Origin of the sequence: Metapseudomonas otitidis, assembly GCF_900111835.1 — a bacterium.
In the GTDB taxonomy this organism is placed as follows: Bacteria; Pseudomonadota; Gammaproteobacteria; order Pseudomonadales; family Pseudomonadaceae; genus Metapseudomonas; species Metapseudomonas otitidis.
Genome location: NZ_FOJP01000010.1, coordinates 223,900 through 271,825 on the forward strand (window position 1 = coordinate 223,900; position 47,926 = coordinate 271,825).

The 47,926-nt window shown below is 68.4% G+C and carries 44 protein-coding genes and 1 pseudogene (1 of these 45 cut by a window edge); 30 read left to right on the top strand and 15 right to left on the bottom strand.

Features of this window, described 5'->3' with window-relative positions:
- Positions 1-665 carry the 5' portion of a cation:proton antiporter gene (locus BM198_RS14900; RefSeq protein WP_074970930.1) on the bottom strand. The gene continues 1,150 nt to the left of window position 1, outside the view, so 665 of the gene's 1,815 nt are visible here — the first part of the coding sequence; it begins with the start codon at positions 663-665; its stop codon lies beyond the left edge, outside the window.
- A gap of 75 nt (positions 666-740) precedes the next feature.
- Between BM198_RS14900 and xerD the strand changes: the two genes are divergently transcribed.
- The 4 genes from xerD to thrC all read left to right on the top strand — a co-directional run bounded on the left by xerD (position 741) and on the right by thrC (position 5,632).
- Positions 741-1,637 (top strand): site-specific tyrosine recombinase XerD, encoded by an 897-nt coding sequence (gene xerD, locus BM198_RS14905; protein WP_044405893.1) that lies wholly within the window; start codon positions 741-743, stop codon positions 1,635-1,637.
- Between the two features lie 349 nt (positions 1,638-1,986).
- The gene (locus BM198_RS14910; protein ID WP_074970932.1) at positions 1,987-2,718 is read left to right on the top strand and encodes a disulfide isomerase DsbC N-terminal domain-containing protein; all 732 of its coding nucleotides are present in this window, start codon (positions 1,987-1,989) and stop codon (positions 2,716-2,718) included.
- Positions 2,719-2,829: 111 nt separating this feature from the next.
- Positions 2,830-4,134, top strand: coding sequence for a homoserine dehydrogenase (locus BM198_RS14915; RefSeq protein WP_044405888.1), 1,305 nt, complete (start codon positions 2,830-2,832; stop codon positions 4,132-4,134).
- Between the two features lie 88 nt (positions 4,135-4,222).
- Positions 4,223-5,632, top strand: a complete 1,410-nt coding sequence (thrC, locus tag BM198_RS14920; RefSeq protein ID WP_074970934.1) for a threonine synthase — start codon at positions 4,223-4,225, stop codon at positions 5,630-5,632.
- A 67-nt stretch (positions 5,633-5,699) separates the two neighbouring features.
- On the opposite strand, the gene BM198_RS14925 is transcribed toward thrC, so the two are convergent.
- The 3 genes from BM198_RS14925 to BM198_RS14935 all read right to left on the bottom strand — a co-directional run bounded on the left by BM198_RS14925 (position 5,700) and on the right by BM198_RS14935 (position 7,328).
- The gene (locus BM198_RS14925) at positions 5,700-5,993 is read right to left on the bottom strand and encodes a hypothetical protein (protein WP_074970936.1); all 294 of its coding nucleotides are present in this window, start codon (positions 5,991-5,993) and stop codon (positions 5,700-5,702) included.
- Positions 5,994-6,165: 172 nt separating this feature from the next.
- Entirely contained in the window at positions 6,166-6,504 is a 339-nt protein-coding gene (locus BM198_RS14930; RefSeq protein ID WP_044405881.1) for a hypothetical protein, read from the bottom strand.
- Positions 6,505-6,704: 200 nt separating this feature from the next.
- Entirely contained in the window at positions 6,705-7,328 is a 624-nt protein-coding gene (locus tag BM198_RS14935; RefSeq protein ID WP_044405879.1) for a hypothetical protein, read from the bottom strand.
- A gap of 188 nt (positions 7,329-7,516) precedes the next feature.
- On the opposite strand from BM198_RS14935, the gene BM198_RS14940 reads away from it, so the two are divergent.
- Positions 7,517-8,212 (top strand): EndoU domain-containing protein, encoded by a 696-nt coding sequence (locus tag BM198_RS14940; protein ID WP_074970938.1) that lies wholly within the window; start codon positions 7,517-7,519, stop codon positions 8,210-8,212.
- Between the two features lie 43 nt (positions 8,213-8,255).
- Here BM198_RS14940 and BM198_RS14945 read toward each other — a convergent pair whose 3' ends face one another.
- Positions 8,256-8,816, bottom strand: a complete 561-nt coding sequence (locus BM198_RS14945; RefSeq protein WP_074970941.1) for an RNA polymerase sigma factor — start codon at positions 8,814-8,816, stop codon at positions 8,256-8,258.
- 186 nt (positions 8,817-9,002) lie between these two features.
- Complete coding sequence (locus BM198_RS14950) at positions 9,003-10,202, bottom strand: CaiB/BaiF CoA transferase family protein (RefSeq protein ID WP_074970943.1); 1,200 nt, start codon at positions 10,200-10,202, stop codon at positions 9,003-9,005.
- 226 nt (positions 10,203-10,428) lie between these two features.
- Here BM198_RS14950 and bacA point away from each other — a divergent pair, with 226 nt between their 5' ends.
- The 8 genes from bacA (at position 10,429) to BM198_RS14990 (ending at position 22,206) form a co-directional block, all read left to right on the top strand.
- Positions 10,429-11,046, top strand: coding sequence for a biofilm formation regulator BacA (gene bacA, locus BM198_RS14955; RefSeq protein ID WP_044405874.1), 618 nt, complete (start codon positions 10,429-10,431; stop codon positions 11,044-11,046).
- Positions 11,047-11,060: 14 nt separating this feature from the next.
- Positions 11,061-11,747: a PspA/IM30 family protein gene (locus tag BM198_RS14960; RefSeq protein WP_074970945.1), complete on the top strand. Its 687-nt coding sequence runs from the start codon at positions 11,061-11,063 to the stop codon at positions 11,745-11,747.
- A gap of 47 nt (positions 11,748-11,794) precedes the next feature.
- Complete coding sequence (locus BM198_RS14965; protein WP_044405869.1) at positions 11,795-12,436, top strand: OB-fold-containig protein; 642 nt, start codon at positions 11,795-11,797, stop codon at positions 12,434-12,436.
- A gap of 37 nt (positions 12,437-12,473) precedes the next feature.
- The gene (locus BM198_RS14970) at positions 12,474-14,522 is read left to right on the top strand and encodes a flotillin family protein (protein WP_044405867.1); all 2,049 of its coding nucleotides are present in this window, start codon (positions 12,474-12,476) and stop codon (positions 14,520-14,522) included.
- Positions 14,523-14,624: 102 nt separating this feature from the next.
- Positions 14,625-14,864, top strand: coding sequence for a hypothetical protein (locus BM198_RS14975; protein ID WP_044405865.1), 240 nt, complete (start codon positions 14,625-14,627; stop codon positions 14,862-14,864).
- An 83-nt stretch (positions 14,865-14,947) separates the two neighbouring features.
- On the top strand, positions 14,948-20,191 hold the full coding sequence (locus BM198_RS14980) for a DNA repair ATPase (RefSeq protein WP_074970947.1): 5,244 nt from the start codon (positions 14,948-14,950) through the stop codon (positions 20,189-20,191).
- Between the two features lie 13 nt (positions 20,192-20,204).
- Positions 20,205-20,894 carry a phospholipase D-like domain-containing protein gene (locus BM198_RS14985; protein WP_074970949.1) on the top strand — a complete coding sequence of 230 codons (690 nt, stop codon included), beginning with the start codon at positions 20,205-20,207 and terminating at the stop codon, positions 20,892-20,894.
- 133 nt (positions 20,895-21,027) lie between these two features.
- Positions 21,028-22,206, top strand: coding sequence for a GGDEF domain-containing protein (locus BM198_RS14990; protein WP_074970951.1), 1,179 nt, complete (start codon positions 21,028-21,030; stop codon positions 22,204-22,206).
- 28 nt (positions 22,207-22,234) lie between these two features.
- On the opposite strand, the gene BM198_RS14995 is transcribed toward BM198_RS14990, so the two are convergent.
- The gene (locus BM198_RS14995; protein ID WP_074970953.1) at positions 22,235-23,965 is read right to left on the bottom strand and encodes a tetratricopeptide repeat protein; all 1,731 of its coding nucleotides are present in this window, start codon (positions 23,963-23,965) and stop codon (positions 22,235-22,237) included.
- Between the two features lie 200 nt (positions 23,966-24,165).
- Here BM198_RS14995 and BM198_RS15000 point away from each other — a divergent pair, with 200 nt between their 5' ends.
- Positions 24,166-24,705: a YaeQ family protein gene (locus tag BM198_RS15000; RefSeq protein WP_044405855.1), complete on the top strand. Its 540-nt coding sequence runs from the start codon at positions 24,166-24,168 to the stop codon at positions 24,703-24,705.
- Between the two features lie 34 nt (positions 24,706-24,739).
- Positions 24,740-26,455 (top strand): single-stranded-DNA-specific exonuclease RecJ, encoded by a 1,716-nt coding sequence (gene recJ, locus BM198_RS15005; protein WP_074970955.1) that lies wholly within the window; start codon positions 24,740-24,742, stop codon positions 26,453-26,455.
- Between the two features lie 23 nt (positions 26,456-26,478).
- On the opposite strand, the gene BM198_RS15010 is transcribed toward recJ, so the two are convergent.
- The 4 genes from BM198_RS15010 to BM198_RS15025 form a co-directional block, all read right to left on the bottom strand.
- Positions 26,479-26,787: an Ig-like domain-containing protein gene (locus tag BM198_RS15010; RefSeq protein WP_074970958.1), complete on the bottom strand. Its 309-nt coding sequence runs from the start codon at positions 26,785-26,787 to the stop codon at positions 26,479-26,481.
- Entirely contained in the window at positions 26,784-27,314 is a 531-nt protein-coding gene (locus BM198_RS15015; RefSeq protein ID WP_074970960.1) for a thiamine pyrophosphate-binding protein, read from the bottom strand. Before BM198_RS15015 ends, BM198_RS15010 begins: the two co-directional genes overlap by 4 nt.
- A complete protein-coding gene (locus BM198_RS15020; protein WP_074970962.1) occupies positions 27,311-28,492 on the bottom strand; it encodes a PepSY-associated TM helix domain-containing protein in 1,182 nt (393 codons plus the stop codon). Before BM198_RS15020 ends, BM198_RS15015 begins: the two co-directional genes overlap by 4 nt.
- 209 nt (positions 28,493-28,701) lie before the next feature.
- On the bottom strand, positions 28,702-29,004 hold the full coding sequence (locus BM198_RS15025) for a DUF1883 domain-containing protein (protein ID WP_044400048.1): 303 nt from the start codon (positions 29,002-29,004) through the stop codon (positions 28,702-28,704).
- 242 nt (positions 29,005-29,246) lie between these two features.
- Here BM198_RS15025 and BM198_RS15030 point away from each other — a divergent pair, with 242 nt between their 5' ends.
- The 12 genes from BM198_RS15030 (at position 29,247) to BM198_RS15085 (ending at position 42,935) form a co-directional block, all read left to right on the top strand.
- A complete protein-coding gene (locus tag BM198_RS15030; RefSeq protein ID WP_074970964.1) occupies positions 29,247-30,083 on the top strand; it encodes an AraC family transcriptional regulator in 837 nt (278 codons plus the stop codon).
- Positions 30,084-30,320: 237 nt separating this feature from the next.
- Positions 30,321-31,745: a purine-cytosine permease family protein gene (locus BM198_RS15035; RefSeq protein WP_074970966.1), complete on the top strand. Its 1,425-nt coding sequence runs from the start codon at positions 30,321-30,323 to the stop codon at positions 31,743-31,745.
- Complete coding sequence (locus BM198_RS15040) at positions 31,742-32,578, top strand: nitrilase family protein (protein WP_074970968.1); 837 nt, start codon at positions 31,742-31,744, stop codon at positions 32,576-32,578. The genes BM198_RS15035 and BM198_RS15040 overlap by 4 nt, the downstream gene beginning before the upstream one ends.
- Before the next feature lie 261 nt (positions 32,579-32,839).
- Positions 32,840-33,871 carry an ABC transporter substrate-binding protein gene (locus tag BM198_RS15045; RefSeq protein ID WP_139233624.1) on the top strand — a complete coding sequence of 344 codons (1,032 nt, stop codon included), beginning with the start codon at positions 32,840-32,842 and terminating at the stop codon, positions 33,869-33,871.
- A gap of 148 nt (positions 33,872-34,019) precedes the next feature.
- A complete protein-coding gene (locus BM198_RS15050) occupies positions 34,020-35,126 on the top strand; it encodes an NAD(P)/FAD-dependent oxidoreductase (protein WP_074970970.1) in 1,107 nt (368 codons plus the stop codon).
- Between the two features lie 149 nt (positions 35,127-35,275).
- On the top strand, positions 35,276-35,758 hold the full coding sequence (locus BM198_RS15055; RefSeq protein ID WP_074970972.1) for a hypothetical protein: 483 nt from the start codon (positions 35,276-35,278) through the stop codon (positions 35,756-35,758).
- 250 nt (positions 35,759-36,008) lie between these two features.
- Positions 36,009-36,404, top strand: coding sequence for a hypothetical protein (locus BM198_RS15060; protein WP_074970974.1), 396 nt, complete (start codon positions 36,009-36,011; stop codon positions 36,402-36,404).
- Between the two features lie 203 nt (positions 36,405-36,607).
- The gene (locus BM198_RS15065) at positions 36,608-36,967 is read left to right on the top strand and encodes a DUF3509 domain-containing protein (protein WP_074970976.1); all 360 of its coding nucleotides are present in this window, start codon (positions 36,608-36,610) and stop codon (positions 36,965-36,967) included.
- Positions 36,968-37,191: 224 nt separating this feature from the next.
- Positions 37,192-39,459 carry an ATP-binding protein gene (locus BM198_RS15070; RefSeq protein WP_074970978.1) on the top strand — a complete coding sequence of 756 codons (2,268 nt, stop codon included), beginning with the start codon at positions 37,192-37,194 and terminating at the stop codon, positions 39,457-39,459.
- A 6-nt stretch (positions 39,460-39,465) separates the two neighbouring features.
- Positions 39,466-39,927, top strand: a complete 462-nt coding sequence (locus tag BM198_RS15075) for a response regulator (RefSeq protein ID WP_044400070.1) — start codon at positions 39,466-39,468, stop codon at positions 39,925-39,927.
- A 36-nt stretch (positions 39,928-39,963) separates the two neighbouring features.
- Complete coding sequence (locus tag BM198_RS15080; RefSeq protein ID WP_074970980.1) at positions 39,964-42,351, top strand: response regulator; 2,388 nt, start codon at positions 39,964-39,966, stop codon at positions 42,349-42,351.
- A complete protein-coding gene (locus BM198_RS15085) occupies positions 42,348-42,935 on the top strand; it encodes a biliverdin-producing heme oxygenase (RefSeq protein ID WP_074970982.1) in 588 nt (195 codons plus the stop codon). The genes BM198_RS15080 and BM198_RS15085 overlap by 4 nt, the downstream gene beginning before the upstream one ends.
- Before the next feature lie 174 nt (positions 42,936-43,109).
- Here BM198_RS15085 and BM198_RS15090 read toward each other — a convergent pair whose 3' ends face one another.
- On the bottom strand, positions 43,110-44,348 hold the full coding sequence (locus BM198_RS15090) for an NADH:flavin oxidoreductase/NADH oxidase family protein (protein WP_074970984.1): 1,239 nt from the start codon (positions 44,346-44,348) through the stop codon (positions 43,110-43,112).
- Between the two features lie 100 nt (positions 44,349-44,448).
- On the opposite strand from BM198_RS15090, the gene BM198_RS15095 reads away from it, so the two are divergent.
- Complete coding sequence (locus tag BM198_RS15095; protein WP_074970985.1) at positions 44,449-44,874, top strand: MerR family transcriptional regulator; 426 nt, start codon at positions 44,449-44,451, stop codon at positions 44,872-44,874.
- Positions 44,875-45,018: 144 nt separating this feature from the next.
- The gene (locus BM198_RS15100; RefSeq protein WP_139233625.1) at positions 45,019-45,501 is read left to right on the top strand and encodes a hypothetical protein; all 483 of its coding nucleotides are present in this window, start codon (positions 45,019-45,021) and stop codon (positions 45,499-45,501) included.
- Between the two features lie 13 nt (positions 45,502-45,514).
- Here the strand turns inward: BM198_RS15100 and BM198_RS15105 are convergent, their stop codons facing one another.
- Both BM198_RS15105 and BM198_RS29650 read right to left on the bottom strand, forming a co-directional pair.
- Entirely contained in the window at positions 45,515-46,210 is a 696-nt protein-coding gene (locus tag BM198_RS15105) for a DUF4241 domain-containing protein (protein WP_208610365.1), read from the bottom strand.
- Positions 46,207-46,491 (bottom strand): hypothetical protein, encoded by a 285-nt coding sequence (locus BM198_RS29650; protein ID WP_139233626.1) that lies wholly within the window; start codon positions 46,489-46,491, stop codon positions 46,207-46,209. The genes BM198_RS15105 and BM198_RS29650 overlap by 4 nt, the downstream gene beginning before the upstream one ends.
- 339 nt (positions 46,492-46,830) lie before the next feature.
- Between BM198_RS29650 and BM198_RS15115 the strand changes: the two genes are divergently transcribed.
- Positions 46,831-47,475: a DUF6348 family protein gene (locus BM198_RS15115; protein WP_074970989.1), complete on the top strand. Its 645-nt coding sequence runs from the start codon at positions 46,831-46,833 to the stop codon at positions 47,473-47,475.
- Between the two features lie 165 nt (positions 47,476-47,640).
- On the opposite strand, the pseudogene BM198_RS30300 reads toward BM198_RS15115, so the two are convergent.
- Positions 47,641-47,926, bottom strand: a pseudogene (locus BM198_RS30300) (IS481 family transposase); the annotation flags it as partial.

Here is a 47,926-nt window from a genome sequence, read left to right on the forward strand (position 1 = left end):
TTGTGCAGGTACTCTGGCAGCCAGTGGCGGCGCAGCACCACGCCGAGCGCCCAGCCGCCCAGCACACCGAGCAGCGTGCCGCAGCCGATTACCCCGGCGAAGGTCGCCAGGCTCTGGCTCCAGCCGCCCTGGTCGCGGCTGACGATGAAGCTGAAGGTCACCACCGCCGCCAGGGCGCCGATGGGGTCGATGACGATGCCTTCCCAGCGCAGGATGTTCGCCACCGAGGCCCGGGGGCGCACCACCCGCAGCATCGGCACGATCACCGTCGGCCCGGTCACCAGCGTCAGCGAGCCGAACAGCACCGCCAGTTCCCACGAAAAGCCCAGCAGCAGGTGTGTAGCCACGGCGATCACCACCCAGGTCGCCAGTGCCCCCAGGGTCACCATGCGGCGGACCACCGAGCCGATCTCGCGCCATTCCGACAGGTGCAGCGTCAGGCTGCCCTCGAAGAGAATCAGCGCCACTGCCAGGGACGTCAGCGGGAAGAGCAGGGGGCCGAACAGCGCGCCCGGGTCCAGCACGCCGAGCACTGGCCCGGCGAGGATGCCCGACAGCAACAGGAAGAGGATCGCCGGCAGGCGCAGGCGCCAGGCCAGCCACTGGCTGCACAGCGCGGCCAGGCCGATGCCGCCGAGGGCCAGAAGGATGCGGGTTTCGTCCATCAGGACTCCTTGTCGCTGGTGAGGGGCAGGAACCTTGTGGAAGACTAGACGCCGTTCATCCCACCAGCGTTCCCCATGCCTGCACTCGACCACCCCCTGATCGACCGCTTTCTCGACGCCCTCTGGCTGGAGAAAGGCCTTTCGCCCCACACCCGCTCCGCCTACCGCAGCGACCTGGCGCATTTCAATGGCTGGCTGCACGAGCGCGGCTGCAACCTGGCGGAGGCCGGGCGCGACGTATTGCTGGACCACCTCGCCTGGCGCCTGGAGCAGGGTTACAAGGCCCGCTCCACGGCGCGCTTCCTGTCCGGCGCGCGAGGCTTCTACCGCTTCCTGCTGGCCGAGGGCGAGATCGCCGAGGACCCGACCCTGCAGGTGGAGATGCCGCTGCTGGGCCGGCCGCTGCCCAAGTCGCTGTCCGAAGCCGATGTGGAGGCCCTGCTGGAGGCGCCGGACCTGGAGGACCCCATCGGCCTGCGCGACCGCGCCATGCTCGAGGTGCTCTATGCCTGCGGCCTGCGGGTCAGCGAACTGGTGGGGCTGACCCTGGAGCAGGTGAACCTGCGCCAGGGCGTGGTCAAGGTCTTCGGCAAGGGCAGCAAGGAACGCCTGGTGCCGCTGGGCGAGGAAGCCATCGCCTGGATCGAGCGCTACGTCCGCGAAGCGCGGCCTTTCTTGCTGGATGGCAAGCCCAGCGACGTACTCTTCCCCAGCCTGCGCGGCGAGCAGATGACCCGCCAGACCTTCTGGCACCGCATCAAGCACCAGGCGAAGGTGGCGGGCATCCTCAAGCCCCTGTCGCCCCACACCCTGCGGCACGCCTTCGCCACCCACCTGCTCAACCACGGTGCCGACCTGCGGGTGGTGCAGATGCTGCTCGGCCATGCCGACCTGTCCACCACCCAGATCTACACCCACATCGCCCAGGCCCGCCTCAAGGACCTCCACGCCCGCCACCACCCGAGGGGGTGAGCCGGAAAAAGGCGACGCATGCGTCGCCCCGGCGAACGACCGGCCATGGATGGCCGGGCCGGGGCTCAACGGAGCGATGCAGCCCCGACAGGGACGTCTTGCACGATGCTTATCTCCGCTCTGCGTCGCCCCGCTTTTTGCCTACACCCCCCAAGGCCGCCGCCTGCATCCTCCGAGGGTTGCTTCAGGGAACCTGGCTGCCCACACCGGCTCCAACCTCCGCGCAGCCCTCACAGCACCGCCCAGCCGTCCCCGGCGAGCCACCGTTCGGCTCCTCTGCACGGCCCGGCAGGCCTTCTGTGTTAGGCTTTCGCACCTATCCGACAGTCGCCGCTCCACAGGAGTAACCATGCGCGTGACCCGCCTTTTCGCGGCCATGGCCCTCGGCCTGGTCAGCTCCATCAGCCTTGCCGACGATCCGGACCAGGCCATCCGCAAGACCCTCGCCAGCCTTGACCTCGGCCTGCCCGTCGAATCCATCGGCGAAAGCCCGCTGGACGGCATCTACCAGGTCCAGCTCAAGGGCGGCCGCATGCTCTACACCAGCGCCGACGGCCAGTACCTGATGCAGGGCTACCTGTACCACGTGCAGAACGGCAAGCCGGTGAACCTCACCGAGCAGTCCGAGAGCCGCTCCATCGCCAAGGAAATCAACGCGATCCCCGCCGGTGAAATGGTGGTCTTCGCGCCCAAGGACCAGCCGGCCAAGGCCCACATCACCGTCTTCACCGACACCGATTGCGGCTACTGCCAGAAACTGCACAGCGAAGTGCCCGAGCTGAACCGTCGCGGCATCGAGGTGCGCTACGTCGCCTTCCCGCGCCAGGGCATCGGCAGCCACGGCTACAACACCCTGGTCAGCGTCTGGTGCAGCAAGGACCGGCAGGCCGCCATGAACCAGGCCAAGTCCCGCCTCGACGTGCCCGCCGCCAAGTGTGATAACCCGGTGGCCAAGCAGTTCGAACTGGGCCAGATGATCGGCGTGAATGGCACCCCTGCCATCGTTCTCGGCAACGGCCAACTGATTCCGGGCTACCAGCCCGCCCCGCAACTGGCCAAGCTCGCGCTCGACGCCAAGTGAGGCGAGGGCGCCAGCTCGATTGACCAACAATCGGGCGCTTCGTAAAGTGCGGTTCTTTTATACGGCCGGCGATTCGCCGGCCGTTTTTCGCAGTGAAATGGGGAGTTCAGCGTGAAGCCGGTAAAAGTAGGCATCTGTGGCCTGGGGACCGTCGGTGGCGGCACTTTCAACGTACTCAAACGCAACGCCGAGGAGATTGCCCGCCGTGCCGGGCGTGGAATCGAGGTTGCCCAGATCGCTGCCCGTCGCCCCAACCCGAAGTGCGAAACCGGTGCTACCCCCATCACCGCCGACATCTTCGACGTGGCCAACAACCCTGAGATCGACATCGTCATCGAGCTGATCGGGGGCTACACCCTGGCCCGCGACCTGGTGCTCAAGGCCATCGAGAACGGCAAGCACGTGGTCACCGCCAACAAGGCGCTGATCGCCGTGCACGGCAACGAGATCTTCGCCAAGGCCCGCGAGAAGGGCGTCATCGTCGCCTTCGAAGCCGCCGTCGCCGGTGGCATCCCGGTGATCAAGGCGATCCGCGAGGGCCTGGCCGCCAACCGCATCAACTGGCTGGCCGGCATCATCAACGGCACCGGCAACTTCATCCTCACCGAGATGCGCGAGAAGGGCCGTGCCTTCGAGGACGTCCTCAAGGAAGCCCAGGCCCTGGGTTATGCCGAAGCCGACCCGACCTTCGACGTTGAAGGCATCGACGCTGCCCACAAGCTGACCATCCTCGCGTCCATCGCCTTCGGCATCCCGCTGCAGTTCGACAAGGCCTACACCGAGGGCATCTCCAAGCTCACCAGCGCCGACGTCAACTACGCCGAAGCCCTGGGCTACCGCATCAAGCACCTGGGCGTGGCCCGCCGCACCAGCAGCGGCATCGAGCTGCGCGTGCACCCGACCCTGATTCCGGCCGACCGCCTGATCGCCAACGTCAACGGCGTGATGAACGCCGTGATGGTCAACGGCGACGCTGCCGGCAGCACCCTCTACTACGGTGCCGGTGCCGGCATGGAGGCCACCGCCTCTGCCGTGGTCGCCGACGTGGTGGACGTGGTCCGCGCCCTGACCGCCGACCCGGAGAACCACGTACCGCACCTGGCCTTCCAGCCGGATGCGCTGTCCGATCACCCGATCCTGCCGATCGAAGCCTGCGAGAGCGCCTACTACCTGCGCATCCAGGCCAAGGACCACCCGGGCGTACTGGCCCAGGTGGCCACCATCCTGTCCGAACGTGGCATCAACATCGAATCCATCATGCAGAAGGAAGTCGAAGAGCAGGATGGCCTGGTGCCGATGATTCTGGTTACCCACCGGGTCGTCGAAGCGCGCGTTAACGACGCCATCGCCGCACTGGAAGCCCTCGACGACGTGGTGGGCAGCGTAGTCCGCATCCGCGTCGAACAGCTCAATTAACTCGGAGCCGCCCGCGCGCAGGCCCGCCCGGTGCACAGACGCCGCCGGGCGCCGCGCTGCCGGCGGCTCGAACCGAAGGTTTGAAGAAATGCGCTATATCAGCACCCGCGGCCAGGCCCCGGCCCTGAACTTCGAAGACGTCCTGCTGGCCGGCCTCGCCAGCGACGGCGGCCTCTACGTCCCGGAAAACCTGCCGCGCTTCACCCAGGAGGAAATCGCCTCCTGGGCCGGCCTGCCCTACCACGAACTGGCCTTCCAGGTGATGCGCCCCTTCGTGACCGGCAGCATCCCGGACGCCGACTTCAAGAAGATCCTCGAGGAAACCTACGGCGTCTTCGCCCACAACGCCGTCGCGCCGCTGCGCCAGCTCAACGGCAACGAGTGGGTGCTGGAGCTGTTCCACGGCCCGACCCTGGCCTTCAAGGACTTCGCCCTGCAACTGCTCGGCCGCCTGCTGGACTACGTCCTGGCCAAGCGCGGTGAGCGCGTGGTGATCATGGGCGCCACCTCCGGCGACACCGGCTCGGCTGCCATCGAAGGCTGCCGCCGCTGCGACAACGTCGACATCTTCATCATGCACCCGCACAACCGCGTGTCCGAGGTGCAGCGCCGGCAGATGACCACCATCCTCGGCGAGAACATCCACAACATCGCCATCGAAGGCAACTTCGACGACTGCCAGGAAATGGTGAAGGCCAGCTTCGCCGACCAGGGCTTCCTCAAGGGCACCCGCCTGGTGGCCGTGAACTCGATCAACTGGGCGCGGATCATGGCCCAGATCGTCTACTACTTCCACGCCGCCCTGCAGTTGGGCGGCCCGGCGCGTTCCGTGGCCTTCTCGGTACCCACCGGCAACTTCGGCGACATCTTCGCCGGTTACCTGGCGCGCAACATGGGCCTGCCGATCAGCCAGCTGATCGTCGCCACCAACCGCAACGACATCCTGCACCGCTTCATGAGCGGCAATCAGTACGTCAAGGAAACCCTGCACCCGACCCTGTCGCCGTCCATGGACATCATGGTCTCGTCCAACTTCGAGCGCCTGCTGTTCGACCTGCACGGCCGCAACGGCGCCGCCATCGCCCAGTTGATGGACACCTTCAAGCAGGGTGGCGGCTTCAGCGTCGAGCAGGACCGCTGGACCGAAGCCCGCAAGCTGTTCGACTCCCTCGCCGTGACCGACGAGCAGACCTGCGAGACCATCGCCGAGGTCTACAAGGAGTGCGGCGAGCTGCTGGACCCGCACACCGCCATCGGCGTACGCGCCGCCCGCGAATGCCGCCGCAGCCTGTCCACCCCCATGGTCACCCTGGGCACCGCGCACCCGGTCAAGTTCCCCGAAGCGGTGGAGAAGGCCGGCGTTGGCCAGGCCCCGGCACTGCCGGCACACCTGTCCGACCTGTTCCAGCGCGAAGAGCGTTGCACCGTGCTGGCCAACGACCTCAAGCAGGTCCAGGCCTTCGTTGCGGCCCACGGCAACCGCGGCAAGCCGCTCTGAGCTGAACGGCCATGAAAAAGCCCCTGGCGAGCGATCGCCAGGGGCTTTTCAGTTTCTGGTGCCGGGATCAGTCCGTGCTCTCTTTCCCCTGCGCGTCCTGTTCCGTCACTGCAGGTGCGCTGCTTTCCAGCTCCAGCGCTCCCCAGTTCGTCATGTCCACCGGCGTGGAGACGGCGCGCTGTCCGGGCACATAGACGCCATAGTCGAGCTTGAAGTCGATCTTCATGTCCGGCGCCTTGATGTCGCGTATCACCTGCCAGGTTATGGGCCGAGGGGTGTTCGGCAGCTGGGGCGGTTTCTGGAAAATCACACGGTCGCTGCCCTGCTGGCTCTGATTGATGACCTTGATTTCATATTTCATGTCCTTTCTCCCTGTCTCCGTCAGGCCCCGGACGCAATGGGGCAGACACCGATCATGGGCCAGTCCCCACCCCTTTGCCGGTTGATGGCTGTTCACAGATGCAACCTGGACAAAGCCGGCTCCCCTCAGGGGGCCGGCCTTGTCCAGGTACGGGAAACGGTTGATGGCAGGCTCAGTCGTTGGCCAGGTTCCAGCGGTGCAGCAGGCGGTGGGCGAACGGGGTGACCACTACACCGAGCGCCACCAGGAAGACGCTGTCCAGGAACAACCCATACAGCGCGGCGAAGTATTTGCCAGCCAGGCTGCTCGGCGGGTGTGCAAGGCCCACCGAGCCCAGCATGGACAGTGCGTTCAGCGTGGCCTCGTGCCAGCCAAGGCCATCCAGCAGGTAGAAGCCAGCGATCCCCGGCAGCAGGCCCAGCATCAGAAAGACCAGGGCCATGGCCTGGAAGCGCAGTGCGCGCAGTACGAAGTGATCCAGTCGGGCCAGATCCTCGGTAAAACGTTCCATTTTTCACCTCTCCTGGCGCCTGGTGGCGCAGTGCTGACGTCGGGCCCCGATCCTACCCCAGGTGCTGCGGGCTCCGGCGCCACGCCCCTGCTGTTCCGAGCCATCCCACGGCATGCCGGGTGAATGCCGCAGGATGCCAGATGCCAAGAAGCCCCCGGCGATCACTCGCCGGGGGCTTCTTCATGGGGTGCGCCAGGGCTTCAGCGGGCGATGAAGTCGAAGGTCCACAGGCCACTCGGGCGGGTCAGGGTCACGTCCACTTCGGTGGCGGTGATGGGCGCCACGTAGCGGGTCATGTCCGAGAAGTTCTGCACGATGTAGGTCTGCCCGATCATGGGCGGGGTGGCGACCATGAAGTAGAAGTTGGGCTCGTACTCGAAGCTCACGGTCATGCGCGAGTCCACCTTGGGCATGGTCACCACCGGGCGGCCGTTGACGTACCAGTTGCTGTCGAACTGGGTGTAGGGGTTGGTCTTGTTGATCACCCCGCACTGCTGGGGCGTCAGTTTCTCCAGCGCCAGCGACGTGGAGGCCGGCTCCAGTTGCGGCGACAGGCCGCTCGGGCTGACCGCCTGCAGCAGCTGGCCGGGCAGGATGGGGCGGCGCCCGGAGATGATCTGGTTGCCGGCCTTCTCGCCGAGGCTGCTCACGTCGGTCTCGATCACCGCCTCGTAGTCGAAGGACTCCGTGGCACCGGCCGAGCCGGTCAGCACCTGCCAGGCGTGGACGCGGTAGTCGCGCTGCGGGTTCTGCGGCTTGAGGAAGACCAGCACGGTCTTGCCTTCCATGTCGTCCACATTGAAGTTCACGTTGAAAGTCGTCATGTCCTTTTCTCCTTGGTTCCGTTGTGACCCCAGCGAATGCCCGGGTCTGTCTCCCTGACGGCCGGCAGGGGCGGCTGTGAAGTGCCGTGCCGTCGCGTGCTGGGTGTCGGTGCGGCCTTCACGGATGCAGCCGCGTTGCGTCTTGCCTGCTGGGCACCTTCCGCCCAGTCCAGTAAAGGAGAAATGCCATGGATCGCTTCGTTAACGCATTGCCGCTCGGCCTCCTGGCTGCCTGCTGCAGCCTCCCGGCCCTCGCCCAGATCGATTGCTCGGCCGGTGCCGCCGGGGTCAACCCGGTGCCGGTGCAGGTCGGTGCCGGTCTGGCCAACAGCCGCGTGAACCCCCAGATCAGCCAGCGCCATATCTTCTGTGGCGAGGTCAATGCCGGGGGCGCGGCGACGGGCTTCCACTCTCGGCCCAACAGCCATGACCCACGGTTGGGTGTGGGGCCGATGGCACCTTTCGCCGCCCAGATCACGGCGGGCGTGCAGTACATCGTCCAGCCTGGCATCAACCACCCCGGCGCCTATCGCTACCTGGGCAGAGGGATTCAGGTGGCCAATGCCGCTGGTGTGATGGTGCCCAAGGCTGCTCCGTCCACCTTCTTTCCGGACAGCTGCAGCCAGGTACAGGTGATCGCCTCGATCCGCTACGCCTATACCCATCCCTTCAAGGATGTCGGCCCATTCGTTCCTCCGCCGCCGCCTGGTGGCCCTGCACGTCCCCCGTATGCCAACTTCTTTGCCGGCCCGTCGGCTCCCTCGATCGGCGCCGTGGGCTACTGCACCGGTGAAGGGGGCAATCCCTTTACTGTCGGGGGCTACATCAAGCAGGTCGCGGGGCTCTGGACGCTGAGCACGGTCTACCCCATCGCCAGCTTCTGAACCTGGGCCCACCTCGCATGCGAGGTGGGCTCTCCGGTGCCCCTCAGGGCTGCAACCCCTGGCACAACCCGCCGACCTGTTGCCTCAGCTGATCGCGGGCCAGTTGCACCCGCTTGCGCAGGTTGGGCTCCTTGATCTGCAGGTGGCGCGCCAGCTCGCCGTAGGCCATGCCGTCCACGCAGTGCTGCCAGAGTGCATCGCCGAGGTTGGGCGGCAGTTGGTGGAGCGCCTTGCCGAGGGTCTCCATCGCCTCCCGCAGGCAGGCCTGGCGTTCGGGTTCGTTGCCGGCGCTGTCGGCCGGGTGCAGGTCCAGCCAGTCGAGGCTGCAGGTGCTCGGGGTGCTGCGCAGCCGGTCGATGCAGTGGTTGCTGGCCACCCGTCGCAACCACGCCGGCAGATTCTCGATGCGCTCCAGGCGCTGGGGCTCGCGCAGCAGCAGGGTGAAGAGCCGCAGGCGCAGTTCGCTGAGGGCGTCCTCGGCATCCTGGCGGTTGGCGGTGAGTTGCTGGCAGCGTCTGCGCAGCACGGGTTCATGATCGATCAGCAGTTTCCACACATGATGCGGCGTGCCTGTCTCGAGGCTCGCGTCCGGGTTGCTCGCCATGCTCGTACCTTTCCTTGTTGGTGCCGGTGGCGGTGCTGCAGGGGCAGCCCTTGCCAGGCCGGCTGGAGCAAGCAGGACGAAAGGTTTCCCGGGTTTGTGAAGGGGACGAAGGGGGCGTACGAGGGGGCGGATGGCGCCCCGATGGGCAGGGCGCGCGGAGAGAACGCTAAGGGAGGGGTAGGGGCGTCAGATCGCCCCGGCGGCGCGCAGGGCGTCGATGCGGGCCGCGTCGTAGCCCAGCTCGCCGAGCACCTCGGCGTTGTGCTGGCCTAGCTCCGGGCCGATCCAGTCCGCCGAGCCGGGGGTGTCCGAGAGCTTGGGCACGATGCCCGGCATGCGGAACGGCTGGCCGTCCGGGAGGCGGGCCTGCAGCAGCATCTCCCGCGCGAGGAACTGCGGGTCGCTGAACATGTCCTCGGCGGAGTAGATGCGACTGGCCGGCACCTCGGCGCGGTTCAGCGTCTCCAGCACCTGCTCCAGCGGCAGCGCCGCCACCCAGCGGTCGATTACCCCGTAGAGCTCGTCGCGGCGCGCATCGCGGCCATCATTGCTGGCCAGCTGCGGGTCGTTGGCCAGATCCTCGCGGCCGATGGCGAGCATGAAGCGCTTGAAGATGGCATCGCCGTTGGCGCCGATCTGCACGTGCCGGCCGTCCGCGCTGGTGTGGATGGAGGAGGGGGTGATGCCGGGCATGATGTTGCCGGTGCGTTCGCGGATGAAGCCGAACACGTCGAACTCCGGGACCATCGACTCCATCATCGCGAACACCGCCTCGTAGAGCGCCACGTCCACCACCTGGCCGAGCCCGCCGTTCACCTCCCGGTGCCGCAGGGCCATCAGCGCGCCGATCACCGCCCACAGCGCGGCGATGGAGTCGCCGATGGAGATGCCGGTGCGCACTGGCGGGCGGTCCTCGAAGCCGGTGATGTAGCGCAGCCCTCCCATGGACTCGCCCACCGCGCCGAAGCCCGGCTGGTCCTTCATCGGCCCGGTCTGGCCGAAGCCGGACAGGCGCACCATCACCAGCTTCGGATTCAGTGCGTGGATCACCTCCCAGCTCAGCCCCAGCTTCTCCAGCACGCCGGGGCGGAAGTTCTCGATGAGGATGTCCGCCTCCGCCAGCAGGCGCTTGAGCACCTCCAGGCCCTCGGCGTGCTTGAGGTTGAGGGTGATGGACTTCTTGTTGCGCGCCTGCACGAACCACCACAGCGAAGTGCCTTCGTAGAGCTTGCGCCACTTGCGCAGCGGGTCGCCGCCGTCGGGCGACTCCACCTTGATCACCTCGGCACCGAACTCGGCGCACAGGCGGGAGGCGAAGGGGCCGGCGATCAGCGTGCCGAGTTCGATCACTTTCAGGCCGGCGAGGGGCTTGTGGGAGGTGTCCATGGTCGTCCGGGAGGGCAGTGGAAAAGGTCGCGCTAGCCTAGACGATCCCTTCGCCCCTGGCAGCCACCGGCGTAACGCGAACCCCGTCGCGCCCCGGGACATCCGTGCTGTCCCTGGCTGGCATCGGCAGGTCTAATCGGCTCGGGAATCGGTGGTGTGAATCGGTGCGCGACTATTACATGTGAGCTATTGCGGGCTCACATGTGATGGTCTAGGCTCCGACCCCATGCAGAAATCATCCGCCCACTACCAGCGACTCTTCCGCCAGCGCCTGCGTGACCAGGGGCTGGTCAAGAAAGAGGTCTGGATCCTCCCCGAGAACGCCCGCGCGCTGCTCGCGGTGGAGCGGACGCTGCGCCAGCCCCAGCCGGGGCCGGTTCACCTGGAACAGGAGAATGCGATGGAGATGCCGCAGATCTGGAACGCCCGCGCGCTGTGCGACGCCCTGGCCGCCACCGAGCTGTTCCGCCAGGGCGAGGCCCAGGTGGAGCTGATCGAAGGCGCCGAGCCGAGCCTGCTGGTGACCATGCGCGAGTTCGGCGACCTGCCCCTGTTCCTCGCCGTGCACGGCGAGCAGATCCTCGTCGAGGCACTGCTCTGGCCCCAGTCCGAAGTCCGCGACGTGGCGCGCTTCAACGAAGAAATCCTGCTCAGCCGCCAGCTCTTTCCGCTCTCCAGCATCGGCCTGGAGACGCGTCCCGGCGGCGAGCGTTGCTACATCATGTTCGGCGCCTTGAGCGCCCGTTCGATCCTGTCCAACGTGGTGTTCGAGATCGAGACCCTGGCCAGCAACGTCATCCGCGCCACGGAAGCCTACGAAGGCTACCTGGCGCCCCAGGCCTGACCCCGGAGAAACCCATGAACGTATGGAGCAAGCTGATCGACGCCCTGCGTGGCGGCCTCGGCGAAGCCGGCGACGCCCTGGTGGACAGCCAGGCCCTGCGCATCCTCGACCAGGAGATCCGCGACGCCGACCAGGCCCTGCGCCAGGCCCGCGAAGCCCTGGCCGGCGTCATGGCCCGGCAGAAGCTCGCCGACGAGCGCGCCGCCCAGTGCCAGGCCAAGGTCGACGAATACGAAGGCTATGCCCTCAAGGCCCTGGAAAGCGGCAACGAGGCCCTGGCCCGTGAAGTGGCGGAGAAGATCGCCGAGCTGGAAGCGCAGCACCGGAGCGAGCGCGGCCAGGCCGAAGGCTTCAGCGCCCAGGTCGCCCAGCTGCGCAAGGCCGTGACCCAGGCCGAGGCCAACATCCGCCACCTCAAGCAACAGGTGGACACGGTCAAGGCCACCGAAAGCGTGCAGCGTGCCCAGCAGGCCGTGGCCCAGCGCCAGGGCGATACCCACAGCCGCCTGGGCACCGCCCTGGACTCGCTGGAGCGCCTCAAGCGCCAGCAGGCCGAGCGTGCCGCGCGGCTGGAGGCGGCCGACGAACTGGCCAGTGCCGAGCGTGGCGACGACCTGGAAGCGCGCCTGCGGGCCGCCGGCATCGCCACCGGGCCCAGCAGCGCCGACAGCGTCCTGGCGAGGCTGCGGGACAAACGCTGACAAACCCGACCGCGGCCCCGCCCGCCCTGTTTCAAGGACTGGAAACGATGGACCTCTTCCTGATCACCGCCCTCTCGTTCCCCACCGTGGTGTTCAGCTTCCTGCTGCTCATCGCGGTCATCTACTGGACCGTGGTCGCCTTCGGTCTGCTGGAGGTGGACCTGCTGGATGTCGAGGCCGACTCCCTGCTCGAAGGCCACGGCAACGCCGAAGGCCTCGCCGGCCTGCTGTCCAAGCTCAAGCTCAACGGCGTGCCGGTCACCTTGGTGCTGACCCTGCTGTTCTTCTTCGGCTGGTTCATCAGCTACTTCGTCGAACTCTGGCTGCTCGGCCAATTGCCCCTCGGCTGGCTGCGCTACCCGCTCGGCCTGGTGGTGATGATCGGCGCCCTGGTGCTGGCCGTGCCCATCGCCTCCACCCTGTGCCGCCCCCTGCGCCCGCTGTTCCTCAAGGCCGAGGCCACCAGCACCCGCAGCGTCATCGGCCAGACGGCCGTGGTGCGCAGTGGCCGCGTCACCGCCGGGCAGGGCGAAGCCGTGCTGGAGGACGGTGGCGCCGGGCTGATCCTCAAGGTCCGTGCCGACGAAGCCCTCGGGCTCAAGCGCGGCGACCGCGTCGTGTTACTGGAATACCTGGAGGCGCAGCACGCCTATCGGGTCATCACCGAGGACGAATTCCGCGGGCTCTGACCCCGGTGTGCCTCAGCATCAAAGGAGAATGATTGCAATGAACCTAGCCTCGCTGCTGCCCATCCTGATCGGCGTCGGTCTCGTCGTCCTCGTGGTCGTCGGGCTCCTGGCCCTGTTCAAGGCCTTCTACATCAAGGTCCCGCAGGGCACCGCACTGATCGTCAACGACATGTCCTCCACCCCCAAGGTGCACTTCACCGGCGCCCTGGTGTACCCGGTCATCCACCTCAAGGAGTTCATGCGCATCTCGCTGATCACCCTGGAAGTGGACCGCCGTGGCAAGGACGGCCTCATCTGCCGTGACAACATGCGCGCCGACATCACCGTCGCCTTCTACCTGCGCGTCAACGAAACCCAGCAGGACGTGCTCAAGGTGGCCAAGGCCATCGGCGTCGACCGCGCCTCCGACCGGGGCGCGGTGAACGAACTGTTCAACGCCAAGTTCTCCGAAGCGCTGAAGACCGTCGGCAAGCAGTTCGACTTCGTCGAACTGTTCGAGAACCGCCAGGACTTCCGCGACCGCATCATCGAAGTGATCGGCAACGACCTGAACGGCTACGTGCTGGAAGACGTCGCCATCGACTACCTGGAACAGACCGCCAAGCACTCCCTCGACCCGAGCAACATCCTCGACGCCGAAGGCATCCGCAAGATCACCGAACTGACCGCCAACCAGAACGTCATCACCAACGAGCTGGAGCGCAACCAGGAACTGGCGATCCAGAAGAAGAACGTCGAGACCCGCGAAGCCGCTCTGGCTCTCGAACGCCAGCAGGCCGACGCCGAGGCCCGGCAGAAGCGCGAGATCGAGACCATCCGCGCCCGCGAGGAAGCCGAGACCGCCAAGGTCAAGGAAGAGGAACGCCTCAAGGCCGAGCAGGCGCGCATCCAGGCGCAGCAGGAGATCGACATCCGCGTCGAGAACCACCAGCGCGAAGTGGAAGTGGCCCAGCAGAACCGCCAGCGCGCCGTGGTCATCGAAGTGGAGAAGGTCACCCGCGCCAAGGACCTGGAAGTGGTCGCCCGCGAGCGCGAAGTCGAGCTGCAGCGCATCGAGAAGGAAAAGGCGCTGGAAGAACAGCGCAAGAACATCGCCAACGTGATCCGCGAGCGCGTCGCCGTCGAGAAGACCGTCGCCCAGGAAGAAGAGCGCATCAAGGAAGTGCGTGAAGTCTCCGAAGCCGAGCGCGCCAAACAGGTCATCGTCCTCCAGGCACAGGCCGAAGCCGAGCAGGAGCTGGTGCGCCAGGTCAAGCAGGCCGAAGCCGACGAGACCCGCTCCAAGCACAAGGCCGTCGAGATCAACAACCTCGCCCAGGCCGAACTGGAAGCCGCCGCCAAGCAGGCCGAAGCCAAGAAACGCATGGCCGAAGGCATCGAGGCCGAGCGCGCCGCCCCCGGCCTGGCCGATGCCCGCGTTCTGGAAGCGACCGCCACCGCGAAGGAGAAGGACGGCCTCGCCGACGCCCGCGTGCGCGCTGAACAGCTGATCGCCGAAGCCCGTGGCGAGCAGGAGAAGGGCCTCGCCGAAGCCCGCATCCTCGAAGCCCAGGCCGCCGCTAAGGAGAAGGACGGTCTCGCCGAAGCCAAGGTGCTGGAAGAGAAGCTCGGCGCTCAGGCCCGAGGCGAAGAACAGCTCGGCGCCGCCAAGGCCAAGGCCACCAAGGACCTGGGTTCGGCGGAAGCGGAAATCCTCCTGCAGCGCCTCAACGCCGAGGCCGAAGGCCTGGGCAAGAAGTTCAGCGCCCTCGACGCCCTCAGCGACAGCGCCCGCCAGCACGAAGAGTTCCGCATGCAGCTGGAGAAGAGCTTCGAGGAAGCCATGGCCGCCATCGCCGCCAACAAGGACATCGCCAAGGACCAGGCCGAGGTGCTCGCCACCGCCCTGGGCAAGGCGAAGATCGAGATCGTCGGCGGCGAAGGCGACTTCTTCAATTCCTTCGCCAAGTCGCTCTCCGTCGGCAAGGCCATCGAAGGCGTGGTGGGCAAGAGCCCCGTGGTGCAGGACGTGCTCGCCCGCCTGCTCAACGGCCGCACCCCGGCCGTCGCGCCCAAGGCTGACGCCGCCCCGGCTGCCGAAGCCTGATCGAGCGGGCCCCGGAACCCCCGGGGCCCGACGCCGCGCACAGGGTCCGCCCCGCCTTGCGAAAGGGGCCGGGCCCGCCTACCCGCCAAGAGGAACCCCGCCATGGCCGAATCCCGTGACTACCTGGAGCTGTCCTTCCGCTCCATCCACTGCTTCGCCAACGACGGCCGCCTGGACGTGCACGAACTGGCCGCCCTGCTGGCCATCGCCGAGCGCGACGGCGTCATCGACGACAACGAGAAGCGCGTGCTGAAGAAGATCCTCGCCCACGTCAGGCCCGAGGAAATCGACCCCGCCCTGCGCGAGCAGATGGCCGAAGTCGCCCGCAAGATCGGCGCCTGAGCCCAGGCCCCGCGCCCCCGCGTACCCGGCCCCTCCGCCCGAGGGGCCCTGTTCGCAGACCCAGCAGATTCAGGAAGAACACGATGTCGGACGTCACCGCCGCAACCCCCGCACAGGATGTATTGGACAAGGCCGTCGCCGAAGGCGGCGCCTACGAGGTGCTGCACAAGCGCCTGCAGGACCAGGGGCAGCGCCTGCGGCAGACCACCGACAGCCTCAACCAGCGGCGCCTCGAAGCCTTCGGCGACAGCCGTATGGACGTGGTCGGCCGGGTGCGCATCCGCACCGAGAACAACTGCATCGCCCGCGACATCGTCCAGGTCGGCGACTGCCTGCTGTTCGGTTACAACGTCTTCATCGGCCTGAGGAAGGAAACCGGCATCGCCGACGTCTTCTCCCTCTACCGCCTGGTGGAAGGGGAGGAGGGCTATGAGGCCGAGCCGGTGCCGCTGGAAGGCACCTTCCTCGCCGCCCAGGGCTTCCTCAACGACTTCAACGAGCTCTACACCTACTACAAGAACACCCGCCTGCTGCAGCTGGCCATCCGCGACGGCAAGCTGCTGGCGAGCTTCCAGATCGGCGAGCGCATCACCGACATCCGCGTGTTCCGCTGGTCCCTCTCCAGCGACGGGCGCGAGGTGCGCTACATCGACAACCGCGGCGAGCGCGACATCGCCCTGCCGTCGCCCTTCGACTTCGAATGGAAGAAGGCCACCCGCGAGATGGTGGTCCAGGGCCGCCACCCGCACCTGAACATCCTCGACACCGTGTTCGTCGAGACCATCGGCGGCGACCTCACCATCAAGGTGGAGAACAACACCGAGGACGGCCTCGGCATCTACCGCGAAGAGGTGGTGGACAAGACCCAGTCCCTCGACGACGCCCAGATCGAATTCGCCCGCCTCGGCAGCCTGGTGCTGCTCAAGGTGCTGCCCTACCGCGAGGAGCAGTGGCGCTACCTGGTCTACAACAGCCTGACCCGCCAGGTGGAGCGCATCGACGCCATCGGCCAGGCCTGCGTCCAGCTGCCCGAGGACCACGGCATCATCTTCCCCGGCGGCTGCTACCTGCAGAACGGCGAATACAAGACCTTCGACGCCTCCATGGCCGGCATGCGCTTCAAGCGCAGCGTGCGCTCGCCCAACGGCGAAGACGTGCAGTACATCTTCTACCACCCCGAGGAGGGCCGTTCGGTCCTGCTCACCTACAACCTCATCAGCCGCCAGCTGCAGAACCCGCTGTTCGGCCACGGCTACGCGCGCCTGGAAGACGGGCGCATGGTGATCTTCGCCGCCGAGGGCGACGAGCCGACCCGCATCCACCCCATGCAGATCTGGCAGACCCCGTTCTTCACCGAGGAGTACGCCGCCCGCCAGCCGGCCCGCAGCGGCTTCTTCGGGCGCATCGGCAACGCCGAGCTGGTGCGCGGCGTCTCCGACCTGTACGGCCTGTGCCGCGAGATCGAAACCCCCTCCGTCTCGGTGCAGCGCTACACCCAGCTGTGCCAGGGCACCCGCCGCCTGTTCGACGTCTACCACTGGCTCGGCAGCGACGAGCTCGACGGGCTCGCCCCGCTGCTGCGGGAAGTGGCCGCCACCGCCGAACGGGTGCTGGACGAATACGAGAAGGTCGAGAGCATCCGCCGCCAGTCCGACCAGGCCATGGCCGGCGCCGAAGCGCAGCAGAAGGCCCTGCTCGGGCGCCTCCAGGCCGCCGGCTGGGAACAGGCCCAGGACTACGTTGACGCCCTCAACGGCATCACTGCCCAGCGTGGCCTGCTGCTGACCATCCGTGACTACCGCTACATCGACGTCGCCCGCATCGACGCCATGGAAACCGAGCTGCAGGAGGCCCAGGCGCGCACCGCGGCCGCCACCGCCACCTTCCTCGCCAGCGACCAGGCCCTGCAGCCCTTCGTCACCCGCCTGGAGACGCTGGACGCCGACGCGCAGAAGGCCGAGACCGTCGCCCTCCTGGCACCGCCGCTGGAGGCCTTGCAGGCCATGGCCGGCGACCTGGACATGCTGTCCAACCTGATGGGCTCGCTGCAGATCGACGACGCCACCCAGCGCACCCGCATCATCGAGTCCATCTCCGAGATCTACGCCCGCCTCAACCAGGCCAAGGCCCGCGCCGAGCAGCGCCGCAAGGCCCTCGGCTCCACCGAATCGGTGGCCCAGTTCGGCGCCCAGTTCAAGCTGTTCGGCCAGGGCATCGTCAACGCCCTGGCCCAGGCCCAGGACCCCGAGCGCTGCGACGAGCAGCTGTCGCGCCTGCTGGTGCAGCTGGAGGAACTGGAGAGCCGCTTCGGCGATCACGAGCAGTTCCTCGGCGACATCCTCAGCAAGCGCGAGGAGCTGCTGGAAACCTTCGAGGCCCACAAGCAATCCCTGCTCGACGAGCGCCAGCGCAAGGCCCAGGGCCTGCAGGACGCCGCCCGGCGCATCCTCGACAGCCTCGGCCGACGTACCGCCAAGTTCACCCAGGCCGAGGAGCTCAACGCCTTCTTCGCCGCTGACCCGCTGATCCTCAAGCTGCGCGAACTGGCCCAGCGCCTGCGCGAGCTCAACGACAGCGTCAAGGCCGACGACGTCGAAGCCCGCCTCAAGGGCGCCCGCGACCAGGCCGTGCGCGCCCTGCGCGACAAGAGCGAACTGTTCGAAGCCGGCGGCAACGTCATCAAGCTCGGCCCGCGCCACCGCTTCAGCGTCAACACCCAGGAGCTGGACCTGACCCTGCTGCCCCGGGGCGACGGGCTCTACCTGCACCTCACCGGCACCGACTTCCTCGAACCCCTGCACGACCCCGAGCTGGACGCCCTCAAGGCCTACTGGCAGGTGGCGCTGGAGTCCGAGTCCGAGCGCCTCTACCGCGCCGAATACCTGGCCGGGGAAGTCCTCGACGCCGCCGACGGCCAGCGTGAAGGCCTCAGCCTGGACGGCCTCAAGGCCCTGCTGGCGCAGCCCGAGGAACTGGCCCGGGTGGTGCGCGACTTCGCCGCCCCGCGCTACCGCGACGGCTACGAGAAGGGCATCCACGACCACGACGCCGCCGCCATCCTCCAGCACCTGCTGCCCCTGCGCGAAAGCGCCGGGCTGCTGTGCTTCGGCGCCGTGCCCCGGGCCTTCGCCACGCTGTTCTGGGACGCCGCCCGGCAGGGCGAGAGCGGCACCGCCTGGCCGGAACGCGCCCGCACCAGCCGGCACATCCAGCAGCTGTTCGGCCGCGCCGACGGCCTGCTGGCGCTGCAGGCCGAAGTGACCGACGCCCTGCAGGCCTTCCTCGCCGAGCACCCGCTGCCCCTGCAGCCGGGCCAGGTCGCCGAGGCCGCCGAGTACCTGGTGCAGGAACTGGCCGCCGAGCGCATCGAATTCACCTTCAGCAAGTACGCCCGCCAGCTGCACGAAGGGCTCAAGCTGCGCCTGCAAGGCGCGCGCATGTGGGACGACTACCAGGCCGCCGTGGGCCGCCTGGAGGGGCGCCCGGCGGCCCAGTGGGCGCTGGTCGGGCACTGGCTCGACGGCCTCTGCGGCGAAGAGGGCTTCGCCGGCCTCGCCGATTACCGGGCCGAAGCCGTGGCCCTGGCGCTGCTGCGTGCCGACTTCCCGCAGCGCTTCACCGAAGTGGACCTGCGCTTCAGCGTCAGCGGCCTGATGGGCGAGCACCCGCGCATCCAGGACCACAGCCTGGCACTGGCAGTGGACGACTTCTTCGGCCGCCTGCGCGAACACCGCGAGCAGGTGCTGCCCGGCCTGCGCCAGTACCAGGCGCTGCGCCAGGCCCTGGTCGCCCGCCAGCGCGAGGCCCTGCGCCTGGCCGAGTTCAAGCCGCGCCCGCTGACCTCCTTCGTGCGCAACAAACTGATCAACGACGTCTACCTCGGCATCATCGGCGACAACCTGGCCAAGCAGATGGGCACCGTCGGCGAGAACAAGCGCACCGACCTCATGGGCCTGCTGATGCTCATCTCGCCCCCCGGCTACGGCAAGACCACCCTGATGGAGTACGTCGCCCACCGCCTCGGCCTGATCTTCATGAAGATCAACGGCCCGGCCCTGGGCCACGAGGTGCGCTCGCTGGACCCGGCCCAGGCGCCCGACGCCACCTCGCGCCAGGAGCTGGAGAAGCTCAACCTGGCCCTGGAGATGGGCAACAACGTGATGCTCTACGTCGACGACATCCAGCACACCCACCCGGAGTTCCTGCAGAAGTTCATCTCCCTCTGCGACGGCACCCGGCGCATCGAGGGCGTGTGGAAGGGCCGCACCAAGACCTACGACATGCGTGGCAAGAAGTTCTGCGTGGTGATGTCCGGCAACCCCTACACCGAGTCCGGCGATGTGTTCCGCATCCCCGACATGCTCGCCAACCGCGCCGACATCTATAACCTCGGCGACACCCTGGGCGGCATGCAGGACGCCTTCGCCCTCAGCTACATCGAGAACGCCCTGACCTCCAACCCGGTGCTGGCGCCCCTGGCCACCCGCGACATGGCCGACGTCTACCGCTTCGTCGACCGTGCCGAGGGCAAGCCCTTCTCCGCCAACGAACTGGGCCACAGCTACAGCGGCGCCGAGATCAACGAGATCACCACCACCCTGCAACGCCTCATGCAGGTGCGCGACGTGGTGCTCAAGGTCAACCAGCAGTACATCGCCAGTGCCGCCCAGGCCGACCAGTACCGCACCGAGCCGCCGTTCAAGCTGCAGGGCAGCTACCGCAACATGAACAAGATGGCGGAGAAGATCTCCGCCGTGATGAACGACGCCGAGCTGATGCAACTGCTGGCCGACCACTACCAGGGCGAGTCCCAGCTGCTCACCACCGGCGCCGAGGAGAACCTGCTCAAGCTCGCCGAACTGCGTGGCAACCAGAGCGCCGAGCAGGCGGAGCGCTGGACCCAGATCAAGCGCGACTTCATGCGCAACAAATCCATGGGCGGCAGCGACAGCGACGTCGGCACCCGCGTGGTGGCCCAGCTCAACGACCTGGTGGAGAGCGTGCGCGGGCTGGCCCGCAGCGAAGCCCCCGCACCGGCCGCCGCCGAGGTGCCGTGGGAGGCCCTGCTGCAACGCCTGGAGGCGCTGGTGCAACCGCCCGCCGCGTTCAAGGTGGACGTCACCGCCCCGGCCCAGGAGGGCGTGCGCGAAGTCCTGCTGAGCCTGGCCGACTGCCTGGAGAACAGCTTCATGCCGCTGATCCGCATCATGGACAAGAAGATCGACGTCGACCTGCGCACCCATCACCGCATCACCGACATCGCCAATCGCCTCAACGAGCTGGGTGGCGCCCTGCCGGCGCCCGGCACCGACGGCACGCCCACCTGACCCGGAGGTCGCCATGGATTTCGCAGGACTCGACCAGCAGCTGCGCGACAGCCTGCAGGACCTGAAGCTGAGCAACGAGGAGCGCGACGAGCTGCGCGAACTGGGCAGCGAGCTGGGCCCGGACCAGGTGCGCTACCTGCGCAACCGCGCCTTCGACCTGGTGCGCGAGCTGTGCCAGGCCGACCCGGCCAACCTGCAACCGGCGCTCAAGTGGCTGGAGCAGGTGGTGCGCACCCTCGACCTTGCCGGCGCCGTCGCCCCGGCCGTGGCCAGCGCCCACTTCAGCCCCGGCGAGGAGTGCCGGCGCAAGATCCGCGAGCTGTGCCGCCAGGCCCGGCACAGCGTGGACATCTGCGTCTACACCATCTCCGACGACCAGCTCAGCAGCGAGATCCTCGCCTGCCACGGGCGCGGCATCCGTGTGCGGGTGATCAGCGACAACGAGAAACAGCACGACGAGGGCAGCGACATCCAGGCCCTGCGCCACGCCGGAGTCGATGTGCGCATCGACGACAGCCCCTTCCACATGCACCACAAGTTCGCCCTGTTCGACGGCCGCCTGCTGCTCAACGGCAGTTTCAACTGGACCCGCAGCGCCAGCACCAGCAACGAGGAGAACCTCCTGGTGATCGACAACGCCCACCTGGTGGCGCGCTACCTGGCGGAGTTCGACAGCCTCTGGGGGCGCTACGCCCCACGCTGAAACGCCGTGCGTGACGCTGTCACAGTCGGGGAGTAAAGTGCGAAGCCGTTCGCATTACGGCCGATAACCCCACCGCCCGCGCGTCGCCTTCCCCAGGCTGGCCGCCGGGAGCTTCCCGCCCTGGACCGTGCAGATGGACCTTCACATCCCCACCCTGGTGCTGGTGGACGTCTACATCCTCGCCCTGCTCGGCATCCTCGCCGGGCGGGCCTGGCGTCGCGGCACCCCGGAGCCGACCCTCGGCTACCTGAGCCTGACCCTGCTGCTCGGCGCCTTCTGCACCGTGCTCGGCAGCCTGCGCGGCCTGGGCATGGACTGGGTGCCGATCATCATCGGCAACGTTCTGCTGCAGCTCAGCTGCGCCGCCAGCTGGACCTCCATGCGGGTGTTCGCCGGCCGGCCCGTTCATCTCGCCGGCTTCCTCGCCGGGCCGCTGCTGTGGTTGGCGCTCTGCGCCGTGCCGGCGTTCTACGCCTCGCTGCCGGCGCGGATCATGCTCAGCTGCGTGCTGATGATCACCTACACCGCCCTCGCGGCCTTCGAGCTGTGGCGCGCCCGGCGCAGCCTGCAGGTGTCCATCGCCCCGGCCATGGCGCTGCACCTCATGCACGTGGCGACCTACGGCGTGCGCCTGGCGCTGGACCGGGGCGAGCCGTTCCAGCGGCTGGTCAACGGCCAGGCCAGCCCCTTCTTCGCGATGCTGGTGTTCGAGACGCTGCTGTACGCCATCGGCGTCGCCTTCGTCACCCTGGCCATGGTCCGTGAGCGGGCCGAGCTGCAGTACAAGCACGCCGCCTACAGCGACCCGCTGACCGGTGTCGGCAACCGCCGTGCCTTCATGGATTCCGGCCAGGCCCTGCTGGAGCGCTGCGCACGGCGCGGGGAGGGCGTGGTGCTGCTGCTCTGCGACCTGGACAACTTCAAGCGCCTCAACGACTCCTACGGCCACGCCAGCGGCGACGCCGCCCTGGTGGACTTCACCCGTATCGTCGCCGCGCGCATGCGTCGGCACGACGTGTTCGGGCGCATCGGTGGGGAAGAGTTCGCCTGCCTGCTGGCCGATGCCGACGGCGCCACCGCCGTGCTGGTGGCCGAGCGCATCCGCCGCGAGTTCGCCGAGAGCTGCCCCGAGGCACCGGGGCCGCTCAGCGTCAGCATCGGCGTGGCCGGCAGTGGCGAGGCGGGGTACGACCTGTCGCGGTTGCTGTCCCTGGCGGACAAGGCCCTGTACCGGGCCAAGGCCCAGGGGCGCAACCGCGTGGAGTGCTACCGCGAGGCCCCGGCCGAGCCCAGCGGCGAGTCGGCGGCCTGAGCCGTCGGCCTCCGTTGCTGGGCGGCCTTCAGGCCGCCACGGGAAGGGGGTGGACCAGGCCGTTGTTCAGCGCCTCCAGCAACTGCTGGCGCAGGGCGGCGGCCCGTGGCGGGTCTTCCGCCTGCAGGTGGTCGATGGCCTGGTGCAGCTGGGCGAGGGGGTTCTCCTCCCGCATCACGTTGGTCAGCGACAGGCTGGCGATGGCGTCTTCGAAGCGGCCGTGCCGGATGTGGTCCAGCAGCAGGGCTTCGTCCAGCCTGCGTTCGGCGCTTTGCATCGCTTGCAGCCGAGCTTGCAGGGCCTGGGCCCTGGCCGTGTCGCCCAGGGCCAGGTAGGCCAGGCCGATGGCTTCCAGGTAAATGCCGAGGTCCTCGTCGTCTTCCAGGGCCTCGGCCTGCTGCGCATCGTCCAGGGTGACGAGGCAGGCCTCCACCCAGCGCAGGGCGCGGGGTGCTTCGCCCAGGTCGCGCAGCAGCGGGGCCTGCTCGGCCAGCTTGGTCACGCGGCCGTCCAGGTCCAGGGCGGCATTCAGCTGCTCGAGCTCCTCCAGGTGCGTGCGCACCCCGTAGGCGTCGCGCTGGTGCGCCGGCAGGGCGGCCTGCTGGCGCAGCCAGCCTTCCAGGGCGAACAGGCGCAGCCAGCCCCAGTTGTCCTCGCCACGGATCCGCTCCAGCTCGATCAACGCCTGGCGCCGCAGCTCGTCGGCCCAGGACGGGTGCCGGCCGAGGTGGTGCTCCCACAGGGTGAGCAGCAGCCAGATGCGCTGGCCCGGCTCGTGGGCGCGGGAGTCCAGCAGGGCGTTGGCCTGGGCCAGGTCGCCCTGCTCGGCGTGCCAGTCCACCAGGCGCAGCAGCAGTTCGTCGTAGTGATGCACCGGCGCGCAGTCCACCACCCGCAGCGCGGTATCCGGCTGCGCCATGGCCAGGGCGTGGTCCATCAGCTCGGTGTGGGTGAAGTAGCCGGTCTGCTCGCCCAGGTCGGCCAGCAGTTCGAAGGCGGCCTCGGTCTGGCCACCCTCCATCAAGGCCAGCACGGCCTGGCCCTGTTCCTCCACCGGCAGTTGCCTGGCCAGCGCCAGGGCACGGGGCACCTCGCCCAGTTCGGCAAGGCCAGCGAGCACCGCCTTCAGGTCATGGAGGGGCAGGCTGGTGTCCGGCTCCGGGTGGGCCAGCAGCTCCCAGGCCCGCTCCAGGCTGCGCAGGGCCGCCTGGGGTTGCTGCAGGCGACGCTGCAGCCCGGCGAGGATGAGGTTCTGCGGGCCGGACAGGCTCTGGCCGGTGCCCTGTTCCTGTTGCTGGGTGAGGGTGTCGAGCTGGGCTCGGGCCTGGGCGTCCTGGCCGCAGGCGAGCAGCAGCGGGATCTGCAGCAGCGGCGACTCCGGCAGCGGACGCTCCAGGCGCTCCAGCAGGGACAGCGCCGCGTGCGGGTCCTGGGCTTCCAGGTAGTGCTCCAGCATGTTGTCCAGGGCGCTCTGCTGGTAGCCGTCGCGCAGCTCGGCCAGGGCGGTGAGTGCGGCCTGTTCCTCGCCGGCACGCAGCAGCGCCGGGGCCACCTGGTGCAATGCCAGCTGGCGGGCCTCGCCTTGCAGGCCCTGGGCCATGTCCAGCGCCAGGCGCGGCTCGAACAGGCTCAGCAGGGCCGTGCGGTTCACCTGGCCAGCCTCCTGCAGATAGGCTTCCAGGCTGCCGTCGTCGCGGTTGACGGCGTACAGCACCGCCGCGATGAGCACGACCACGACCAGGGCAATGAGTAGTTCCATGGGCTTCCCTTTCCTGTGTTCCATGCGCCCGACCGGGCGCGGCGTCGGTCTTATAAAGGCCGTCGCCGGGCCTGGCAACCCGCGCTGCGCATACCTGGGACTGATTGCCCATTTCCGCCCCGCGCGCCGCCGTACGGGCCGGGCATGGGGGGCGCTTTCAAGGTAGACTTGCCGCCTTTTCGCCAACCAGGACGCCCTTCATGGCCCTCCAAGCGACGCCTTACAAAGTCGAACTCAACCTCACCGACCTGGACCGTGGCGTCTACGAGACCCTGCGCTTCACCGTGGCCCGGCACCCCTCCGAGACTGAGGAGCGCCTGGCGGTCCGCCTGATCGCCTACGGCCTCTGGTACCACGAGCAGCTGGCCTTCGGCCGTGGCCTGTCGGACGTGGACGAGCCGGCGCTGTGGGAGAAGAGTCTGGACGACCGTGTGCTGCACTGGATCGAAGTCGGCCAGCCCGATGCCGAGCGCATCACCTGGTGCTCGCGCCGCTGCGAACGCTTCAGCCTGCTGGCCTACGGCAGCCTGCGGGTGTGGCAGACCAAGGTGCTGGACAGCGTGCGCAACCTGAAGAACATCAACGTCGTCGCCGTCGGCCAGGAAGCCCTGGAAGAACTGGCCCGCGACCTGCCGCGTTCCATCAGCTGGACCCTGATGATCAGCGACGGCTCGCTGTTCATCACCGACGAACGCGGCCAGCACGACGTGCCGCTGGAATGGCTGGTCGGCGAACGCTGATCCATCCCCTTTTCGCCCCGGAAGACCGAGTCGCATGCGTATCGAGCCCCGCCCCCTGCCCGCCACACTGCCCGACCTGGGCAACCTGCCGCCCCTGCTGACCCGCCTCTACGCCGCCCGTGGCGTGAGCTGCGCGGAGGAGCTGGACAAGGGCCTGGCGCGGCTCATCCCCTACACGCAGATGAAGGGCATCGACGCCGCGGTGACGCTGCTGGTGGAGGCCCTGGAGCAGCGCCAGCGCATCCTCTTCGTCGGTGATTTCGACGCCGACGGCGCCACCGCCAGCTGCGTCGGCGTGCTCGGCCTGCGCATGCTCGGCGCCGCCCACGTCGACTACCTGGTGCCCAACCGCTTCGAGTACGGCTACGGGCTGACCCCGGAGATCGTCGCCGTCGCCCTGCAGCGCGAACCGCAGCTGCTGGTGACCGTGGACAACGGCATCTCCAGCGTCGACGGCGTGGCCGCCGCCAAGGCCGCCGGGCTCAAGGTGCTGGTCACCGACCACCACCTGCCGGGCCCGGAACTGCCGGCGGCGGACGCCATCGTCAACCCCAACCAGCCGGGCTGCGAGTTCCCCAGCAAGTCCATGGCCGGGGTCGGGGTGATCTTCTACGTGCTGCTGGCCCTGCGCGCGCGCCTGCGCGAGCTGGGCTGGTTCGCCGGGCGCGGCATGGCCGAGCCGAACCTCGCCGAGCTGCTGGACCTGGTGGCCCTGGGCAGCGTCGCCGACGTGGTGCCGCTGGACGCCAACAACCGCATCCTGGTGCACCAGGGCCTGGCGCGCATCCGCGCCGGCCGTGCCCGTCCCGGCCTCAAGGCGCTGCTGGAGGTGGCCGGCCGCCCGGCGGCGCGCATCACCTCCACCGACCTCGGCTTCATCCTCGGCCCGCGCCTCAACGCCGCCGGCCGCCTGGACGACATGAGCCTGGGCATCGAATGCCTGCTCTGCGAAGACCAGGCCCTGGCCCAGGACATGGCCGTGGAGCTGGACCAGCTCAACCAGGACCGCAAGCAGATCGAGCAGGGCATGCAGCGCGAGGCCCTGGCCCAGCTCAAGGACCTGCCGCTGGAAGACCTGCCGTTCGGCCTCTGCCTGTTCGAGCCGGACTGGCACCAGGGCGTCATCGGCATCCTCGCCTCGCGCCTCAAGGAGCGTTACCACCGCCCGACCATCGCCTTCGCCGATGCCGGTGACGGCCTGCTCAAGGGCTCGGCGCGCTCGGTGCCGGGGTTCCACATCCGCGATGCGCTGGACGCCGTCGCCGCCCGCCATCCGGGGCTGATCAGCAAGTTCGGCGGCCACGCCATGGCCGCCGGCCTGTCGCTGCCGGTGGAGCATTTCGGCGCCTTCGCCAGCGCTTTCGACGCCGAGGTGCGCCGCCAGCTCACCGAGGACGACCTCACCGGCCGCCTGCTCTCCGACGGCCAGCTGAGCCTGCAGGAATTCCACCTGGAACTGGCCCGCGCCCTGCGCCAGGCCGGCCCCTGGGGCCAGCACTTCCCCGAGCCGCTGTTCCACGGCGTGTTCCAGATCGCCCAGCAGCGCCTGGTGGGCGAACGCCACCTGAAGCTGGTGCTCAAGAGCGAGTGCGGCTCCCTGCAGCTGGACGGCATCGCCTTCAACATCGACCGCGACGTCTGGCCGAACCCCACCGTGCGCTGGGCCGAGCTGGCCTACCGCCTGGACGTGAACGAGTTTCGCGGGCAGGAGAGCGTGCAGTTGATGGTGGTGCACATCGCCCCGCGCTAGCCCCCGTTCCCGCCCGCGGGTTCTCAGCGCGGGCGGATCGCCTCGGGCTCCACTTCCGCCGTGTGCCCGGGGCCCAGTTCCAGCAGGACGTGGAACGCCCCGCTCGGGCGTTCGAAGGTGAAGCTGGAGTCCTCGCCCAGGGTGCCGTGGATGAGCACCTGCCCCTCATCGTCGAGCACGTCCAGGGTCGCCCCCGGCGTGGCGGTGCCGTCCGAGAGACCGCCCACGCAGCGCACTTGCGTGGCATCCAGGGCCTGGCATTCGCAGTAGATCCCGTGGCCCCAGGCGTTGCCACCGGCCAGCAGGAGCAGGGCACCGAGCCAGCGCTTCATCGGCCACCTCCACGCTTGCCGAGCCAGGCCACCACGTCGGGGGAGGCCTGGGCGAGGGGCAGGGCGGCCTGGTGCACCGAGCCGTCCCAGCCTTCCACCGTCAGCCACAGCTCGGCGTCCGCCGGGGCGTCCTCGGGGATGCGCACTTCCGCCAGGCGCCGGTAGGGGCTGCCCGAGGCGAGGGCGCCGGCCGCGCGCAGGTAGCGCGGCTTGCCCACGCGCAGGTAGGCCGCCTTGATCGCGGCGTCGCACTCGCGGCAGAACGCCAGGCTGAAGTCCTTCATGTAGCCGGCCTTGCCCTCGCGCACCGGCTCGCCCCGTTCCCATTCCGCCAGGCGCACGTGCCAGGGGCCGACCGCCAGCTCGCCGATGGGGCGCTCGCCCAGGCCCTGGAGGCCGCGCTCCAGGCTGGCTTCGTGGAAGTAGGCGGGCATGTAGCCGAGGGGGATGAGCACCAGCAGGGCGCTCAGGTGGAAGCGCCAGCGCAGCCAGAGGCGGGCAGGGCGGGAGCGGACGGGGGCGGTCATTCGGTCACCTCGGTGGCGGGGCGCGGGGTGGGCCGTGGGCGCGGCGGGCGTTTCATCGCCTTGGCGGTGGCCAGCACGGTGCGTTTGCTCCAGATCAGCAGGCCGCTGAGCACCATCAGCGTCAGCAGCAGGCCGAACACGAACCACAGCAGCTTGACCCAGATGCCGCCGAAATCGCCGGTGTGCAGCGGGCGCATGGACTCGGTGACGAACTCCAGGGCGTTGCGGTCGCCGAGCAGGTGAGAGCCCAGCAGGGTGCCGTCGTAGGGGTTCACCTCAGCGGTCTGGAACATCAGCGGGTACCAGCCCCGGCCGCCCACCTCCAGCGGGGTGAAGGCGTCCGCCGGGAAGATCACGAAGCTCACCTCGAAGCCGGGGATGGTGCGCGTCGCCACCTCCACCGCCTGGTCCACGCAGATGCGCGGCACCGGCTGGCCGGGCTCGGGGCGCGGCAGCGCCTCGCGGGCGATCAGCGTGGGCGGGCCTTCGCTGGAGATGGAGATGTGGTTGTCGTAGAGCACCGCGCGGATCAGGAACCAGGTGCCGGTGACGGCGATCACCGCGATGAACCAGATGGACCAGATGCCCACCAGGCGGTGGAAGTCGCCCCAGAAGATCCGCGCGCCCTGGCGGATGCGCAGGGTCGGCCGCAGGAAGCCGCGCCAGAAGCGCTTGTACACCACCAGGCCGGTGACCAGCGAGGCGAGCATCGGCAGGGCCAGCAGCGACACCAGGTACCAGCCCCAGCTGTAGCCGTTGGTGAAGGGCACCAGCCACCAGCCGTGCAGGGCGCGGGTGAACTGGCGGAAGTCGAACAGCGGGCTGCTGCCCTGGATCACCCCGGTGTACGGGTTGACGTAGAGCGTGGCGGTGCGGGTGTCGGGGTAGCTGACCGCCGCCGTGAGGGCGAAGTGGTCCTCCTCCGGCTTGGCCAGCCACTCGATGGCGGCATCCGGCTGCTGGCGGGCGATGGCGGCGACGACCTGGTCGAAGCCGAGGGGCTGGGCGTCATCGGCGGGGCGGGTGGCGCGCACGTCGGGGTTGGCCAGCCAGATGATCTCCTCACTGAGCACCGCCAGGGTGCCGGTGGCGCAGACGAGGAAGACGAAGAACCAGATCGGCAGGGCCAGCCAGCTGTGGACCAGGAACCAGGTTCGCGAGCGGGACTTCTTGGACATGACGGAGCGCGGTCCTGACTGTTCGGGGCGATGAAAAAGACCGCCCGCCGGGATGGCGGGCGGAAACTAGCCAAAGGGGCGCTCGGCACCGGCCCGCCCCGGCAAGGGCGCGGCAGGTGCATGGAGAGGAGTGCCTAACAGTAAGGACGGATGAGCGCGGAAAAACCGACAGGGTCAGGTGAAAGAAAATGTTTCCGCGCCGGCCGGGCTCAGCCCATGTGGGAGCTGGAGCGGCGCACGAACTTGATGGAGTGCTTCAGGGTGGGCTTGCGGGTGACGCTGATGGCGCGGCGGGTCACCGTGTCGATGGTGATGTTCCAGAAGCCGGTGCTGGGCACCGTGATGCGCGCCGGGAAGCGGTCGAAGGCGCCGCCGTGGTAGGTGTGGCGGCCGCCGTTCTTGAAGCTGCGGAAGTTGGCATCGCTCATCAGGCGGATGTTGCAGACCTGCGAGCACTCGATGACGACCAGGTCGCCTTCGTTGAGGTGTTCGCGTTGATGGATGAACTTCATGGCAAGGCTCCGGAGCAGGGGTGACGCGGGGGCGCAACGATAGCACGGCCGGCCCGCGTCCCGCTGCCCCGGGCGCGGCGTGCGCGACGGAATGCCCGGATTCGCCAGGGCGCGGTTGCCGGGCGCCGATGGCCCGGGAATGATCCCCCGCTGCGGGCGCGAGCCCGGTCTACGCTGCGCAGCGAAAGATCGCAATTCCTGCAAATCCGCTGCCGCTAGCGTCTGGTCCAGGGAGGCTGACCATGAAACCCGAAACCCTCGCTCACTATGCCCGCCGCATCGACCCGGTGCTGCGCTGGCTGGCTGCTCACCCGGACGCCGATCCGGACCTCCACCACCTGGCGGAGCTGGCCTGCCTGTCGCCGTACCACTTCCACCGCGTGTACCGCGCGATGCTCGGCGAGACGGTCAATGCCACGGTCCAGCGGCTGCGCATGCACCGCGCGGCGGTGGCCCTGGCCGGTACGGGGGATTCGCTGGAACGGGTCGGCCGGCGTGCCGGGTACAGCTCGCACGCCGCCTTCAACCGCGCCTTTGGCGCCCACTTCGGGCTGCCCCCGGGACGCTACCGCGAAACCCGGGCCCGCCCGCTCGACCCCCAGGAGCTCGCCATGTACCCCATCGCCATCGAAACCTTCCCAGGCGCCGTCCTCGCCACGCTGCCGCACCAGGGCAGCTACCAGGGCATCGGCCCGTTGTTCGGCCGCGCCTTCATGCTCGCCATGGGCCAGGGGCTGCTCGGCCCCGACTGCCTGATGTACGGCGTCTACTTCGACGACCCGGCCCAGGTGCCCGAGGCGCGCCTGCGCTCGCTGGCGGGCATTTCCGTGTCCCCGCAGGCGGTGATCGGCGGCGAGCTGGAGCGCTACGAGATCCCCGCCGGGCGCTGCGCCATGCTCACCTACACCGGGCCCTACAACGAGATGGGTAAGGCCTATGACTGGCTGTACTCGCGCTGGCTGCCGGAGAGCGGGCTGGAGCCGGGCGACTGCCCGATGTTCGAGCAGTACCTGAACGACCCGCGCAGCACCCCGCCCGCCCAGTTGCAGACGCGCATCTGCATGATGCTCGCGGGCTGACGCCCGGCGCCGCCTTCCCGGGGGAAGGCGGCGCGATAGTTTGCAGAATCCGCAACTGAGTATTTGTCCTGTCCGATGTATCCCGAGCAACCGCTTGGCTAGAGTCCGGCGCACAACCATTACAACAACGCCGAGCACTGCCATGCCTGACGCCTCGTTCGCCCTGCGCCCCGTCCCCTCGTCCTGATCCGCGCCCGTCGCCGCGCCTTCAACTTCCCTACCGGACGAGGACTTCCCATGACTCAACAGCACGACGCGCGCCCGATGATCGAGGTGCGCTCCATCGACTACGTGCCCCGCCACGAACGCCACGGCAAGGTGTGGCACCAGGGGCCGTTCTGGTTCACCGGCAACTTCGTGCTCACCACCCTGGTCACCGGCTTCACCGGGCCGGCCCTGGGGCTGGGGGTGCTGGGTTCGATCCTGGCGATCCTCATCGGCGTGTGCATCGGCACCTTCTTCATGGCCTTCCACGCCAACCAGGGCCCGCGCATGGGCCTGCCGCAGATGATCCAGTCGCGCCCGCAGTTCGGCGTGCGCGGCGCGGTGGTGCCGTTCCTCGCCGTGGTGTTCGTGTACATCGGCTTCAACGTGTTCAACGTCATCCTCGCCACCGACGCCATCAACACCGTGCTGCCCGGCGCGCGCACCCCCTGGTACGTGCTGCTGGTGGGGCTGGCGGTGCTGCTGGCCATCGTCGGCCATGACCTGCTGCACGCCGTGCAGCGCTGGCTGACCTGGCTGATGATCGCGGTGTTCGGCGCCCTGACCCTGTTCGCCGTGACCCAGCTCAGCGCCGATGCCGCGTTGCAGGGCAGCGGCTTCAGCTGGAGCGCCTTCCTCGTGCAGCTCTCGGCGGCCGCCGGCTACCAGATCAGCTACTCGGTGTACGTCTCCGACTACTCGCGCTACCTGCCGGAGGAAACCCCCGCCGGCAAGGTCATCTTCTGGACCTACCTGGGGGCCGGCGCCTCGGCGCTGTGGCTGATGTCCCTCGGTGCCTTCCTCGCCTCGGCCCTGCCGGCGCCGGACGCCATCGGCAGCGTGCGCGAGCTGGGTAACCAGCTGTACGACGGCTTCGGCACCCTCATCGTGCTGGTGGCGGTGCCCTCGCTGGTGGGCATCATGGCGGTCAACTGCTACGGCGCCATGCTCACCGGGCTCAGCGCGCTGGACGCCTTCTCCCGCGTGCGCCCGACCCTGGGCGTGCGGGTGGCCGGCATCAGTGTGGTGGCGCTGGTGATCCTGCTGGTGGCACGGATGATCCCGGAGAGCTACCTGGGCAGCTTCAACACCTTCGTGCTGCTGATGCTCTACTTCCTCGTGCCGTGGACGGCGGTGAACCTGGTGGACTTCTACCTGGTGCGCAAGGGCCGCTACGCCATCGCCGAGATCTTCAACCCCGAGGGCGTCTACCGCGGCTGGTCGCGCCCCGGCCTGGTGGCCTACGGCCTGGGCCTGCTGGCCATGGTGCCGTTCATGTCCCTGAGCTTCTGGAGCGGCCCCTTCGCCACCGCCCTGGGCGGTGCCGACATCGCCTTCGCCATCGGCCTGCCGGTGGCCGGCCTGGCCTACTGGCTGCAATGCCGCCACCAGGACCGCAGCGAGGAAGAACGCCTCGCCGCCCTCGACCCGCAACGTCTGGAGGACCCGCGCCCATGAACACCCGCCCCGTCGCCCCGGTGAAGGTGGCCTGCTGCCAGGTGGCGCCGCGCATCGGCGAACTGGCCCACAACCGCGCCCTGGCCGAGGGCGCCATCCGCCGTGCGGCCCTGGAGGGCGCGCACATCATCGTCCTGCCGGAGCTGGTGCAGAGCGGCTACCTGTTCCGCGACAAGGCCGAGGCCCTGGCGCTTTCCGAGCCCCTGGACGGCCCGGCGGTCAGCCACTGGCAGGCCCTGGCGCGGGAGCTGGGGGTGGTGATCGCCGCCGGCTTCTGCGAACGCCGCGACGACGGCGAGCTGGCCAACAGCGCCGTGCTGGTGGACCCGGACGGCCTGCGCGCGCATTACCGCAAGGCCCACCTGTGGGATGCCGAGAAGGCCCTGTTCATCCCCGGCGACGCAGCGCCGCCGATGGTGGACACCGTCCACGGCCGCCTGGGGCTGATGATCTGCTACGACCTGGAGTTCCCCGAATGGGTGCGCCTGCCGGCCCTGGCCGGCGCCCAGCTGCTCTGTGCCCCGGTGAACTGGCCCCTGGGCCCGCGTCCCCAGGGCGAACGCCCGGCGGAAGTGGTGCGGGTGCAGGCCAACGCGGCGGTGAACCGCATGTTCATCGCCGCCTGCGACCGCCATGGCCACGAGCGCGGGCAGGACTGGGTGCAGGGCTCGGTGATCGTCGATGCCGACGGCTTCCCCCTGGCCGGCCCGGTGGAGGGCGGCGAGCGCCTGCTGCTGGCGACCCTCGACCTGGCCCAGGCCGACGACAAGCGCATCAGCGCCCGCAACGACGTCCACGGCGACCGCCGCCCCGCGCTCTACCAGGCCCCCTGAGGGGCCTGCCTCCCTTTCTGCGTAAAACGTGAAACAGGCATGCCAGAGCCTGTGAAGCAGTCGTCACTGTGACGGAGCGCATACCCTTCGGTGAGCGATGGGTTCAGACTACGCGCCCCCGTTTCACAACGGCGACAAGGGTGCCGAGGGTGGCTTCGCTGCGCGACGCCAGGCATCCGGTCCGTCATCACAAACACAATAAAGGGGCGACCGGTCACAGCGCCGTGCCCCGCGAACCAACAGCAAAAGAGGGAGTTTTCCATGGTTGTTGCGGTAAGACGCGCCCTGGGCCTGGCGCTGGCAGTCACCTGCCTGCCGGCCTCGGCGGATTTCGTCACGGTCATCACCTTCGGCGGTGCCAACAAGGACGTGCAGAAGGAAGCCTTCTTCAAGCCGTTCAAGGCCAGCACCGGCGACGCCGTGGTCCACGGCTCGTACAACGGTGATCTCGACAAGCTCAAGCACATGATCGACATCAGCCACGTCACCTGGGACGTGGTGGAGATGGAAGCTCCCGAACTGGCACGCGGCTGTGAAGAAGGCCTGTTCGAGAAGATCGACCCGGCCCTGGTGGGCAACCCCAGCGACTTCGTCGCCGGTGCCCTGCAACCCTGTGGCGTGGGCATCTTCGTCTGGTCCACCGTGCTCGCCTACGACTCCGCTCGCATCAAGGACGCCCCGCGCGGCTGGGCCGACTTCTGGGACCTGCGCAAGTACCCCGGCAAGCGCGGCCTGCGCCACGGCGCCAAGTACAACCTGGAATTCGCCCTGATGGCCGACGGCGTCGCGCCGAACGAGGTCTACCAGGTGCTCGACACCCCCGCCGGTGTCGACCGCGCCTTCCGCAAGCTCGACGAGATCAAGTCCAGCGTCGTCTGGTGGAAGGCCGGCGCCGAGCCGGTGCGCGCCCTGCAGGACGGCAAGGTGGCCATGAGCTCCGCCTACAACGGCCGCATCGCCACCGCCCAGAAGGAGACCCGCAGCCTGGCCATGGCCTGGAGCGGCAACATCTACGACTTCGACTACTGGGCCCTGCCCAAGGGCTCGTGGAAAGGCGAGCTGGCGAAGAAGTTCGTCCACTTCGTCAGCCAGCCGGAGCCGCAGAAGGCCTTCGCCGAAGGCATCTCCTACAGCCCGGTGAACAACAAGGCGATCGCCATGATCAACCCGGCCATCGCCGCCACCCTGCCCACCGCCCCGCAGAACATCCGCGAAGCCCTGCCGATGAACGTCACGTTCTGGGCGGCCCATGCCGACCTCGAAGCGCGTTTCGAGAACTGGGTGAAGAACTGACCCCGCCCCACCATGAAGCGGCCGTCCAGGCCGCTTCGTTTTTCCGGCAGCGCCTTCCGCTACGGTCGACGTCCGGCCCGCGCCTCTGGCACGCTGCGCCAGCCCCGGCACAGCGTAGCCGGGCAGCCGCCTGACAGGGAGCGAAGCGATGGCAGTGGATATCGAATGCGTGGTGGTGGGGGCCGGCGTGGTCGGCCTGGCCGTGGCCCGCGCACTGGCCCAGGCAGGGCGCGAAGTGGTGATCGTCGAAGCGGCCGACGCCATCGGCACCGGCATCAGCTCGCGCAATTCCGAAGTGATCCACGCCGGCATCTACTACCCGCCGGGCAGCCTCAAGGCGCGCCTGTGCGTCGACGGTCGCCATCGGCTCCTGGCCTTCTGCCGCAGCCACGGCGTGGCCGTGCAACAGCTCGGCAAGCTGATCGTCGCCACCGATGACGCCCAGGTGGCGCCGCTCCAGGCCCTGCTGGCGCGGGGGCTGGCCAACGGCGTGGATGACCTGCGCCTGCTGAGCCGCGACCAGGCCCTGGCGCTGGAACCCGACCTGCACTGCGTGGCCGCGCTGCATTCGCCGTCCACCGGCATCGTCGACTCCCACGGCCTGATGCTGGCGCTGCTCGGCGACGCCGAGGCCGCCGGCGCCGCCCTGGCCTTGGGTTCGCCGTTGCTGTCGGCGCAGGTGCAGGGCGACGGCTTCCAGCTGACGGTGGGCGGCGCCAGCCCGACCACCCTCGGTTGCCGCCTGCTGGTCAACGCCGCTGGCCTCGGCGCCCCAGGCCTGGCTGGCCGCATCGACGGGCTGCCGGCCGCCCATGTCCCGCGCGGCTACCTGTGCAAGGGCCACTACTTCAGCCTCGCCGGACCGGCACCGTTCAGCCGCCTGGTCTACCCCGCACCGGAAGCCGCCGGCCTGGGCGTGCACATGACCCTCGACCTGGGCGGCCAGGCCCGCTTCGGCCCCGACGTGCAGTGGACGGACACCGAGGACTACCAGGTCGACCCACGCCGCTCCGACGGCTTCTACGCCGCCATCCGCCGCTACTGGCCGGGCCTGCCCGACGGCGCGCTGCAGCCGGACTACGCCGGCATCCGCCCGAAGATCAGCAGCCCCGACGAGCCCGCAGCGGACTTCCGCATCAGCGGCCCCGAGGACCACTGCATCCCCGGCTTGGTGAACCTGTTCGGCATCGAATCCCCCGGCCTCACCTCCAGCCTGGCCATCGCCGACGGGGTGCGGCAGGCGCTGGAGCGTTAGGGGCGAGGTGTTGCCTGTAGCCTGTAGCCCGGACTTCAGTCCGGGAGTGCCCCGCGACATTTCCCTGGGCTGAAGCCCAGGCTACGGGGGCTTAGGCGTTGTCTGGCGGGTTGTTGCGGTAAACATCGGATTTCTGTTCAGGAGGGAGCATGGCCATCTGGCAATTCGATTTCAGCCTTGTGCCCAAGGCGGCTGTGGTGGCGCTTCACGGGTGTGTGCCGGACAATCTGGACGGCTACGCGGCCTTCGATCTGGAGGAGGAGTTCGATCTGGACTCGGACTACCCCAACTACTGGGAAGGGGGTGTCAGTCATCAGGTCGTGCAGGCTGTGCGGGAGCGATTGCCGCTTCGCCGCTCCTGGAGCGAGGAGGCTGAAATGTACGGAGACGAGCGCGGCACCAGCGTCGAAATCTGGAGCGATGACGTGAATTGTCGCGTTGATGCGCGATCCAGTCCGCTACCTGATCTGGAGTTTTTTGCACAACTTGCCTGTGATGCTGAGTGCCTGATCGTCCTCAAGGGAACCGGTTCGCCGCTTGAGCCTTCGCTGCTCTCATTGCTATGTGCCTTCAAGGCATCGCGGGCGTATCGCTTCTGCAAGGACCCCATCGGCACCCTTCATGAGCTGTAGCCCGGACTTCAGTCCGGGGATGCCCCGCACCTTTTCCCTGGGCTGAAGCCCAGGCTACGGGTGCCAGGGGGTTGCCTGTAGCCCGGACTTCAGTCCGGGAGTGCCCCGCGCCATTTTCCTGGGCTGAAGCCCAGGCTACGGGTGCCAGGGTGTTGCCTGTAGCCCGGACTTCAGTCCGGGATGCCCCGCACCATTTCCCTGGGTGGAAGCCCAGGCTACGAGCACAGCTGCTTTCGCGAGGAGAAATGAGATGTCCATCCTGATGTGCCTGGAGGTCGAAGAAGGCGTTCCGCTTGCGGTCGTGGAGGCCATTCTTCGTGCGAGTGGGGAGCGGTGGGAGGAGGGGCCGGATCGACTGGAGGGCGTGTTCGAACGCTCGTGGGCGGTATTCGCGTTCCGTCGGGAGGAGCCTGCTCGGGACGTGGGACTCGACCACCACGGCGTGGATTGGAGGGTCGGTTTAAGCGGCGTTTTTCATTGCGCCAACAATCGCTTGGCGGAGAGCTGGGGCGACATCCATCACCTTATCGTCCAGCTTGCGGCTGCAACCTCTGCGCGCTTCCTGCTGTCATTTCAATACGAGTCCCTTTATGCCTACCGCGATCACGAAGGGCTCACGCTGGTACAGGCCATGGTGCTGGACTGAGGTCGCACTGCATTCGGGCTGCCCTCGGTCGTCTTGCATTTTGCAAGGCGATCAACGTGCCATCGTGCAGGCTGCATATATCAAACTGCCTTCATTTCTAATAAATTCCTTTTAAATCAATTAGATAGATTTATCGTTCGGCTGGCATGCGCCCTGCAAATGCCTGGGTCCAAGAGCCCAATCCACTGACAGGGAGCCGAACAATGCAGATCGCCATCAAGGAATTCTTCGACGCTTTTCCCGGTTACGAAGTGTCCATCCGCCCGCGTCCGGACGGCATGTTGCTGCTGACCCTGGGCAAGGACGGCGAGGAGCCGTTGCGCAAGGCCATCCCGAGCGATGCGGTGTTCTGCATCGAGCGGGTGCGTGGGGTGATCCGCGAGATGCAGCGGGAAATGAAGCTGGCCTCCGGCGAAGTGACCTGGAAGGGCGAAGGCGACACCTGGCTCGACCGCGAGCTGCCCACCTTCAGCGGTGGCCCGATCCACATGACCGCCGCCAAGACCCTGGTCGAGCGCCGCCGCCTGGAACTGCTCAACGCCCGTCGCGCCGTGGCCAACTGAGGCCCGGCGCAGCGGATCGGCGATGTCGTCGGTCCGCTGACGGGGAATTTTTCGCGATTTCCGTACTCCACCATTCCGAACCCCGTCGGAAGAATCGTTATGCCAGCAACGACTGCTGGTAGAGGTTCTGATAGTTTGTGCCCTCGTTCACGTCAGATCCGGCCTATTACCCGGTAAGTCGTGTGGGTTTTCCCCGCCGCGAGGACACGAAAGGAGATCGCGTTGTGACACCCATCGACAGCACCGAGGACCTGGCGGCTGCGACCGAAGCCTGTGCCGAAGAGCCCATCCACATCCCGGGCAGCATCCAGCCCCACGGTTTCATGCTGGTCTTCGACGAAGGCCGTGGCTGCGTGGTGCAGGCCAGCGAGAACGTCCAGGACTGGCTCGGCCTGCCCGCCAGCGAACTGATCGGGCTCCCGTTCGAGCGCCTCTTCGAACACGCCGCTGTGCTCCAGGGCCGCCTGCAGGGGCTGGCCCTGGAAGACCCCAATCCCTTCCACCTGGGGGACGTGCGCTTTGCCATCGGCCAGGAGCGTTCGCTCCCGGTGGCGATGATGGTGCACCGCCACGACCAGGTGCTGATCGCCGAGTTCGAGCCGGCCAGCGACGCCATCGCCGCCTACGGCAACTTCTACCCGCTGGTGCGCAGCTTCGTCGCCCGCCTGCAGGACGCCGACAGCGTCGACGAGCTGTGCCGCCACGCGGTGCAGGAGATGAAGTGCATCACCGGCTTCGGCCGGGTCAAGGCCTACCGCTTCGACGCCGAGGGCAACGGCCTGGTGCTGGCCGAAGAGGCCGACGAGGGCTACCCGCGCTACCTCGGCCTGTGCTTTCCCGCTTCCGACATCCCTCCCCAGGCCCGCGCGCTGTACCGCGCCAACCGCATCCGCGTGATCGAGGACGCCCACTACACGCCCTCGCCGCTGTACCCGGCGCAGAACCCGCTCACCGGGTGCCCGCTTGACCTCAGCTTCGCCGCCCTGCGCAGCGTCTCGCCGGTGCACCTGCAGTACATGCGCAACATGGGCACCCTGGCTTCCATGTCCGTCTCCATCGTGGTGCGTGGCGAGCTGTGGGGGCTGATCTCCTGCCACGACCTGCACCCCCGGGGCGTGGGCTTCCAGACCCGTACCGCCTGCGAAATGCTCGGCAGCGTGCTCTCGCTGCAGATCGAGAGCCGCGAGGCCCACGACCGCACCGAGCACCTGCTGAGCCTGCGCCAGCACATCGTCCAGATGCTCTCGGCCATGGCCGACCGCGACAGCATCAGCGGCGGCCTGCTGGCCCAGCCGGAGACCTTCCTCGGCTTCGCAAAGGCCAGCGGCGCAGCGATCATTTCCGCCGCCCGCTGCGACCTGGTGGGCGAGACCCCGCCCCAGGCCCAGGTGACGGCGCTGGTGCACTGGCTGGCCCGGCGCCCCGGCATCAACGTGTTCCACAGCGACAACGTCGGCCGCGACATCGACGAACTGCCCGAACTCGCCCGGCATGCCGCGGGTGTACTGGCCGTGGCCATCTCGCAGATCCATTCCCACTACCTGGTGTGGTTCAAGCCCGAGCAGGCGCGCACCGTCGAATGGGCCGGGCGCCCGGAAAAAAGCGTCGACCCCAGCGGTGGCCTCAGCCCGCGGCACAGCTTCGAACGCTGGCAGCAGACCGTACGCGGCTACTCGAGTCCCTGGGACCCGCTGGAGATCGAGGGCGTCTGGGAGCTGCGCACCGCCGTGCTCGGCATCGTTCTGCGCAAGGCCGAGGAGATGGCAGTGCTGGCCAGCGAGCTGAAGAAATCCAACAAGGAACTGGAAGCCTTCTCCTACAGCGTGTCCCATGACCTGCGCGCACCGTTGCGGCACATCGCGGGTTACGCCGAGCTGCTGGGGGAATTCGAAGGCAGTCGCCTGTCCGAACGGGGGCTGCGCTTCCTTGACCATATCGGCGAATCCGCCCGCTTCGCCGGCACCCTGGTGGACAACCTGCTGAGCTTCTCGCAGATGGGCCGCGCAGCCCTGCGCTTCTCCGACGTGGACCTGCAGGCCCTGGTGGACGCCATCCTCAAGGAGATGGAGCCGGACCTGGTAGGCCGCAACATCCAATGGCGCATCGCCGGGCTGCCCACGCTCATCGCCGATGCCGCCTTCCTCCACCTGGCCATGCGCAACCTGCTGGCCAACGCCGTGAAGTACAGCCGCGACCGCGACCCGGCGGTGATCGAGGTCAGCGCCCGCACCGAGGGCGACGAAGTGGTGGTGACGGTGAGCGACAACGGCGTGGGCTTCGACATGGCGTACGCCGGCAAGCTGTTCGGCGTGTTCCAGCGCCTGCATCGCATGGAGGAGTTCGAGGGCACCGGCATCGGCCTGGCCAGTGTGCGCCGCATCATCGAACGCCACGACGGCCGCGTATGGGCCGAGGGACGCGTGGGCGAGGGCGCCCGATTTCATTTCGCACTGCCCCTGAGGGCGCAGCACAGTCAACTACCCACTGAGTGATTACCCATGCTCAAACCCATCCTGCTGGTCGAGGACAACCCCCACGACCTGGAACTCACGCTGGTCGCTTTGGAGCGCAGCCAGCTGGCCAACGATGTCGTCGTCATGCGTGACGGCGCCGACGCCCTCGATTACCTGTTGCGTCGCAACCACTACGCCCAGCGTGACGACGGCAACCCCGCCGTGCTGCTGCTGGACCTGAAGCTGCCCAAGGTCGACGGCCTGGAAGTGCTCAAGGTGGTGCGCGAGACGCCCGAGCTGCGCAGCATCCCCACCGTGATGCTGACTTCCTCCCGCGAGGAGCCGGACCTGCAGCGCGCCTACGAGCTGGGCGTGAACGCCTACGTGGTCAAGCCGGTCGAATTCAAGGAATTCGTCACCGCCATCTCCGACCTCGGCGTGTTCTGGGCCGTGCTCAACGAGCCGCCGCCGGGCTCGCTGCGACTGCAGCGCCGCCCCGGAAGCTGATACGGCCCGCCGACCCACAGGAAGCCCCCACACTCCATGCCGCAAACGCCACTCAAACTGCTGCTGGTCGAAGACAGCCCGCGGGACGCCGAACTGGCCCTGCTGATTCTGGAACGCAGCGGCCTCGAGGTCGACTCGACCCTGGTCTACCACCACGCCGGGGTCGAGCAGGCCCTGGCAGCCGCCACCTTCGACCTGATCCTCTGCGATTTCATCCTGCCCGGCTCGTCCGGCGCCCAGGCCCTGGAAGTGGCCCGGCGCCTGGCGCCGAAGACGCCCTTCATCTTCCTCTCCGGCGTGTTCGGCGAAGAACACGCGGTGGAGATGATGCGCCAGGGCGCCGTCGACTACGTGCTCAAGCAGAACCTCAGCCTGCTGCCCAAGGCCGTGGGCCGGGCCCTGGCCGAAGTGCGCGAGCGCGAGCGCCGGCGCCGCGCCGAAGAGGCGCTGATGGAGGTGGAGGTGCGTGCGCGCCTGGCCATCGACGCCGCGCGCATGGGCATGTGGGACTACAACCCGCAGACCGGCCGGCTGCTCTGGGACGAACGCTGCAAGGCCCTCTACGAACTGCCCCGGGACGCCGAGGTGGACCTGGTCACCTTCTTCGACCGCTGCCACCCCAAGGACCGCCCCCTGCTGGAGCGCAAGGTCCAGGAGGCGCTGGCCGTGGACAGCGGCAACGAGTACCAGGCCGAGTACCGCGTGCAGCTGCCGGGCGGGCGCGAGCGCTGGGTGCTCACCAGTGGCCGGGCCTTCTTCGAGGCGGGGCGCTGCGTGCGCTTCATCGGCGTGCTGCAGGACATCAGCGAGCAGAAGTACGCCACCGAGGCCCTGCAGCGGCTCAACGAAATGCTCGGCGAGCGCGTCGAACGGCGCACCCGCGAGCGCGACCGCACCTGGGAGCTCTCCCGCGAGCTGCTGGCGGTGATGCGCTTCGACATGACGCCCATCGCCCTCAACCCCGCCTGGGAAGACACCCTCGGCCTCACCCGCGAGCAGCTCACCCGGGTGCAGCTGTGGCAGCTGATCCACCCCGACGACATCGAGGCGACCCTGCGCGAGACCGAGAGCGTGGCCGACGGCAACGTCTCCACCCGCTTCGTCAACCGCATGCGCCACACCGACGGCGACTACCGCTGGCTGTCCTGGACCATCGTCCCCGACGAGGGGCTGATGTACGCCGCCGTGCGCGACATCACCGGCGAGCGCGCGGTGCTGGACGAACTGGCCACCACCAACCAGCGCCTGCGCGAGCAGATCCGCGAGCGTGAACGCATCGAGGCGACCCTGCAGCAGATGCAGCGCCTGGAAGCCATCGGCCAGCTCACCGCCGGGGTCGCCCACGACTTCAACAACCTGCTCACCGTCATCCTCACCAGCGCCACCTTCCTCGAGCGCGACGTCGAGCGCGGCAACCACGAGCGCATCCTCGGCCGCCTGCACAACATCCGCGAGGCCGGCGAGCGCGGCGCCAAGCTCACCGGGCAGTTGCTGGCGTTCTCCCGCCGGCAGCGCCTGGAGCCGGTACCGGTCAACCTCAACGACACCCTGCAGGGCCTGCTGGAGCTGCTGCAGCGCACCCTCGGCGGCGGCATCTGGGTGGAAACTCACACCGCCCCCGACCTCTGGCGGGCGCTGGTGGACCCGACCCAGACCGAGATGATCATCCTCAACCTCGCCATCAACGCCCGCGACGCCATGCCCCAGGGCGGCACCCTGCGCCTGGTGACCGCCAACGAGGTGGTGCAGGCCGCCGCGCAGCGCCCCGAAGACCCGGAGCCGGGCCCCTATGTGGTGCTGAGCATCGAGGACACCGGCGTGGGCATGACCGAGGAGGTGCTGGCCAAGGCCTTCGAGCCGTTCTTCACCACCAAGGAGGTGGGCAAGGGCTCCGGGCTCGGCCTGGCCCAGGTGTTCGGCTTCGCCAAGCAGTCCGGCGGCGGCGTCAGCATCCACACCGAGCCGGGGCGCGGCACGCGGGTCAAGGTCTACCTGCCGTGCATCCATGACGACCCTGGCGAGGCCTGCGCCGAGCGTCCGGCGGCCGTGCCGGTACCGGGGCCGAGCAGCACCGCGCGGACCATCCTGCTGGTGGACGACGACCCCCGCGTGCGCGAGGTGACCGCCGCGCTGCTGGACTCGCTGGGCTACCGGGTGCTGGAGGTCGGCAGCGGCAGCGAAGCGTTGCAGCGCCTGGAACAGGGCGTCGACCTGCTGCTCACCGACTACGCCATGCCCGGCATGAACGGCGCCGAGCTGGCCAACCTGGCGCAGCAGCAGCGGCCCGATCTGCCCGTCATCTTCATCACCGGCTACGCCGAACTGGGCGGGCTGGACCTGCCCGACCAGGTGGTGGTGCAGAAACCCTTCCGTGAAGCGGACATCGCCGCCAAGCTGCGCGCCGCCCTGGAGGAGCGCCCATGAGGGTGCGCGAGCACCTGCGCCAGGCCGGCGCCCCGTGGCACGAGGCCGTGGACGCCGCCTTCTCCCGCTTCGACCTGAGCCAGGCGGACGGCTACCGCGCCTTCCTGCGCGCCCATGCCCGCGCCTTGCCGGGGCTGGAGCAGGCCCTGGAGCAGGCCGGCATCGCCGAGCTGGTGCCGGACTGGCCGGCACGTCGCCGCCGCCAGGCCCTGCTGGAGGACCTGGCCGATCTGGGGTTGTCGCCGCCACCGACAGCCGCGCCCTGCCTGGACGCCAAACCGGGCCTGCTCTGGGGCCTGGCCTACGTGCTGGAAGGCTCGCGCCTGGGCGGTCGCCTGCTGGCCCGACAGGTCACCGGCGCCCAGGCTGACCTGCCCGTGCGCTACCTCGGCCACGGCCATGACCAACCCCTCTGGCCCGACTTCCTCCGCCAGTTGGAAGCCCACGCCCACGACCTGCCCCAAGCCGACCTGGAACAGGGCGTGATCCTCGGCTTCCGCCACTTCCTGAACGCCGCCGAGCCCCCTGCCGAACAATCCGCAGGATGCGCTGAGCTCGGCGAGCCGCATCGAATTCCCGCATGAGGCCGCCACGATGGGCTTCGCACAGCTCAGCCCATCCTACGTTTGTCGCCGTGCCCGGCCGGACACTCCGTGCTTCACCGGTCCACCGCCTCGACGCACATCGGGCACCCGTAGGATGCGGTGAGCTCGGCGAACCGCATCAACCCGCGCCATTCCCCGCAGCCGTCTCCATACCTACCCCTCACTACGCTCCGCCATGAGCCGGCGGTAATGGCGGGTGCGGTGGAGGGTGTGCCATTGCTCCTTGAGCAAGGCGCGCAGGGGGGAGACGCCGGGGCGGGGGGATTGGCCGTCGCCGAGGCGGCGCATCTGGTATTTCACGGCCGACATGTAGGCCAGCGCAGCGAGGGATTTGTTGCGCCAGCGGATGGGCGGCAGCTCGGCGCTGGCGGTGTTGTCGCCTTCACGCCAGCGGCGCGGCAGGGCCGGGTCCAGGGCCAGGGCGGTGGCGATGCCTGCCAGGCTCACGCCGCTGGCGAGCACCTGCTCCACCACCGGCAGCCGGCGGATGCCGCCGGTGACCATCACCGGCATGCGCGCTTCGGTGGCCAGTTCGCGGGCGAATTCCAGGAAGTACGCCTCCCGCGCGAGGGTGCGACCATCCCGGGCGTCGCCCTGCATGGCCGGTGCCTCGTAGCTGCCGCCGGAGAGTTCCACCAGGTCCACCTGCAGGTCGTTCAGCCACAGCAGCACCTGGCGGGCGTCTTGCGGCTCGAAGCCGCCGCGCTGGAAGTCCGCCGAGTTGAGCTTCACCCCCACGCCGAAGCGTGGGGATACCCGCGCCCGAACCGCCTTCACCACCTCCAGCAGCAGGCGCGCGCGGTTCTCCAGGGAACCGCCCCAGCGGTCCTGGCGGCGGTTGGTCAGCGGCGATAGGAACTGGCTGAGCAGGTAGCCGTGGGCGGCGTGGATCTGCACGCCGTCGAAGCCGGCCTGCTCGGCCAGCACGGCGCTGGTGGCGAAGCGCTCGATCAGGGCGGCGATGTCCTGTTCCTCCAGCGCACGCGGGGTGGGGAACATCCGCGACAGGCTGCCCATCTCCAGGGCCACCGCCGACGGGGCCACGGTCGCCTGGCCGAGGTTGGCCTGCATCTGCCGGCCGGGGTGGTTCAGTTGCAGCCAGAACTGCGCGCCATGGGCCTTGCCCACCGTTGCCCATTCGCGGAAGCGCGGCAGCTGGCGGTCATCCTCCAGCACCACGCCGCCGGGGCCGGTCATGGCGCGGGCGTCCACCATCACATTGCCGCTGAGCAGCAACCCCACACCGCCTTCGGCCCAGGCCGCGTAGAGGCGCATCAGCGCATCGGACGGCGCCTGGCGGGGATCGGCGAGGTTCTCCTCCATGGAGGCCTTGGCGATGCGGTTGGGCAGGGTGGTGCCATTGGGCAGGCTGAGCGGCTGGAAGGGCGACATGGTGGGTGTCCTCGGGCGGGCATCGACGAAAGGTAGAAGAGCTGCGGCAGAGCCTAAGGTTAAAGTCAGCTTCAAGGTCAATAGGTGGAGAACCCCTGCCATGAAAATCGGCGAACTGGCGCGACGCAGCGGCCTGACCGCCTCGCGCATCCGCTTCTACGAGGCCAGCGGCCTGATCGCCGCCCAGCGCCTGGGCAATGGCTACCGGGACTACCCCGAGCAAGCCCTCGCGGTGCTGGAGCTGATCGCCTGCGGCCAGCAGGCCGGCTTCAGCCTGGAGGAGATGCGCCACCTGCTGCCCAGCCCCGGCCAGGTACACGGCAACCACGAGCGGATGCTGGAGGGCCTGCGGCGCAAGGTGGCGGAGATCGAGGCCATGCAGGCGCGCCTGGTGGTGGCCCGCGAGCGGCTCCTGCAGGTGATCGACAGCATCGAGCACAAGCCCGAGGGCATGGGCTGCGAGGAGAATGCCGAGCGCGTGCTGGGGCGCCTGCGCAGTGGCACACAGGCGCTGCCGCAGCGCTGAATTGGCGTTTTTGCCGGGCCACTTCGCGGCGGCGCGGGACGTTTGCAGCGACACTGCGCGCGGTTCCGGGGCGCGCAGGGTTCGCCCATCGATCAGTCAGTGGAGGGCAGGGCAATGAAAGAGTTGGCAGCGGTGTGTGCAGGGATGGCGTTATCCACAGGGGCGGCCTGGGCAGGCGCATTGCCCGATCCGCAGGCATCCGGCGCGGCGGCCAAGGCGCCGGCAGTGCTGGAGCACTACGCCGGCGCGCTGGGCTGCAGCTTCTCGATGCCGGTGAAGACGCTGGTGCCCTTCACCGTGGTGGAGCCCGCCACCCTGGAGGAACACCCCCTGTACCTGGCGCTGTTCCAGGTGGACGAGGGCTGCGTGGGCGACGCGAGTGCAGTGCGCACCCACATCGCGGCGCTCCAGCCCGCCCGGAACGGCGGCCTCTATGTGGTGCCGGGTTATTCCCAGACCTCGCCCTACCTGCCCCAGCGCATCGACCGCCTGTTCGTCGAGGGCGAGGCATTGCGCTACACCGGCCAGGCCAGCCTGGACCCGGCCAACCCCGAGCCGCAGGCCGGCCAGTTGAGCCAGGAAGGCGGCCGCTGGATCGACGCCAATCTGGAGCCCCTGGGCGACTGAGCCGGCCCCGGCCTCAGTGCCAGGGCACCAGCAGGAAGTCGGTCACCACCGCCACCAGCCGGCCACTGGCGTCGTAGCCGAAGTAGCTGGGGTAGGCGCCGTCGCCATAGCCGCTGGAGAACAACTCCACGTTGCCGGCCTCGGTCGGCAGCAGGGTCCAGCTGCGGGTGTGCCGGTAGGTCGTGTCCAGCTCGGCCAGCAGGCGCTCGTCGAAGGCTTCGCCCTCCTGCTCGCGCTGCGCTTCGTAGCGGCGCAGGGCGGCGGCGTCCATGAAGCCGCCGGTGCCGCTGTCCACCCCGTAGCCGAAGAATTCGTCCGGGCCCAGGGTGCTCGGGTCCTGGCCGTCCACCAGGGCCATTTCCCAGCGGGTTGCCGCGCCGGGCGTGAAGACGATGCGGGCGAAGGCGATGCGCTCGTCCTCGCCGATCCGCGCGATGGCCAGCTGCAGCGGGAAGCGGCCCTTGGGCACCGCCTGGGTGAAAGGCGCGTCGCAGCTCACCAGCGGGTCACAGGCCACCAGTTGCCCGGTGGGCAGTTCCAGTTCGCCAATGGGCTGGGTGTAGAAGCGGTAGTTGATCCCTTCCACCTTGACCTGGTAGCCCTCGACGAAGGCGGCATCGAAGGGCGGGTGGTTCATGGGGGCAACCTCCTCGGCGTGGAGCGCGGGCAGGGCCAGCAGCAGGGTGAGGGCGGCGAGGGGGCGTTTCATTCGCAGCGGTACTCCAGGTGTGCGCCAGCGGCGGTGAACAGTTCATGCCATCGCTTGAGCTCATAGCTACTGGCGTTCAGCACCCGGAAGCGCCCCGTCTGCATACGCTCTCGGGCTTGTGCAGGAGTCAGTTGGGCGGCCAGCCGGAGGAGGGCGAACACCTTGATGGGTTGCTCGCCTGCGTCCAGAACCCACAGCGAGGGCTCCTCGGACCACGGGTGGTCGGGCGCCATGCTGCCAAAGCGGGCCACCAGATGCGCCAGAGCCTGGTCACTGGGCATGTTCGTGCATTCGCCAGCTGCCTCCCTGTGCTCAGCGCAGAACCACTCAAGCCCGACCGGGTGCCCCGCCGCGCGGGGTGCTAAGGGGCGGTAGTCGGCGAACCGGAACCAGCATCCGCAATCGACCAGCCCACAGCATACGCAGGGCCTGCCGCAAAGCATGCAGATGGCGGCTCTCACCGCGGCCTCCGGATGGCGGTGCATGGGCCTATCAGGCAGGACATTGGAAAAGCTCCCTCGCATTCATTGACGAACGACCGGCTCGTGATGCGGAAGCGCGTTACTCTACGCGCCGTTTCGGCCCGTGTCGGGCGCGCCATCATTGCATAAGGATCGAAGATGGAACCGGTCTCTGTTTCGCAGCTTCTGGCTGCACTGTTCGAAGCCCACGGTGTCGAGTTCGTCGTGCACGAAGGGTGGGTTGCGCCGGGTGGCCGGCTGCCGGCCATCCGCGCCACTTGGTATCCCCGCGGCAAGACCGGCCGGCTGGATGTGGACGTGCTGCTGGAGGATGACAACCGCCACTTCCAGGAAGCCTTCGCCGGCGTGGGGGAGGGCGAGGCCGGCCTGCGCGATGCCTGGGAGAACTTCTGCCGCAACAGCTTCCACGTGCTGCTCTCGGCACTCTGGGGCCGTGTCGACGAGGACCAGGTGACGGTGGAGACCTGGCAGGTGGGTGAGCAGCGCTTCGAGGCGCACCTGGGCAACTTCTGCACGCGCGGTGCCGACGGCAAGGTGCCGGCGCTGCCGGAGGACCTGTTCCCCAGTATCGAGGCACAGATCCGCGCCCTGCCGCTGGATGGGCGCATCCACTGGTTCCGGCACTTCTTCTGCGCTTTCGACAACCAGCGCACGGTGGAGGCGCTGTTCGACAACGAGCCTTGGCAGGCAGGCATGGACAGCTTCGCGGGGCTGGCCTGGCAGGACTCCGAGGCGTATTACAGCGCGCGGAGTTTCCTGGTGATCAAGCCTGTTAATGCCTGAGTTTGGTGTGGGGGGAGGGGGTAGTGGCCAGGGTGCACGGGTGCTCAGTTTATGAGTGAGTTCTGCGGAGGGTTCTTGTTTCGCCCTCTCGGGCGAGTCCCTTTTCCAATCGTTTGTACGGACCGGAGACATGGTGGACACATGTACGGGGACATGGTTGACGCATTATGGACTGCACTCAGGGTCATTCAGGTCAATGGTCCGAAGTAGTTGGTGGCAGAAGTACACATCGAACAAATGTTCGGCATCTGAGTGCGGACGTATTGCTATCACTTTCCCAGCCAATCCCTTGGCAATGCGGAAGTAGCGTTTTCTGAAGCGGAAACGGCTGTGGTAGACCTTCGCCAGCACATCATCCAGACCGTACTCGAACTCTGTTGGTTGTTCGGGATACTTCCAGGGGCTCGTCCGATAGCGGTTGATAGGAACCTGGTAAGACAGGGCCTCATGC

Coding starts and splice junctions, on each gene's coding strand:
- BM198_RS14995 (WP_074970953.1), bottom strand. CDS start 23,965: ATGGAACTACTCATTGCCCTGGTCGTGGTCGTGCTCATCGCGGCGGTG.
- BM198_RS15025 (WP_044400048.1), bottom strand. CDS start 29,004: ATGAAGTTCATCCATCAACGCGAACACCTCAACGAAGGCGACCTGGTC.
- BM198_RS14945 (WP_074970941.1), bottom strand. CDS start 8,816: ATGGCGAGCAACCCGGACGCGAGCCTCGAGACAGGCACGCCGCATCAT.
- BM198_RS15080 (WP_074970980.1), top strand. CDS start 39,964: ATGCCGCAAACGCCACTCAAACTGCTGCTGGTCGAAGACAGCCCGCGG.
- BM198_RS15020 (WP_074970962.1), bottom strand. CDS start 28,492: ATGTCCAAGAAGTCCCGCTCGCGAACCTGGTTCCTGGTCCACAGCTGG.
- bacA (WP_044405874.1), top strand. CDS start 10,429: ATGCAGAAATCATCCGCCCACTACCAGCGACTCTTCCGCCAGCGCCTG.
- BM198_RS15060 (WP_074970974.1), top strand. CDS start 36,009: ATGTCCATCCTGATGTGCCTGGAGGTCGAAGAAGGCGTTCCGCTTGCG.
- BM198_RS15035 (WP_074970966.1), top strand. CDS start 30,321: ATGACTCAACAGCACGACGCGCGCCCGATGATCGAGGTGCGCTCCATC.
- BM198_RS15055 (WP_074970972.1), top strand. CDS start 35,276: ATGGCCATCTGGCAATTCGATTTCAGCCTTGTGCCCAAGGCGGCTGTG.
- BM198_RS14960 (WP_074970945.1), top strand. CDS start 11,061: ATGAACGTATGGAGCAAGCTGATCGACGCCCTGCGTGGCGGCCTCGGC.
- BM198_RS15105 (WP_208610365.1), bottom strand. CDS start 46,210: ATGAAACGCCCCCTCGCCGCCCTCACCCTGCTGCTGGCCCTGCCCGCG.
- BM198_RS14910 (WP_074970932.1), top strand. CDS start 1,987: ATGCGCGTGACCCGCCTTTTCGCGGCCATGGCCCTCGGCCTGGTCAGC.
- BM198_RS14930 (WP_044405881.1), bottom strand. CDS start 6,504: ATGGAACGTTTTACCGAGGATCTGGCCCGACTGGATCACTTCGTACTG.
- BM198_RS15015 (WP_074970960.1), bottom strand. CDS start 27,314: ATGACCGCCCCCGTCCGCTCCCGCCCTGCCCGCCTCTGGCTGCGCTGG.
- BM198_RS14935 (WP_044405879.1), bottom strand. CDS start 7,328: ATGACGACTTTCAACGTGAACTTCAATGTGGACGACATGGAAGGCAAG.
- BM198_RS14940 (WP_074970938.1), top strand. CDS start 7,517: ATGGATCGCTTCGTTAACGCATTGCCGCTCGGCCTCCTGGCTGCCTGC.
- BM198_RS15095 (WP_074970985.1), top strand. CDS start 44,449: ATGAAAATCGGCGAACTGGCGCGACGCAGCGGCCTGACCGCCTCGCGC.
- BM198_RS15085 (WP_074970982.1), top strand. CDS start 42,348: ATGAGGGTGCGCGAGCACCTGCGCCAGGCCGGCGCCCCGTGGCACGAG.
- BM198_RS14950 (WP_074970943.1), bottom strand. CDS start 10,202: ATGGACACCTCCCACAAGCCCCTCGCCGGCCTGAAAGTGATCGAACTC.
- BM198_RS14975 (WP_044405865.1), top strand. CDS start 14,625: ATGGCCGAATCCCGTGACTACCTGGAGCTGTCCTTCCGCTCCATCCAC.
- BM198_RS15090 (WP_074970984.1), bottom strand. CDS start 44,348: ATGTCGCCCTTCCAGCCGCTCAGCCTGCCCAATGGCACCACCCTGCCC.
- BM198_RS15045 (WP_139233624.1), top strand. CDS start 32,840: ATGGTTGTTGCGGTAAGACGCGCCCTGGGCCTGGCGCTGGCAGTCACC.
- recJ (WP_074970955.1), top strand. CDS start 24,740: ATGCGTATCGAGCCCCGCCCCCTGCCCGCCACACTGCCCGACCTGGGC.
- BM198_RS14970 (WP_044405867.1), top strand. CDS start 12,474: ATGAACCTAGCCTCGCTGCTGCCCATCCTGATCGGCGTCGGTCTCGTC.
- BM198_RS15115 (WP_074970989.1), top strand. CDS start 46,831: ATGGAACCGGTCTCTGTTTCGCAGCTTCTGGCTGCACTGTTCGAAGCC.
- thrC (WP_074970934.1), top strand. CDS start 4,223: ATGCGCTATATCAGCACCCGCGGCCAGGCCCCGGCCCTGAACTTCGAA.
- BM198_RS15010 (WP_074970958.1), bottom strand. CDS start 26,787: ATGAAGCGCTGGCTCGGTGCCCTGCTCCTGCTGGCCGGTGGCAACGCC.
- BM198_RS15100 (WP_139233625.1), top strand. CDS start 45,019: ATGGCGTTATCCACAGGGGCGGCCTGGGCAGGCGCATTGCCCGATCCG.
- BM198_RS14965 (WP_044405869.1), top strand. CDS start 11,795: ATGGACCTCTTCCTGATCACCGCCCTCTCGTTCCCCACCGTGGTGTTC.
- BM198_RS14990 (WP_074970951.1), top strand. CDS start 21,028: ATGGACCTTCACATCCCCACCCTGGTGCTGGTGGACGTCTACATCCTC.
- xerD (WP_044405893.1), top strand. CDS start 741: ATGCCTGCACTCGACCACCCCCTGATCGACCGCTTTCTCGACGCCCTC.
- BM198_RS15075 (WP_044400070.1), top strand. CDS start 39,466: ATGCTCAAACCCATCCTGCTGGTCGAGGACAACCCCCACGACCTGGAA.
- BM198_RS15030 (WP_074970964.1), top strand. CDS start 29,247: ATGAAACCCGAAACCCTCGCTCACTATGCCCGCCGCATCGACCCGGTG.
- BM198_RS29650 (WP_139233626.1), bottom strand. CDS start 46,491: ATGCCCAGTGACCAGGCTCTGGCGCATCTGGTGGCCCGCTTTGGCAGC.
- BM198_RS15000 (WP_044405855.1), top strand. CDS start 24,166: ATGGCCCTCCAAGCGACGCCTTACAAAGTCGAACTCAACCTCACCGAC.
- BM198_RS14985 (WP_074970949.1), top strand. CDS start 20,205: ATGGATTTCGCAGGACTCGACCAGCAGCTGCGCGACAGCCTGCAGGAC.
- BM198_RS15050 (WP_074970970.1), top strand. CDS start 34,020: ATGGCAGTGGATATCGAATGCGTGGTGGTGGGGGCCGGCGTGGTCGGC.
- BM198_RS14925 (WP_074970936.1), bottom strand. CDS start 5,993: ATGAAATATGAAATCAAGGTCATCAATCAGAGCCAGCAGGGCAGCGAC.
- BM198_RS15065 (WP_074970976.1), top strand. CDS start 36,608: ATGCAGATCGCCATCAAGGAATTCTTCGACGCTTTTCCCGGTTACGAA.
- BM198_RS15040 (WP_074970968.1), top strand. CDS start 31,742: ATGAACACCCGCCCCGTCGCCCCGGTGAAGGTGGCCTGCTGCCAGGTG.
- BM198_RS14980 (WP_074970947.1), top strand. CDS start 14,948: ATGTCGGACGTCACCGCCGCAACCCCCGCACAGGATGTATTGGACAAG.